A 46,260-nucleotide genomic window follows, 5' to 3' on the forward strand; every position below is an offset into this window, starting at 1 on the left:
ACATCCTCTTCGCACGGAGCGCTCATGACCACCCTCTCTTCGCCGTCCGACACGTCTCTGATCTGGCGCCGCAACCTCGTCGTGTGCGCGCTCGGCTCGTTCACGACCATCGTCGGCATGACGCTGATCCTGCCGATCCTCCCCCTCTACGTCCGTGACCTCGGCGTCTCCGACCCGGCTGCAGTGACCCTCTGGTCGGGGATCGCCTACGCGGCCACCTTCTTCACCGCCGCACTCACCGCCCCGCTGTGGGGACACCTCGGCGACCGCTTCGGTCGCAAGCCGATGCTGATCCGCGCGAGTCTCGGGATGGCGATCGCCATGTCCCTGATCGGGCTGGCGCAGGATGTCACACAGCTCGTCCTGCTGCGCCTGCTCGTCGGGCTGCTCGGCGGCTACGCCTCCGGATCGACCATTCTCGTCGCCGCCCAGACCCCGAAGGAGCGCTCCGCCTGGGCGCTGGGCGTGCTGTCCTCCGCGATCATGGCCGGCACGATCGCCGGTCCGCTGATCGGCGGCACCCTCGCCCAGGTCATCGGCGTCGAGGGAGCGTTCCTCGCAACCGGGGCACTGATCTTCCTCGCGTTCCTCGGCACGACCCTGTTCCTCAAGGAGGTCCCGCGTTCGAGAACAACATCCGCGAAGGCGAAGCGACCCAGCTCCTGGGCCACCGTCCCGCACAAAGCACCGGTCCTCGCTCTCCTCAGTCTGTCGACGCTGCTCATGTTCGCCACGATCTCAGTCGAACCGATCATCGCCGAGCACATCCATGCCCTGACCGGCTCGACGGAGGACATCGCGATCTCCGCTGCCGTGGTCTTCTCACTCACCGCGTTCGGCACGATCCTCTCCGCCCCCAACCTCGGCCGACTGGCCGACCGGATCGGACACCTCCACGTCCTCACCCTGAGCCTGACCGCTGCGACAGCCCTCCTCGTCGCTCAGTTCTTCGCTGCCGACCTGGTCTCGTTCGCGATCCTGCGGTTCCTGACCGGGATCGCGCTCGGCGGCATCACCCCCACTGTCGTCGCCACCATCCGCAGACTCCTCCCCGACACGAGCGTCGGACTCGTACTCGGATACAACGTCTCCGCGCAGTACATCGGCCAAGTCGCCGGCCCCGTCCTCGCAGGGTGGCTCGGCGGAGTCGCCGGAACGAGCTCCGTGTTCCTCGCCACCGCCCTGGTGACCGCCGTCGGGCTCCTCACCGCGACCGGCATCCGCCGCTCCTTCGCCCGACGACTCGAACAGTGAGCCCGACCATGCCTCAGAACTTGTCCGACAGCTGCCTCGATAGCCTCAGCGTGTGAAGATCCGAGCCGGCTCGCCCGATGATCGCGGGCCCTGCGTCGACCTCTGGCTGGAGGCACTCAGAGCACGAGACGGATGCAGTCAGGACGACGCCGTCGCCGAGAGGGCTCGAGCGAAGTTCCACCGGCCTCTCGTGCGGTTCGCCGTCATCGGCTCGGATCCCCTCGGGTTCGCTCTCACCGTCGACGCAGGCGATCGTCCGGGCCGACACAGCGCGCTGCTCGAACTGCTCGCCGTCGCACCGAGCGAGACAGGGCACGGGCTCGGCCGGATGCTGCTCGACGACGCGATCCAGACCGCTGCTCAGCTCGGCTACCTCGTCCTGAAGCTGCACGTCCGCGCCGGAAACGATCGGGCAGAAAGGCTCTACAAGGCGTCCGGCTTCGAGCCTCACGGGGATCCCGCGCCGCATCCGCTCGGTGGTCATCCGATGATCGCGTACGCGCGGACGCTGGCTCACGTCAGCAATTGAGAACAACCGGTCACCGATCCCCGTGCGGGGTACCTCCCGCGACCGGATCGCACGCGCACACAAGGCTCGTCGAGCGGTCGGAACGTGGAATCCTCGTCCCATGATCGTGAGCGACGGACAGGCCTGCGCCCCAGGGGACCTCGACGTGCTCACCGACCGACTCCGACTGTGCCGGCCCGCCGAGACCGACCTCGACGAGCTGTCCCGCCTCTACACCGATCCGCGGATCGCGGAAGAAGATCCGCTCCTCCTCCATCTCTCCGCCGATCAGACCCGGGCCGTCATCGCATACCGGAGGACCCAGTGGACACAAGACGGACTCAGCAGCTGGGTGATCCGCCGGCGCGAACCCCTCAGCGACAACCATGATCTGATCGGAATGGGCGGATGCACTCTGCTCTCCGATGCAGCCTGGAATGTGGCGTTCACCCTCCACCCCGACCACTGGAGCAAGGGCTACGCGCAGGAGGTCGCCCTCGCCGGCATCGAACTCGCCCACCGCCTCCGACCGGAGCTGCCCATCACCGCGGTCGTCGCAGAACGCAACGCACGCTCCCGCCGCACCATCGAACGACTCGGCCTCGCGCTCAGATGGGAGGGTCCGGATGCGCACAGCACGGACCCGACCGCTCGGGTTGTCCTCTACGCCGACCGCCAGCTCTCCGCCGAACAGGTCCGCCGACTCACCAGCTGAACCCGGCCGCAGCGCGGCCTCATCAGCCGGCCAGGGATCCGTTACGGAACCGTCAATGGTAACGAGGCGATAAGTGAACATGTTTCTGCGTCAAGACAATGGATCTGTCGCAGTGGAGCATCCGCATACGTGTCAGTTCTCGAGGTCCTCTGCACAGATCTTCAATGTCGTCTGCACAACTACCGGAGCCGTCATTCAGAGCGTACGCCGGCGTCGGCGAGCTGCGTCTAGGTGCTCTTGCGCCCGAGGACGCGGAGGCCGTCCGGTCGTACCTCACCGGTGGGTGAGACGTGGCGGTAGAGCGTCTGGCGGGAGATGCCGAGTTCTTTGCAGAGGGCGCCGATGTTCGTTTCCGGCTTGCCCATCGATGCCATGGCGAGTCGCACCTTGGCGGGCGTCATGGTGAACGGGCGCCCGCCGACCCGACCGCGTGCTCGAGCGGACGCGAGGCCCGCCATGGTTCGTTCGGAGATGAGCTCGCGCTCGAACTCGGCGAGGGCCGCGAAGATCCCAAAGACCAGCTTGCCGGCGGCGGTGGTCGTGTCGATCGCCGCGCCCTGACCCGTGAGCACTTTCAGCCCGATGCCGCGGGCGGTGAGGTCATGGACGGTGTTCACGAGGTGGTGAAGGTCGCGTCCGAGCCGGTCGAGCTTCCACACCACGAGCGTGTCGCCTTCGCGGAGCGCTTTCAGGCACGACAGCAAACCCGGCCGATCATCCTTCCGGCCGGACGCGAGGTCGGAGTAGAGCTGCGCGTCATCGACGCCGGCCGCGAGTAGCGCGTCGCGCTGCGGGTCGGTGGTCTGCGTTCCATCGGTCTTTGAGACGCGCATGTATCCGACGAGCATCGCGGACCCCTGTCACTTATACGGCCGAATACGTGACGCCGTGCTGATGAGATGGCGCGCCGAGCGAAGGCGTCACGTAACTTGTCACTCATTCTAGGTGTCGTGAACGGCCCGAATTAGGTTCCGTGACGGCGGGTAGTCGCGTACGCGGCCTGGGCGCACCGGCCAGAGCGTCGTACGTTGGGCGCATGCACGCGCGACCCGACTCTGGCCGTGAAAGGCGACTCCTCTGGCGGGGTCCGCTCGCTCTTGCAGCCGCCGTGATCCCGCTCTCCGGTTGTGCCGCTGACATTCCTGGGCCGTCGCCAACCTCGCCCATTGTCGCTGCAGCACGGCAGGACACGCGTCCGCTGTTTGACGAGGCGATGGCGGTGGACGCCGTGCCTGGCGTGCGAGAGGTGGCACGGGCGACGGAGGACTGGTGCTTCGGAGAGGGAGGATCCGATCAGATCGGCGAGTCAGGGTCAGTGATCACGACGGTCTGCCGACTCGACGGAGGAATCGTCTACGCGGTGGACGGCGCCGATCAGCTCGTAGCGGCCGAAGCCGTCGACAGATTCCTCGCGACCAACGGAATCCACGGCACAGGAGTGAGAGTCGTTGATTCTCTGGTCGGCGTCGACCTACTGCAAAGCGGCGACATCTCCGGTGGTGGTGGTCGTGGGCTTCCCGGTGGAGGTGCCAACGGGACGGCTACCGTCCGGTGGACTCTCGTCGCCGCCTCCCGATTGCAGGTCGATGGCCTCCCGCTCCCTCAGGGCTTCAACCGTCAGTCCTACGAAGGGTCGATCACCGAGTCGACTCCAGCGGATGTGCGCGCAACGGATGCCTCTTTCGCCCTGACTGTCGATTTCGGTTGGCGATATTTCGCGGGTACCGGTGACGGGTCCCTTTCCTCGCCCTGACGGCTAAGCGATTCCCATGCGAGACGGACCGCAGAAGGTCGGTCTTGCGCGATGCTTCGATGGCCTAGAGGCTGGATCCGCGACCGTTCGACCAGCGTCGCCTTGGCTCGACAGCAAAGGAGATCGCTCTGACTGAGGACGCGGTGATCCTGGTTCCCACCTACTACGACGTCGCATGGATCGTCTTCTCGATCCTCAGCGTCGCTCTTCCCATCGTCTCGATCGTGACTCTCATCACGACGAAGACCCTCACCAACGCTGCGCGCGTCGGGTGGACCGTCGTGGTCGTGCTCCTGCCGATCTTGGGCTCGGTGGCGTGGCTCATCACCCTGTGGGCGAGCCGTCGGTTCCGTGTTGCTGATCAACAGGTACTCGATCACCTGTAACAGCAGCTCGGCTGGCGACATGTCCCAGGTATGAGCCCACCACAGTCCGCCCGCGAGGCGAGCTTCTCCGAGCTGTACGAGCGCGAGTACGTCAGCGTCGTCCGGTTCCTGAGGCGTCGCACTGACCCCGAGCGCGCCGCAGACCTCGCGCACGAGGCATTCCTGATCGCCTGGCGCCGACACGACACCGCGCCATCGGAAGACGAGCCCACGCGTGCGTGGCTGTTCACCATCGCCCGCAACTGCCTCCTCAACGACCTCCGCAGTCAGCACCGCACCGCCGCCCTCGCGATCCGGGTCGCCGCTCACACCGACGCGGCCGCGCGGTCGCCGGAGGACGCGATCGCGACCCGGCTCGACCTCTACCAGGCGTGGCAACAGCTCAAACCGCAGCACCAGGAAGCGATCGCTCTGACGGCCTGGGAAGGACTCGACTCCCCCTCCGCGGCCGGAGTGCTCGGCATCACCGCCGTCGCCTTCCGGCTCCGACTTCACCGAGCACGCACCGCATTGCGGGCGCTGCTCGATCCCCCTTCGCACCAGCACCACGCCGACTCGCCCGCCTTGGAGGCATCATGACCACGCCCGAACTCCTCGCCACGAAAGACCTCGACCCGGCCGCCCACTACGAGCTCGACGACCCGGCTCGCGAAGCCGCCGCAGCGCGGCTCCAGATGATCCTCCACAGCGACCCGGTGGCCGCTCGAGAGCCCGCCGCTCGGCGCCCTCGGGGATGGCAGGTCATCCTTCCCGCCGGGCTCGCGGCCGCAGCGCTGGGAGTCGCTCTCGCCTTCCTGCCGTCCGGTGTCGACTCCCGCGCGTACGCCTCGTGGACGTCGACCGCAGACGTTGCCAGCGCGTCCGATCTGACCGTCGCCGGCGAGGCGTGTGCGTCAGGTGATGCGCAGCAGCTCGAACAGCCGGAGATCGGAGAACGGCGCGGCGACTGGGTCATGCTCTTCTACACGACGCCAAGCCAGCGGGCATGCCTCATCGAGATCCCGGCAGGGACGAGCGCTGCCGGGAGGGCGCTCATCAGTTCCACCGGAAGCGAGAGCGGCTTCACGCCGCTCGCTGACGAATACACGCAGGGCGGCATCAGCCAATTCGCCGGCGAGAACCTCCCGCCCGCTGTCTTCACCAGCGGCGACGTCGGCTCGGACGTGACCGGACTCACCATCCGCACCGACGACGGCACGAGCGTCCTCGCCACGGTCGCAGACGGACACTGGGCAGCGTGGTGGCCGGGAACCGGCCTTACTGAGGGAGGCGAGACGGGCCGCGGTGGACCGGAGCCGACCTTCACCGTCACGCTCACCCTCCGCGACGGAAGCACCATCACCGACGCCAGAGAATCCTTCAACCAGCCCTAACCAGCGCGTGAATTTCCGCGACCGACGTTAAGAACGAGCCTCGGCCGGACACGTCGGTAGTGACGAGCAATCACCGAGGGGGAACCGGCATGGACGATCTGGACGATCTGGTGCGACGAGCTGCGCCGCCGGCGCTGGGCGAGGATCCGGCGGCCGCCGACGCCGCGCGCGGCGTTGCCAGGGCGGTGGCCGTGAGACGTCCGCCGCGACGCGCGTGGTTCCGCTCCGGAGTCGGAGCGACGGTTCTGGCGATCGGACTGGTCGGAGTCGGAACCACGGCCGCCGTCGCGGGGCCGTCGCTGCTGGAGTGGGTGGGATGGACTCCGGACGTCGCTGTGCAGCGCACGTTTGAGCTCGCTGAGGGTGGCGACATCGGCACCTGCGCGGTCGTCGCCCGCATCCAACCGGAGTACGGCGGCGGGCTCTCCGACGAGGAGACCGACGAACTGACCGAGAGGGCCCGCGAGTTCCTCGCGCAGCACGACTGGGACCCGGTGATCGCCCGTGTCACTCCGGAGGACATCGAGGCGGCCCTGGCATCGAATCAGGCGGGGATCGATGAGGCGAACGCTGCGGCGGAAGCCGCCGGCCGTCCGGCAGACATTCCGGACGCGAGCCCCGGGGTGATCGCCAGCTCCCTCATGGGCGACGAGATCCGGGATGTGCTCGAGGAGGCCGGCTACTTCACGACCAGCACCTCCATCGAGATGGCGGGGCAGTGCGACAGCGAGTCCCCCGGGACTACCGAGTGATCGCGCGACGCCGCCGGTCCGACCAAGACGCAGCACTCGAGAGCCTTCACGCCGCGAACGCAGCGGATCTGCTCAGCTACTTCGGCCGACGAGTCGCCGTTCCCGCTGACGCCGCTGACCTTCTCAGTGAGACCTTCATCGTCGCGTGGCGACGCATCGAGCAGCTGCCCGCCGACCCCGAGCGGGCACGCATGTGGCTCTTCGGCGTCGCCCGCCGAGTCCACTCGAACGCCGCACGAGGAGCCCTGCGACACGACGACCTCACGCAGAAACTCCGCCAACACTTCGACACCCACCGACCCGATCCCGTCGACGCGGACACCCTCGACATCCGAACAGCCCTCGACTCCCTCCCGGAGAATCAGTCTGAACTGATCCGGCTCATCCTCTGGGACGGCTTCACCCTCCCCGAAGCCGCGACAATCCTCGAAATCAGCGAATCGACCGCACGCGGCCGACACCAACGGGCCAAACTCCGACTTCAAGCCGTCCTCCGACCACGCGAACACCATCGAGGTCCTACCAATGACTGAGCAAGTGACGGGCGCCGGCACCGGTCTGCGTGCGGCGATCACGCTCGTCGCGCTCCTGGGGATGATTTTGACTCCGCTGGTCTTCTTGTACCTCTCAATCCAGGAGACCGGCCTCCGGCTCCCCGGTGCAGGGTCACCCACGCCCGAGCAGACCGAAGCAGCCAAGCACTGGCTAGCAACCTCGGGCGGATCCGCCATTCTCAGCGCCATCGCCATCTGGGTACTCACGGGAATCCGCGCTCAGAAAAGCTCGCGGAACGGCTGGGAGATTTTCCTCAGCGTGCTCGCGGTGCCCGCACTGCTGCTTGGCACGGCTCTCATGGTTTTGTTCGCGTGAATCACCGGTCACCGATGCGGAAGAAACTCGGTCCGCGCGCTCCGGTCGCGATGCTCGCTGTGACGGCCGTCGGCGTGCACCTGGTTCCCGGCTTCCTCCTCGTCCACGCGTTCTACATCGGTTTGTTCGGAATCGACCTCGGAGCAGGAGCCGCTTACCCGAGCAGTCACGACGTTTCCCGAGCCCGCGTCGAAGCAGACCTCTCCGCGGTCATCATCGGAGTGTCCGTGGCTGCCGTGGTCGTTCTGGCTGCACTCCAGCGGCGACACCCGCCGCTCGCCCGCGCCGTGCTAGCGGTGGAGGCGCTGATCGCTGGCGCCGTGTTCTCGTTCTTCTTCTTCCTCGTCCGCGTCAACTTCGCCCATGTCGCGGGTTAGACCACTTTCTACGCTGGCCGAGCGAACGCACGCGAAGCGTGGGAACGGCTCGTCGGCGCACTCCGGCAGACTCTTCGAGAGGATCGCCTGACTCGCTGAGCGTCCGCGACCGGTAGACCACCCCCATACGGGACGCCGCCTGCCGACGAGAGATCCGGCTCAACGGTCTCGACGACGCACTCTCGACACGCGTACAGGGATTCCAACTCCGGGCTTCGCTGGCATGTACCCGTAGTTGTCCGCCCACAGCTCCGGCTCGCTCGCGCGGTCGATCCAACGCAGCGAGTACACCCGACCCCGGACGTCGACCGAACCTCCGAGTAGTTCATCGAAGACCGACTCATCACCCAGCTCGAAACCGTCCTCGTACGGCGGGCCCACGCGCGGATGGGATTCATCGAAAGCAGGCTCATAGAAAAACGTCCACGCGATCCCCCATCGCGGATCACTCAGCGCCCGCCTCCACCACGGGCCGCTGGCCGCGAGGTGAGCACCGACCTGCACCGAGAAGTAGCCCGCTAGCTCACCCTCGAATGACGCCTCAGCGACAGCCTCGCGAAACCGCTCGAGCTCAGGACGCAACTGCGGCGAATCGCGCTTACTCGAGTGGAAGAACATTCGCTGACGGTACTGCGCCGAATACGCCACAGCCACCGGGCTGCTCAGTGGGTGACCGGCCACCCATCCCCTTTCGGGACGCGCGTGGTGGGTAGCGTCCGCCCTACTCTGACGGGATGGAACTGCGGACCGCGAAGACCCTCGGCATCCTCGCGATGGTGATCGGCACCCCAGTCGCCCTCCTCACCCACACGATCGGCTGGATCCAGACCGGCTGGGACCCGGCCGCCGTGCAGTGCCAGCACAGCGAGTACCCCGACGGGATCGACCTCTACTCCAGCCGCGTGTCGGGCGAGAAGATCCTCTACCCGCTCGGCCTGTCCTGCACCTACGCAGCCAGCGAGACCTCACCAGGCATCACCATCCGTCACTACAGGTGGGACGCCACCGCCCTCTTCACCGCAGCCGCCGCACTCGCTCTCGCGGGAACCGTCGTCGCGCTCAGAGCCGAACGCAAGCAGGAGCTCATCACCGAGTCGAAGGAAGAACGAGCGACGACATAGCGCAGCGCCCCCTCTGCCGGTCAACGATCCCGTAACGGGACGTTCCTGGCTCCAGGAGCGACAGTGACGTCACCCTCGATCTAGCGCCGGTTGCACGACGCTGATGAGAGCCAGCACGATCACCACGGCGGCGGTGACTGTTGCTGCCATGAGTGCTTGGCGAGCGGGCGAGTCGAAAAGCCCCGGCGCTTCGTCCGGCTCTAGGTCAGCGGAGTGAGCGCCCTTGGACGCAGCGGCGCGGATGGAACGGCCCTCCTGTTGCCCTTCGCGCACGCTCCTCTCAGGAGGAAGCTGGTGACGCAAGCTCGGGTAAGCCGTTGCCATGATCATGAGTGGAACGAGGACGACGAGAACGAGTGGTTCGTCCCACAAGTCGGGCCACGTGTTCAGCAACACGATCGCGACGACGACGAGCAGTAGCGCATAGGCGGATGCGTAACGCAACACCCGCGAACTGATGGACACGTGCTCAGTATGACGGCACGGCACGACCACCAGCCGACCCTATTACTGGTTAACAACCGCGGCCGAGAGGAGGGTCGCCAGACAGCAGGTGAGAAGCCTAACGATTCGATGTGGACCTGGCGCGCTCAGGAAGCAGATTCTCGGCGCAAGAGAATCTCCTGCAGGTCATGGATGCTTTGTAAGTCCGGGGCACGCCTCACCGTGTTCATGTAGGTAGCGATTACCGCGAGCGGCGCCGTAATGACGAGCAAGCCGACGGAAATCGGGGTAAGAGCCTGCGTGGAGGGGCCCCCGAAGAAAAGATTGCCCAGCAGCAGGCCTCCCGCGAGACCGGCCGCCAGACCGAAGTCAAAACTGGCCCGCGCTCGTCGACGCACTCGACGGCACACTGCCGTGATCATCTCTTCCAACTCCGCGCTCGATCGGTCATTCAGGTCCACGCGCGGAGAATACCCGCCTGAGACCTAGCGCGCTTGCCACTCGCCAGCCAGATCCTGGCATCGCTGAGCTGACGCCGCACGCGACAGCCCGGCGGGGGGCGGTGTCGCCCTGCTCTCGGCCGCGACGCACAGCGCGACTGAGATCAACACCCGCCGGCAGCGGCCCATTGAACGATCTCCATAAGGGTCGAGGCGGTGTCGGGTGGGAGACTCTGCGGTAGTTTCACGACCGAGGGTGGTCATGGTGGAAGTGCTCAAGGGCTCGAGCCTGCTCGCGTCGGGTGTTGTGATCGCCGTGATCTGCTCGCTGTTGCAGTTTCAGGCCGGCGTTCGTGCAGATTTGAATCAGACAGGGGGCCAGCTCAGCCCAGTCCTGCTCATGGGAATTCTGATCGGATTTGTCGTCTCAGCCGTCGGCGCGATTCAGCTGTTCCAGTGCTACGAACGGTGGGTCACCGCTTCCGCTAGCCGCCGTGCGAAGCCTGCGGACCTGGTTCCTCGGCGTAGGTGAGGTAGCACCGCACGACCGCGTGTCCCCCGCCACATGCGCACCGCTGGGTGCTACGTGAGACGCTGGGTGCTATGTGAGACGCTGACTGCTATGGGAATTCTTGCGAGTGTGTTTGGTGCTGGTTCCGATGAAGAGGCGGGCGCGGCGCTGTCGGGATCGGACGGTCTCGTCTGCGACATAGATCCGACCGGACTCTGGGAGCTCGAAGGCATCCTGACCTCGACACCAGCGCTCGAGGTTCCCGCGGCGCAGTACCAGCCGGTTGCGGCGACCGATGACTACGAGAGCTTCGTCATCGCAGTCAGCACCGGCCTGGGTGGCGCGCTAGACGCCGCAGGTGAGACGGGTCGTGCCGCCGCAGCGCGGCAGTGGGAGGATGCGTCGTCCGAGCTCGAGGGATGGTCACCCGAGCAGGTGCACCGCCTCGTCGAGGATCTCGCTTCGACACTCGCCTCAATCGCCGCGGCCGGTCAGCGCCCCTACCTGCGGGTGAGTGTCTGATCTGTGAACTGAGCTGAGTCAAGAAGTTACTCCGCTGGGACATCAACTAGATGAGGTGGAAGGTGCGGCGTCGGCTCAGTGCCCAGACGAGTGCGCCGGCGAGGAGCACCGCGCAGGTCAGCCCGGCGACGTGCAGGACGAGCGACGGCATTCCGTTCTCGGGGAGCAGGAAACCGTACGGCACCCACCCGTCGGTCGCTCCGCGGACGAGCACGACGACGACCCAGACGATCGGGTAGGGCAGGACCACCCACAGCCGGCGCCAGGAGAGCGGTCCGCGGTCGGCGAGGACGATCCAGTCGAGGAGGACGAGCGCGGGGAGCACCACGTGCAGGACGGCGCTGACCCAGGGCGGAGCCGTTCCGGTACCGGGAACGAGGGTGTTGTAGATCACGGCGACGACGATCGAGTAGGCCGTCGCCGCGCCGCGGACGTAGCTCAGCCACACCGGCGTCGGACGGCGGGCGAGCGCGACCGATCCGGCGACGATGAGCACCGCGCTCGCGAGGAGGCTGGTCTGGTTCGTGAAGTAGCCGAAGTAGTCGAACGGATTCGGATCGCCGGCCGCGATGCTCAAGGCGTAGGTGTGGAGGATCACCGCGATCGCCGCTGCACCGACGGCGACGCGAGCAGCGCCCACGAACGGGCGGGTCGGTGCCGGGGAACTCATCGGGTCAGCCTAAGAGCCGGTGGGCTTCTTGATGACCCGCGACAGACACTCCCCTTTCGGAACGGCGCTGCGCATTTCAGGCCGAGACGCGACCATGAGGCAACGCTAGGGCAGGCAGGGACCGCAGCGTGCACATTCAAGGCCGCGACAATGCTCAGGTGGCAGCGTGAACCAGGAGCTGGGCAGCCATGCCAGTGAGGACGATGAGCCCGACGCCCGTCCACGGGATCCACGCGCTGACCCCGCGCGGCCCGACTTTGAAGAGGAACGCCGCGATCACAGCCACGGAGACGCCGAGGGCGCCGAAGAAGCCGACCGCCATGCCCGCATCAGCCAGTCCGCGGTCGCAGGGCCTCGCGCTTGCGCACGAGTCCGTCGCGAAGCCCATTAGGACGCTGCTCACCATCGTCCACAAAGCGGCAGGTAGGAGCACGACGACACCGAGGCCGACCGCCCACCGGTTCGCTCGGTCGCTGGAGTCGTCCACGCCCGTCACCGTACGCCCTCCGAACCGACGTCGTCATAGCCCGTTCATCGGGGCGACGACGCTGTCCCTTCTCGGGTAGTCACACCGTGGTGTATAGGCTCGCAGCAGCCGGTCATCGGCTTCCCGTGAGGAGAGAGCTGTGCGCCCTGCCGGAGTGCTTGTCCTAGCCCTGAGCGCTGTGTGCGTCGCGGGAGCCGGCGCAGCGGTGATCGTCGGCCTCGCATCCTCGTCGTCGCAGAACCAGGCTATCTCGACGGCACTGATCTCAGACCTCGAGCACCGGAACGCTCAGAGCCTGGTCGAAGGATCGCCGCAGCTCACCGGCCTCGGCGTCCCGGAATCGACCTCGACGCCGGGGCGGCTTGCGGTGATCGTGGAGGATGACGCCCGGCTGCGCGTTCAGCGAGACCGCTACCTCGAGCTCGGGGAGTCCTTCACGGCGTTCGAGACCGACGTGTCGCTGGACTCGGTGCAGATCACGGGCGACTCGGCCACGGTGACGTTCACCGAGAGCACGACCCTTCAGCGGAGCCCGTACGAGACCGGCGAAGCGGCTCCGGAGTACGCCTACTCGTTCCCGCAGGAGGCGACGCTGCGCCTACACGCGGGCACCTGGTCAGTCGACACCCTCACGCACGAGACGGCGCACACCCCGGCAGACTTCCCGGAAACCGTCGCACCGGACGTCTCCCCCACCAGCTGACACGGCATCACTCCCCAGGAGCATCGCCCGGACCTGACCGGTGAACGCTCGAGACGCGGAGTGGCGGTGAACTGCGCAGCAGCATCCAGCTCGGATGACGCTCGGGCAGTGCGCAGGTGGCTCCACTGTGGCGGTGCGGTCGAGAAGTGGGGACTTTGCTGACGCCGCACGCGCCAGACCGGCGGGGAGCCGCCGGTGTCGCCCTGCTCTCGGCCGCGACCCGTAACGCGTCCGAGAGCAACACCTGCCGGCTCAGCGGCCCGCTGAACGATCCCCTACCGGACGCATGGTTGACGGTCCCATGGAGGGCGGCCGCCTCCACTAGACCTCTTTATCCGACTGGGGTAGCTACCCTCGAGCCCATGACCGACCAGCAGAACGATGCACGGTTGCGCGCGAGGCGGATCGCCGGTGCGACGGCGATTGTTCTCACCGTTGTCGCCGCGCTTCTCGTTCAGGCCGGCGCGAGCTTGCTGACCCTCGCCTCACCAGCCATGACGGACTGCCGGCCGCGCGAGATCCCGCTGAGCGCAGCAGCCTGGTACCTCGGCGCCCTGCTCGTTATCGGAGGATCCGTCTATGCGGCGGCGAAGACCGCGCGTGCGCTCACGTCGACCGCGCTCCCCTACGCCCTCCTCCTCACAGCGATCCTCGGAATCGTGACGTTCTCGGGACTAGCGATCCTCATCGCCGGGCTGATGGGCTTCGCGGAGATGGATGACCCTGGACCGCCTCCGACAGGCGGACCCGTCCTGCTCCTCATCGCCGCACTCAGCACACCTGCCTGGGCGCTCGGCGCATCCAGCATCCTCATGCTGTCCAAGAGACGCAGAGTGCCGTCTCGTCCGGCGGCGTCGCTCATCGCGTTCGCTGCCATCACTGCGACGAGCGTTGGTCTCCAGCTCGTCAGGTTCACCCTGACCTGCTGACGGTGATCACAGAGGTCCTCTACGAAAGGGGCAACGACGGTACCGCCACACGGCACCGATCATCGGCACCGCGGGACTCGAGAAGTTCCTGCTCAGCGACCCCCTTACGGGACGCCAGAAGCGATGGAAGCACGGCGGAGCGCGCGACGGCGTGGCGATGCGCTCGCTACGCTCACGGGATGTTCGGCCTCTCGCGTTGGCGCCCGCGAGCTGACGCGCGCCGTTCGCGCCGCGCTCGGTTCCGCTCCCTGCTCGCTGAGGCCTGTTGCGCGTGCTCTCACCCGTGGGTGGAGCACGTCGCGGATGCCGGACCGGCCGGCGGTCACGTCTGCTCGGAATGCGTCTACGAGCTCGAGCACGGGTTCAGCCACGGGCCGACCTGTCACCGACCGGTTCCGATCGACGTGTCGAGTCGCGCTGACGCCGCCGCCGCGACAGCAGCGCGGGGCGGCAGCGAGCGACTGGTCGGAGGAGGTCGGATGCGAGACGATGCAGAAGACCGTGATGACCCTTCGATCCCGACCCTGCGCGAAACGACAGCCGCTCTCTTCTTCGGGCTGGTCCAGCCCCGAGACGTGATCGCTCTGGCAGCGAATCTCGTCGCAGCAGGGAGTGACAGCGAGTCCCTTGTCGCTCTCGCGTCCCTCTACTCCAGCGCCACTCCCGCCGACGTCTTCGACCTCAGCTCGGCGGCACTCATCGAAGCGGGCGCGCGGCCATTGGATCGGGACGGTGAGGAGATCCCGCTTCTCGCGCTGCGCGTCGCATGCCGTCGTTTCCTCACCGGCGACTGGGATCTCCGCTCCTTCTCATCCTGGGTGCACGACCGGATCGGTCACGACGGACCGGCAGCTGCGCAGCCGCTTGTCGAGGTCGATGACGAGCTCGACGCGCGAGGCATCGGAGCCGGCGAGCGATACCGCCAGAAGGTCGCTCGACTCGCCGCCGCCTTCCTCGCTGACACAGAAGGGCCGGCGAGCGAGAACCCCTAACGAATCCGTCCGGTGCACGATCCCCATACGGGACCAGTAGCACGGCGTCGCGAGCACCTGCGCTGGTACGCTCCCCACCATTCGACCTACTCGAGGGGCAGCACGATGCAGACGCTTCGCAACACCGTGTTTACCGTGACGGTCGCAGGGATCGTCGTCGGCTTCCTTGCTGTGGGTGCGGTGGCTACCGGGATCACCAGCGAGAAGCCTGCCGCGGGAAACCCCGAGCCGGTTGCCTACTCCGAGCCGAGCTGGACCGACACCAACACGCTCATCATCAGCGGTTACGAGACACCTTCTCCTGAAATGATCGCGACCACTCCCCCGCTCTCCGAAGAGTGACGACGGCACCTGCCGACGATCCGGCTCGCTGCGAGCCGGGGGCATTCTCGTGACGTGGGAGCAATGGACGTTCTCGCTCGGAGCGATCCCCGTGTCGCTCATCGTCCTCAGGAACGTGCTGTGGAGATTCGGCTGCACGAACTCCGGGAGCAAGATCCTTTTCGCCTTCGGCCTCGGAGCGTGCCTGCTGTGCATCGCCCTCGCTGTGATCTGGCAGGTCCACGCCGCGAACGCCGACTGGGCTCCACCCCGGGACGACCAGAACGAAGTTGGCGGCCTCATCCTCTGGACTCTCTACTGGAATGCGGTGGCTGGCTTCTTCACCGCACTCGGCATCCGAGTCACCGACATCCTGATCATCGAACGGACGCGGCGGATCTCCGCCACCGTCGCCCCTGACGCAGCGTGAGGAGCAGGACATCTGGTAAGCGATCCCCCAGCGAAACAGTCGGGGGGCGCCAATGCTGTCGACTCGAGAACGCGTCACTCGCGCGCCTAGGGCGCGTACTCCTGTGACCAGTAATCGGCCCGGACCTCTAGGAGGGGTCCGTCGATAGCGGAACTCACCGTGATGGTGCGCGGGTCCCAAAGCGTTCCTGCGATGCGCGCTTGCGGCGTCGTTCCGAGCTCGCTCGACAGCTGCTCGGGAGTCATCGCGTCGGGCGGGCGCACCGAGAACAGCCGCCAGCATCCACCGGAGGCGCACTCGACGGTCTCGCTGACGAGCTCGCTTCCGGCCGGAAAGTCGATGGCCGAGGCCGCCGGCACGTCCCCCTCGGTCCGGAAGACGGCCAGACCGGCGTAGTACACGAAAGCGCAGAGGACGGCTGCAGCCGCGATCGTCGCTCCCGCGACGACGAGCGGGTGTCCGCGCTTTCGGGGCTCATCCATAAGTCCGGACCCTAGCAAGGCGCTGTAGCCCCTAGCTGGCCTCAGCGGAGGGAACCGCGACCACTCCATCCAGTCGCCCCAACCGCACGACCAAGGGAAGAGCGAGGACGTCGCTTACCCTGAGCCAGTGGGGACATTCTCGAAGGCGCGAAAAACGGTCGCGATCGCAGCATGCCTGATCGTCGTCACGGGATGCACGCCACAGCCTGAACCGCCGGCTCCGCCTCCGGTGTCCACAGACAGCAGCTCCGACGCCGCACTGACCGGTGACCTTGGCCTGGCAACGTTCACGGGGAGCGATGGGACGGCCGGCAGCATCCGTTTGAGTGCGGCTGATGGCCGGCTGGCTCTGGCATCAGACGAGCTCGACATTCCCGCCGCGACCGCATCTTCCTCAGGTTCCGTTGCGGTCATGGCAGCGCTGGACCCGATCGATGAGGGCGCCACCTGTTTCGACATTGCTTTCCCAATGGGTCTCGCGTATGCGGAGCCAGGGAAGCCCTACAAGGCCTGGCGGAACCTCGCAGAGTTCCACGGCGACCCGACAGCGATCGATCAGCTCGTCATCACCACCAAGCCCCAGAACGACCCCGACTGCTCGATGAGGATCATTGCTGTCGCTGACGTCCAATGGAGCGTGAAGCCTCAACGCAGTGATCTCGTCGCCCAGGACGCCGGGCCGCGTGCAGCAGCGCGTGGCGAAACGACATCGACGGACGGAATGCCGACGTCGTACACGGTCGCTCGCAACGACCTCGCAGAGGACGTCGCGGCACGATTCGACATGACGGCCGATGACCTGTTCTACCTCAACCCGTTCCGCTTCCCTTCCGACGAAATTCTGCGCGTCGGCGAAGAATTGAACCTCACCGTCGCGGCGCGATGACCTCCACGCGGGCCACTCGATACCGGGCCTGACGTTCCGGCTCTTGATCAATCTGGTGGAGCGCGGTGCATGATGTCCCGATGAACGTTGGAGAGCCCCCGCGACCGAGTGCAGCGACGCCCATCGTTCTCGCCTTGGTTTTCGGTGGGCTTGCAGCCGCCCTGGGAGCCGTAGCCTCCATCTACATGTGGGACCCGAGCGAGACGTGCAGGACCCGCGGCGGAGGCAGCCTGACGGGAGAGGGGTTCCTCTGGAACCCGCTGTGCTCGGATGGGTCAACCGTTCAGCCGATATGGATGACGTTGACGACTGCTGCGGCGTTGATCGTGGCTGTGACATGCGTCGTCATCGCGGCCATCCGCCAAGCTGAACGTGACGGACGCGAAACTGCGTCGCCCGACGTTCTGCACGACTACTCGCGCCAGACCCTGCCGGAAGACAACGGTCTCCGCAAGCTGGGCGACGAATGGTGACAGACGGTGACTCTCAGGGGTTCTATCGTCTCGCCGTAGCAATGCGGCGTGCATCGGTCTACGGATCCGCGTTCGGGTGACCGCTCAACGAGCCCTCAACGGGACGGTTGCTGCGTCTGCATCCGTAGCCCTAGGCGAAGGTGTCGGAGGAACTTTCGGCGGCGAGGGAACGTTTTACGCGGTCGCGGACACTTCCTAGTGTGAGTGAGCAAAGCGATGAAGAGGTCTGGGCCCGAGCCGTGGGGGGCGACGGTGATGCCTACGGGATCCTCTTCGACCGTCACCGTGGACGTCTCTACCGCCACGCGCACGCCTTGGCGCCAGGTGGGACCGACGCGGATGACGCTGTGGCGGTCTCCTTCTTCGAGGCGTGGCGCCGGCGAGAGGCGATTCGCTTCGTGGACGGCTCGATGCTGCCCTGGCTGCTGCGCACCTGCACCTACGCGCTGAACAACCTCGCCCGGGCGTCCAAGCGGTACCAGGCGGCCCTGAGCCGACTACCCGCGCCCGAGCCACACGAGGACCCCGCTGATATGTCCGACGAGGGCGAAGCTACCTCCGCGCTGCGCGGCCTCTCCCTCCTCGACCGCCAGGTAGTGACGCTCTGCGTGCTCGAAGACCTCACTGACCAGGAGGCAGCCCACGTGCTGGGCGTCCGGGTCGGAACCGTCAAGTCGCGCCTCTCCCGCGCGAAGAGTCGATTGCGCGAGCAACTCGACACCACCACCGCTCTCTCTGCGAAAGGAATCACCCATGAAGTCTGAACCGGGTCTGTCGGACCGCGACCACGAGCTGCGACGGATGCTCGTCGCAACACCCACCGCCACGCCGGTGCGCGCTCCTCGCAGCCGGCGCACTCTCGCCGTCTCAGTCACCGCGTTCGTGGCAGCCGGGATCCTTTCCGGCGCCGTGTCGGCAGCAGCACTCGAGAGTGATGCACCGGATTCGACCGTGAACATCGCAGAGGTCACCCAGGCGCTCACCGAAGGAGACGCCACGTTCTACGGAACGCCCGTTGTCATCAACGGGCAGGGTCGGACCGAAGTGCAGCTCGGCCCGGCACCGGACCCCTCCGCAAAGATCGCGACCGCCTTCGTCTGCGTCGACCGCGGCCGCTTCGATCTGGAAGTCGACGGAGAAGCCAAGCCGGGAATCAACTGCGACGGCGACACCCGCAGCACCACGAACGGCGGCGCGTTCCTGCCGGTCTTCGGCGACGGAGAACACACGATCACGGTGGTCGCGGACGGACGGACTCGGTACACCTTCTGGGCCTCGTGGATCAAGCCGGCCGAGGATCCCGAGCCCTCCGCCGCCCTCACGGAGGCACTCGCAGACGGTGTCGTGACTGAGAGCGAGTACCGCGACGGATTCGCCCGTTATCGAGCCTGCATGGAAGACGCCGGGTTGAAACTCTTCCGCGTGGACGAGTCCGGACCGATCATCAGCTACTCGAACCTCACCGACAACATCGACTCGGGAGACGAGAAGCGCTGCTACGACGGAGAGTTCGGCCAGCTCGACGCCGAATGGCAGGTCGGCATCAACGGGTAGCGCGCCACAACCAGCGGCAGTCCGGCGCCCGCTGCGCGTGATCACGCCCTTACCAAGAAGCGGCCGACGGCGCTCCGCCAACGGCCCGATGGTCGTCGGCGGGGCGTCCTATCGAATCCATCAACTCTCGTGTCCGATGACCGATCCCCTATCGGACGCTCACTAGACCAGCTCCGTCGGGACGACGCGAGCGCTAGTCTCCTCGCCGTGATCATTGATCTAAAGCCCGGCGACGCGCGGTGGGCGACCGCCCTTCCCGTCCTCCGCGAGCTGCGCCCCCATCTCACTGACGAACTGCTCGAGCTGGTACTGCGAGAAGGCGCGCCCCAAGGTCTCCGCTTCACCGCTCTACTGCAAGACGATCGCTGCGTGGCTGTCGCCGGCTGGCGAGTAGTCGTCAACACGAGCGCCATCAGGAAGCTCTACATCGATGACCTGTCCACCGCCGCCGCCGAGCGATCCCACGGCCACGGCGCGGCACTCCTAACCGCGCTGGCGGAGCGCGGTCGGGAACTGGGGTGCAGCGCGATCGAGCTCGACTCCGGCGTGCAACGCTTCGAGGCACATCGCTTCTACCTGCGCGAACGGATGGACATCACCGCCCATCACTTCGCTCGACGGCTCGACCAGTAAGAGCAACGTGCGTCCTCCCCGCACCGTTCGGTAGAGGATCCTCTAACGGGACGGCCTGAGGAGTCGACCCGAGGTGGCGATGCGGAAGAGCAGGGTTTAGCGATGGCGCACCCCGCTCCCGTGACTATGCGCTTCACTGGCATACGCTGCGTGCTCGCGCAGCCGAGCAAGGCGGGTCCTGCGCGCTGGGCAGGAAAACCGGTCACTCTCTACACTCGGGGCAACGGCAGGGAGGGGGCCCGATGGCAACTGCGCCCGATCCTGCCTCGGCGATCGCGCACGCAGGCTTGGCGGGTATCGCAGTCGGCGCCGTCGCCTTCGCCGGATCGCTCCTCGCCGTGCCGTTGCTGTACGCCGGATACGCCGGTCTGGCCGCGTTCGTCCTCCTGCCGCTCATCGCCACTGCGCTCCTGCTGATCGTGTCTCGGGCCGTCACGGGTCGCCTGCATGCCGGCGCAAATCTCGTGCTCGGTGCGCTGCTGACTCTTGCGACACTCGCCGCCGTGGTCACACCGCTCGTGACCGATGCCCCGCCGCTCCCGGCTCCCCTCCTCGCCACCCTTCCGCTGCTGCTCGGCGCCGTGGCGGCATTCGGGTCGCTCGTCGTCCATCCGGGTCGCGCCCGAATCGTTGGAGCCGTGGCGACCGTAGCCCTCCTCGCGACAGTGGCATCGCCCGTGGTGCAGACGGTGCTCGGGCGGTCCGCTGCCGCGCGCGCTTCACAGGAGGCGGAGTACGAAGCGCGGCTCGATTCGTCCGTCGTGCCGTTCGAGTCCGATCGGCTCACGACGACGGCCGTCGTCATCGGGCAGTACGAGTCCTCCATCCGGGCGTCGGAGGATCTTCTCGCGCGACAGGACACCGACTACCTTTCCGACCCGGGCGACATCACGATCCTCACGAGCCGCTTCAACCCGGAGTTCTCGCTCGAGAGCCAGGTCTGCAGCCTGTACACGAATCCCGAGCTGGCGGGGACAGCGGGGAACACCTGCGACCGTCGGGACGACGGCGTCTGGGTGCTCGAGGTGGACGGCTCCCCGATGCTCGCCCGACTCATCGACAACGCCGTGGTCTCCGTGGCAGGCGCGGACCAGGAGCGACTGGAGGAGTTGCTCGCCGCGGTGGTGCCGATGGAGCAGGACGAATACGAGCGCCGGCTCCGCCTCGCCTTCGAACGGGATCTGCGCGCATAGACACCCGTCGTACCGTCGACCACCTCATGCAGCGCCTGCCCCGAGTGCAAATACCGTCGCGACCCGTTACCAACTAGGAGAACCCGTGTTTCTAGCGTTCCTCGCCGGCGCTCCCGCCGTGATCGGGATCCTCTGGCTCGTCAATCTCTCAGGCGACGGGTCCGAAGAAAAGGTGCGGCGAGACACCTGCATCGGCGCCCTCGTCGTCAGCCTGCTGTTCGTCGGCGGAGCCGTCATCTACTGGTTCATGCCCGTGGATATGAGCAACGATGCTCAGGGCTCGTTCGGCGCTTCCGCCTTCGCCGTCGCTGCGCTGCTCGTCAGCGGCATCCTCGGCCTCCTCTTCACCCTCATCCTCTGGCTCACGATGCCAGGAGGGGCAGAGGCGGAGCGCGACTGACGCCCGGTCGTTGCTCGAACGACGATCCGATCGGGGAGGCGTTTACACCACTGGTCCCGAAGCGACCCCTCGGCAGGGTGCTGAGAATCGCGCCCTGCGTAGGCTGAGCGACAGTTCGACGGACGGAGCAGCACAAACCATGACAGACACGAACGCGATCGGTCGACTCTCGGCCGTGGCCGCTGCGACCGGGCTCGTTCTGGCCCTGGCCGGGTGCACGGCACCCCTCGATGGAACCGCCGTCGCCAGCCCCTCGGCGACGTCCGCCGCTCCCAGCCTTCCTACGAGCACTCCCACGGACGGTTCTGACGCGACGGACTCTCCCGCCGCCCAGTCGCTTCTGGAGCAGCTGCCAATCCGCACGTCACTCGAGAGCGTGTCCGACGATGCGACCGGCGATCTGCTGATCGAGGAGCGAGAGGACGGGACGGTGTGGCTGTCCTTCAGCGGACTGAGCCTGACCGGAGCAGTGGAACCGCGGGTCCTTTTCACGAGCGCTCCGCTCGAGGACAACGACGGCGAGCTGAGGTTCCCTTCGGACGTCGGAAGCGAGGTCGGGTCACTGACAGCGGACGCCGACCAGGAACTGCAGATCACGGATCCCGAAACGATCGGCAGTATCGAGAGCATTCTGATCTTGGGCGTCGGTGATCCTGGCGTTCGAAACCTCGCAGCTGCCCGGGTCTCGCCCTCCAGTACGGGACAGTGACGCCGCAGCGCCGCGAACGGCAGGCATCGCCAGGCACCGGCACCGGCCTTCGAATGGAGAGCACACGCGTCGCGCTCCCCTACGAGGTGTCCCGCGATACAAGCAGTTCCCGCAAGAACGGGCAGCATCCACTCGACCCGACCCTTGAAACGTCGATGGGACTTTCGATCGTGGGTTTTTACCCGTTGCTACAGGGTGGGTCATGGCGTTGACGGACTCTGAGCGGCTAGCTCTCGCCCGAATGGTCGAGACCGCCGAGGATCTCGATCGGTGGCGGCTCAGAGTCCAGCGCGTAGAGGAGCCTGAGCGCGGCAGCGAGCTCGCGACGGACGACGAGATTTTTCCGCGGGCACCGATCAGCCAGACCGTGCGGACGTCGCTCGCGTCCTCAGGTGAGCACCTTCGCCTCGCGCTGGATGCCCTGAACGCGGGATCGCTGTATCCGTCCGCGCATTTCACCGTGCTGCGCGGGGCCCTGGTCGGCGCGTGTCAAGCGGTCTGGATTCTGGCATCCGACGAACGGTCCGTGCGCCGCGAACGCGGTCTGACCGTCAACGCAGAGATGCACAAGCAGATGCGCATCTACTACAACTTCCTCGTCGGCACCGACATTGCAGATGAGGAGCGCGCTCGTCTGCAAGGGCAACGGTTGTGGCTGAGTGAGCGTACGAACGATGTCGCATCGTTGAGAAGCACGAAGGCCGAACTCGACGTGACGAAGGTGATTGGTGTCGCAGCCGATTATGCCTTCGCGGACCCGGCCTCACGTGATGCCGTTCGCCGGCTGTGGCGCGAGATGAGCGCTGATGCTCACGTTCTGGGTTGGTCGCTCTTTCAGCGATCGACCTTCGGGCCGGCGGACCGACGAACGGGGGTTGGCGAGGGCAAAGCAGGAGGGGTGCCAGAGTTTGTCGCGCAACCGTTCCTGGCTTCGTACCGCATCTTGAAGCGCGGGTGGTCGCTGTTCGATCAACGCTGTGAGGGCCCGTAGGCCGTTCCTGGCCCCGTGGACACGTCCAGGGTCCGGTGGGAGGGTGGGCGCATGTCGAAGCCTCGGACCAAGCTCGCGCGTGCTGCGCTGATCAGCAACGGGATGGTGTGGTTCGGGCTGTCGTTCATGCTCTTCGCGATCGCCGGCGAGCAGACGTACGCGGCGTTCACCGGTGAGTGGTTCAACGTGCTCGGGTGGGTGCTGATCGTCGCCGTGGCCGCCGGCCTGGCGGTGGTCGGTGTGATCGAGAACCGGAACATCCGGGCGGGGAAGAAGTACAAGCCGCGTCCTCGCCGCTGACTACCGCTCGAGCGCGCGTGGCCGTTCCACGCGCGTGACCGGGGGGTCGAGGGGGCTCTCCCCCTCGTGCGGGCCGGCGCGTTTCGGGTCGGCCCGCGGCGCGCGCTCAGAGGGTGAGCGTGTGGAGGATCAGGGTCGTGGAGCCGATGGGCTTTCCGAAGTCGGTGTAGTCGAGGGTCGCGCGGCGGTTGCTGATGAGGTCGAGGGCGATCAGTTCCTCCTCGGACTCGTCCGTCATGTCGCCGGGCTCTTCGTCCCATTCGCGGAGGACCTGGCGGTCGGCGTCGAGGACTTTCCACAGTCCCCAGACGTGGGCGATGGGTCCGGTCGTCTCGTATGTGAAGACGAGGGCGGTCGCGGTGGGCCAGCCGTAGGCGGCCGCGGCGACGATCAGCGCTCGCGCTGCGGCGGCGGTCGCGTCGGCGTCGCCGGACGCGGCCGCGGCGTCGACGGCGACCTCGGCGGCGCGCAGCGTCGGGTCGTCCTGGTAGGGGTCGAAGCGGTGGGCGGGGCGGGGTGCGGTGGTCGTGGTGGTCATGGTCGGGCCTTCCTGTGCAGCAGTGGGAGAAGAGGAGGAGGGGCGGGGACCGGCGCGAGCCGGTCCCCGCCGGAGGGGCTAGCTGAGCCCTGCGGCGTCGGCGGGGGTGGTGTCGCCGGTGACGACCTGCTCGACCGGGGAGAGCGCGTAACCCCAGGCCGCGAGCTGGCGGAAGTGCTCGGCCGTGCGCTCGTCGCCGCGGCGCCAGGACTCCTTGCTCGTGTGCGCCTCCTGGCCTCCGAGTACGACGGCCAGCGCGACCAGGCGGGCCTTCGCGGGGTTCCCCTCGACCAGCGCCGCGAGGGCGTCGGCGCGGTAGCCGGAGGGGCGCTCGATGCGCAGCAGCGCGTGAGCGAGGTCGCTGCCGCCCGTCATCCCGGAGGCCACCGCGAACCGGTGAGCGGTGAGGCCGAGAGCGATGACGCGATCCGCGTCCTTCGGGAGGGTCTTGCGAGCGAGGAACGTCGCGATCCACTCGCGGCGCACCTTCTCGGCCGCGTTCCACGCCTTGTTGTTGGCGATGAGCACTTTGCGCTCCGCGGACTTCTCGGCGCGCTCCTCCTCGGCCTCCTCCTCGGTCTGCGGCTGCTCGGGGGCTCCGTAGGCGTAGGTGAATCCGGCGGCGGTGGGGTCCTGGACGAGGAGCGTGACCTCGACCTCGCCGCGCCAGCTGGTGTCGATGAGCACTCCGCGGCCGGGAACGGCCGCGACCTGCTCCGGGGTGACGCTCTTCCCGTCCTCGCCGCGCAGCTGCCGCACCGGCGTCCACGTCGCCTGGTCGCCGTAGGCGTCGGAGCGGGTGAGGATCTGGAAGCCGTTGCCGGTGTACTCGGCGGCGGTCGCCGCGAGGAGCGCCTGGTGCGCGGCCTCGTCGCGGAGGGTCTGCGCGGTGTGCTCGAACTGGGCCGGGTCGTGGGTGGCGACCTCGATCAGGTTCGCGCGGGCGTCGGCGTCGTCCTCGAACTCCAACAGCACCGCCGCCTGGTCCAGGGTCAGCTCGTGCTCGTGCAGAACGGACGTGACGGTCGCGGACTCCGCGACCGCAAGCCCCTTCTTCACCGCGTCGGTCTTGGTGCCGGTGCGCTTGGCGATCGCTGCGGCGGACACGCCCTCGAACGCGAGCTGCGCCCACGCGGCGGTCCGGTCCGCGACGCTCAGATCGGCGCGCTGGTCGTTCTCGATGATCTGCTGAACGATCCGATCCGCGGTCGTCTCGTCGCCCTCCACGACGTAGACCGGAATGGTGGCGACCCCGGCCTCGCGGGCGGCCAGGGTGCGGCGCTGTCCAGCGCGGACGATGACGTTGCCGTGCTCGTCGCGACGGGCGAGGACCGGGGTGATGACGCCGTTCTCGCGGATCGACGCGATGAAGTCCCTCGTCAGCGGGGCGCTGGTGCGCACGTTCGCCTCGATCACGAGGGCGGTCGGGTCGATGTGCTGAACGGTCCCGGTTCCGGTAGTGATAGTCACGATGGTTTCTCCTCAATCGGTGTGCGACCATTGAGGCGACAAGTCCCGTGGTTCTAGACCAACTACGGGGCTTTTGTCGTCTTCCTGATCGTTTTTCTTTGCCTCTCCGGCGAGTGAAAACCAATTGAGTGGAGTCGGCGGAGTGACGGCTCTCTCGGGCGAAACAAGGGAGCGTGCGACCGCGTCCGAGAGAGACGGCACGCAGCCGGCGGAGCGAGATAGGTTGAAACCGCGGAGAGGTGAAGAAAACCTAGAAACGCGCCGCGCAGCGGCTCCCGCCGGCGGTGCTCCGTCACCGCTGCGCGAGCGCAGCTCGCGCCCCCGACCGGGGAGACGAGTGTGGCCTTCGCCGTCTACGCGACCGCGGTTCCGTCCAGCGCGAGACTGCGGCCTGTGGCACTGTGTGCAGATGATGATGTGGCGTGAGACGGCGTCAGCCGAAGCGCAAGAGGATCTCGACGGCCTTCTCGATCTGACGATGACTCGCGCCGTTGAGGCTCTCGGAAAGCGCGGCGAGCTCGGCCCGTTCTCCGCCTCGATCGACACCGACGGGCGCAGCGTTCTGAGCATGGTGGAGCCGGAGCCGGGTCGCGGGAACAACTCGTCCCAGGCGGACCTCGACGAGCTCCGGCGTGCGAGCAGAGAGAACCGGCAGTCGTTACGGGCGGTCGCGTACGTCAGCGTGGTCACGATCAGCGGGAGCGGTGATGCCATCCGAGTCGAGTCGGAACATCGGGAGGGCATCGCGCTGGTGGTCCTGGTTCCCTACACCCGGCTTCGTCTTCGCAAGCAACTGAAACTCGGCGAGATGCGCCTGCAGGCCGGCGTAGCCGACATCTGGGCGCCGGAGGCCTGACTTCCTCGCGACCGATGACCACGCATGACCGCGTGTCCCACGAGGAACGCAATGCCGAGCATGAGCCAGGCCAGCAACCAGGCGAGCAAAGGACCTGCCGCGTAGCGGCTCCCGCCGGCGGTGCTCCGTCACCGCTGCGCGTGCGGAGCTCGCGCCCCGCCTCCGGCGGAACACCGGGGAGCGCGAGGGGATCGCCCCTCGTGGCCGGCCAGAAGGCCGGCCCCTCCCCCGCGCTACTCGGCGGGCGTCAGGAACGCGATCAGCGCGGCGACCTCGGCGGTGCCGTCGTCGTGGACGGGCATCCCGCCGGGTCCGCACTCCCCTGGCAGTCCGAGCGTGTTGCGGGTGTGCGTGAGGATCTCCGCGTCGGTCGCGGTGGCGTTCTCCGGGTCCTCGTCGCGGCTGGTCGCGAGGATGAGGGCGAGCTGGTCGGCGCTCGCGCGGCCGGTGTCGATGCGGGTCATGGTGTGGTCCTCTCAGCGGCTCAGGAACGGGGTGACGCGGCGGATCGCTGTGCGGCGGGCGTGGGCGACGCAGTGGCGGAACGAGCCGCTGGTGATGCCGTGCAGCTGGTCGGAGTGCCACGCCTCCCAGTCCCCGGACTTGCGGCGGGTGACGTGCACCGTGGGCATCGTCTTGGGATCGGTGCCCACGACGCGGACGTCGACCGCGCAGGTGTTCGCGAGCGTGAGGTAGTTCTTCGCGGTGGTCTGCAAGTCGGTGATGCTCTGCGTGGTGTGGGTGCTCCCTCTGGCTGATCGTTTTTCTTTGCCTCTCCGGCGGGGAAAACCGTTCGAGTGGAGGCGGCGCAGTGACGCCGATAGCGGGCGAAATAAGCCCGCAGGGCGCGTCCGCTATCGGTGGCACGGAGCCGGTGGAGCGAAATAGGTTGAAACCGCGGAGAGGTGAAGAAAACGGGTGGAACGGGCCGCATCGCGGCCTCCCATCGGCGGTGCTCCGTCGCCGCTGCGCGAGTGCAGCTCGCGCCCCGGAACGGGACACCGGGGAGCGTGAGGGGGTCGCCCCTCACGGGCGGGCAGCGCCGGCCCTCCCGCTTGATTACTTGGCTGGCAGGCGGCGCTGGCGGCTACGGTGGGCGGATGAACCGCCTTACGGCAGCTGCGATCGCGATCGCGGTGCTCACTGTTGCCGGCGGTTGTTCGGCGGTTGCACCTGAACCTGCGTCGAAAGCGCCGAATGGCGATCCGATCGTCGCCGCTCGGAGCCTCCCTGAGGCTGGCGGCGTCGTCGCCGGTAGCGACGCCGGTTCGAGCTGCGGCGAATACGTTCTTGAACAAGGAAGTGACCTGCCCAGCACGGCTCGAGCATGCCTCGCGACCGCCGCGATTGCGGGAGACGAGGCGGAACTGGCGTGGAGCACACCGACCACCGACGGCGACCCAATTGTCTCATTCGCGTTCGTCGGAGGCTCGATCGACGGCGTCGACGTGTACACGACGACGGCGTTCGATCGCCACAACGGTCTTGAAGAGCCCACGGGCGTGGGCGCCAGCTGGTCACTCCTGCACTGTGCCGATCCGGCAGATCTGCACGGTTCGGGCGATTGCGAACGCTACGTCGAGGGATGAATCCTGAACCGGGCAACTCGGAGACTGGGCCGCATCGCGGCCTTGGATGTGCGAAACGGAGACTGCAGGCAATAGCCTCAAAGTCCTGTATTAACAGACCGACAGAATTCCGAATCTCTACTTCCGGGCCGCCAGCAATCAGTCAGGTGGACGAGCCGGTCGTCAGGCCGGCCCCCTACGCGCACCAGTCGCGCGAGCGCCCGTTGACGCTGCGCGCGGTGTCGCCGGTGCCGAGGTCGACGAGCACGGTCGAGGTCGCGCTGAAGCCCGGCTCGCCCGGGTAGTCGTCCGGCCGGCCCTCGACCGAGACGGTCTCGACGGCGAGGTACTGCCCGTTCGGCGAGAGGCAGACGCCGCGGATGCGGCCTGTCGGCGAAGTGCGGAACACCTCCGCGGTGCCGGACGCGTCGACGCGGACGACGGAGTACTGGGTCGCCCCCGTCTCCGGCGCGTACTCGGCCTCGAGCTCGACGTAGCTCCCGGAGTCGAGGAGCAGGATCTGCACGGGCGACGCGGTCGCGCTCACGTCCGCCGGCGGGAGGGCGAGCGTCTCGACCGAGCCGTCGGCCAGGTCGATCAGCGAGCCCGACTCCGGATCGGCGACCACGAGCCGGTTCGCGCCGGGCACGAATCCGCGCAGCTCCGCGTGCTGCCCGAGCGGGCTGATCGACCCGGGCGTCAGCAGGTCGAGCAGGAGCACAGTGTCGTCGAGCGAGTGGGTGACGACCGAGGTGGTGCCGGGCACGAACATCCAGTCGCGCGCCCGCAGCGGCCCGCCGTCGATCCCGAGCACGGGGACCGCCTCGGCCTTCTGGTCGGTGAGGTCGTAGGAGTAGAGGGCGCGGTCGAGCGGGCCCGACGGCGCCTGCCCGGTGAAGGTCCAGCCGAGCACGCCCTTCTCGGGCGAGGAGTGCAGCTCGCGCACGGTCCCGGGGCCGGGGAGCGGAATGACGCCCTCGGAGCCGGTGTCGAGCGTGACCGTGCGGAGGAGGTTCGTGTCGTCCGGCTCGATGGTCACGACGACCAGCACCGGGCCGACGACGGCGTAGTCCTGGATCCGGTCGGCCGTGACGAGGACCCGGGCGTCGCCTCCGGAGAGCGGGCGGACGCGGACGGCGTCGGGCTGCGAGGGGTCGTCGGCGGTGCGATCGAGGGTGAAGAGGTCGGGGTCCTTCGTGGTGAAGGAGGCGGAGACGTCGGCGGCCGAGCCGGTCGCGGCGCTGCGGGCGTCGTCGATCCCGATCTCGTAGCGGGTGGCGTAGCGGAGGGTGTCGGTGAACGTGACGGTGAGCACGCCGCCGTCGAGCTCGGCGGTGTGCGGGGCGTCCGGAGCGACGCGGACGCGGTCGAGCGCGTCGGGCTCGAGCGCCTGGTCGAGGTGCAGGCGGGCTCGGGAGCCGTCGCGCTCGACCACGCCGTCGGTGCTGACCTCGAGGGAGGCGACCCGGGGCCCCTTCGCGACGGTGGCGGCGGTCAGGCCTCCGACCGCGAGGACGAGCACCGCGACGACCGCCCAGAACAGGCGGGGGAAGCGGGAGGCGCTTGCGGAGTCGAGGCCGGGAGCTCCGCCATCGTCCCGTCGCCCGCTCTGCGCCGACGTGCCGCGCTCGGGAGGCGCGCCGGGCTCAGGATTCGCGCCGCGCTCAGTAGACATACGGCATCGCCGGCTCGTCGATCGGAGTGAGCGCCTCCGGCTCCAGCACGACCGCCTCGGCGCTGGTGACGCTCGGGTTCGCGCCGAAGCCGCCGCTCGCCTCCAGCCACTGCCCCTCCGACCAGGTGTCGGCCCAGCCGGCCTGGTAGACCGGCACGCCCACCGGCTGCGCGTCCACCGCACAGCAGGTGACGACGAAGCGGGCGATGTAGAAGACGTTCTCGGGGTCGGAGGCGTCGGGGGTCACGAATCCGCTCACCGTGGCCGTGCGGCCGGCGAGGAACTGCTCGCTCGCGCCCTGGCGCAGCAGGGTCGCCCAGTCGCGCACGCTGAAGGACGCCGTGTCGCCGGTGGGCGCCGCGGCGGTCACGGAGGCGTCGACGGCGCTCGTGTTGACCTCGCGCTGCGTCGCGGTCGAGGCGGTGAGGGCGGCCGGCGGGAGCACGAGCAGGGCGACGGCGGCGGAGGCGATCACCGCGACTCCGGCCGCGACCGCGACCACCCGGCGCCAGGGGCGGGCGGGTTTGTGGGCGTGGAGGTGCTCGACGTCGTCCTCGTGCTCGTGCTCGTCCTCCTCGGCGCCCGGCACGACCGCGAACGCCGCGATCAGCAGCACTCCGGCGATCACCGCGAGCACCACCGAGAACTCGAAGTAGCGGGGGTGGATGTAGAGGCCGAGCCGGCCGGTCGCCGCGAGCCACAGGGTCGAGACGACGCCGATCAGGCTGAGGACGACGCCCTTCCAGCGGGCGAGGAGGCGCTCAGAGCGCATAGTTCACCGCCAGTCCCAGCGCGGCGGCGGCGAGGGCGACCAGCACGGTGACGCGCACCAGCGTCGCGGCCGAGAACGTGGTGCGCAGCAGCGCGAGCATCTTGACGTCGATCATCGGGCCGAAGACGAGGAACGCGATGATGCCTCCCGGCAGGAACGTGGAGCCGAACGAGAGCACGAAGAACGCGTCGACGTTCGAGCAGATCGAGATGACGAAGGCGAGCACCATCAGCGCCAGCACCGACCAGAGAGGGTCGCCGCCGAGCGTGGTCAGCACGTCGCGCGAGACGCCGACCTGGATCAGCCCCGCGATGGCGGCGCCGACGAACAGCGCCGGCATCATCGCCCCGGTCTCCTCGGCGAACAGCAGCACGCTGCGCCGGGAGCGGTCGCGGAGGGAGCGGGAGGGCCGCTCGCCCGCCTCGCAGGCAGCGCGGAAGCGGTCGGTGAGCAGGCTCATCGGCTCGGAGTGGCGGCTGAAGATCCAGCCGACGAGATTCGCGATCGCGAAGCCGCCGACGATGCGCCAGACGAGGATCCCGTCGGCCCAGCCGAAGGCCTGGTAGGTCGTGACGATGGTGATCGGATTCACGATCGGCGCGGCCAGGAGGAACGTCATCGACTCCGACACCGAGAGGCCCTTGACGATCAGCCCGCGGGCGAGCGGCACGTTGCCGCACTCGCAGACCGGGAGGAGCACGCCGAGCAGCGAGATCACGAGGCGCCGCGGGAGCGCCCGCTTCGGCAGGATCCTCAGCAGCACGGCCTCGGGCACCCACAGCTGCACCGCGATCGAGAGGACGATGCCGAGGAACACGAACGGCAGGGACTCGATGACGACGCTGATCGAGAGGGTGAGGAAGTCGCGCACCGCGTCCGAGAGGGCGTCGCCCGCCGCGTCCGGGGCGAGCAGGCGCGTCGCCACGAGGACGGCGACCAGGGCGAGCCCGAGGAGCGGCCCGCGCCGCGACCGCCGGGCGCCCGGGGACGCGCGGGTCGTGGCGGCGAGCGCGGATTCGGGGGACATCCCGACCCATCGTAGGCGGGGGTCCTGCGGGGGCCGGCGCGGGGCGCGGCCCGTCGGCACGGCCGGCGGCCGCCTCCCCCGGGCGCGCAAAGGGCCGCCGGACGCCCCCGGGCGCGCGAGAACGCAGACGTGGCCGCACTCGAGGGCGAGTACGGCGACTTCTGCGTGCTCACGGTGTTGACTGCGCAGTCAGAGCGTGGTGTACTCGTCGCGCGGCGCGATTGACTGCGCTGTCACCCGCGCAGCAGCGCGACGAGCGAAGGAGCCGTCCATGGATGCACAGCCCCAGGGCGCCTCCCGCCGCGTCTCGATGTCCGACGTCGCCCGCCTCGCCGGAGTCAGCCAGAAGTCCGTCTCCCGCGTCGTCAACGCGGAGGCGCACGTCTCCCCCGCCATCGCCGAGCGCGTCACCGCCGCCATCCGCGAGCTCGGCTTCCGCCCCAACGCCGCCGCCCGGACGCTGGTCACGCAGCGCACCCGGAGGATCGGGATGGTGACGATGGGCACCTCTCTCTACGGCCCCTCCGCGATCCTCGACGGAGTCGAGCACGCCTCCCGCGCGGCCGGCTACTTCCTCAGCGTCGTCCGCACCGTCGAGAACAGCGGCCGCGAGCTGCAGGAGGCGGTCGACACGCTCGTCGACCAGGGCGTCGACGGCATCATCCTCTCGGAGCCCGTCGACTTCGGCCACCCGCGCCTGAGCATCCCGGACGGCGTCACCGTCCTCAGCTTCGACCACCCGAGCGAGGAGCACCGCCCCGAGGAGCTGGTGGTCGGCACCGACGAGGCAGGAGCCGCCCGCAGCGCCACCGAGCACCTGCTCGCTCTCGGGCACGAGACGGTCTGGCACATCGCCGGCGCGAGCACCTGGTCGGCGACCCGACGCCGCATCGAGGGCTGGCGCGCCGCTCTGGCCGACGCCGACGCCGCGGAGCCGCCCGTCCTTCACGGCGACTGGAGCCCGCGCTCGGGCGCCGAGGCGATGGCGTCGATCCTGCACCGCCCGGACGTGACCGCCGTCTTCGCGGCCAACGATCAGATGGCCGTCGGAGCGATGCACGCCGCCGAGGCCGCCGGTCTCCGCGTCCCCGAGGACCTCAGCGTCGTCGGCTTCGACGACGACCCGCTCTCGGAGTTCCTGCACCGGCCGCTCACCACCGTGAAGCAGGACTTCGCGGAGGTCACCCGGATCGCCATGCACCGCATGATCCGGACGCTCGAGGGCCACGCTCCCGCCGACCGCCACCGCTCCGTCCCCGCCCAGCTGATCGTCCGCTCCTCCACCGGTCCGGCCAATCCCGAGCGCGCCGGCCTGCGGCCTGTGCCTCCCTCCCCCGTCCGCTAGCTCCGCCACCCCGCTCTCCGCCCCGCCTCACCACCGCCGCCGCGCGGTTCCTCCAGCGCGCCTGCCGGTTCCTCCGGCACGCCCGCCGGCCCTCACCCGTCCCCTCCTCCGAGGAGCACCTCCATGCACTCACTCCCACCCGCGCTCTCACGCCGCGGCCTGCTGCGCCTCGGTGCCGCAGCCGGCGGCTCGGCCGCCCTCGCCTCCCTGCTCGCCGCGTGCTCGACTCCGGGCGGGCAGGCGGCCGTCGAGTCCGGCGCCGTCGACCTCTCCTTCTGGACCCACGACGACGGCTACGTCTCCTTCTTCACGGAGGCGCTCGCGCTCGCCGACGAGAGGTCCGCCTTCTCCTACTCCCTCGACGTCACCAAGATCGGCGCGACCGACATCGTCACGAAGCTGATCGCCCAGGCGGTCGCCGGGACGGGCACGCCCGATGTGGTCGGCATCGAGGTCGCCAACTTCGCACGGACGCTCCGGGGCTCGATCGCGCCCGAACTGCTCGTCGACCTCACCGAGGCGACCGCGCCCTACCGCGACGACCTCATCACCGCGCGGGTGGACGCGTTCAGCAAGGACGGCGCGCTCTACGCGCTGGACTCCGACACTCCGCTGGCCGTCTACTACTACCGCGAGGACGAGTTCGCGCGGCTCGGAGTGCCGGTGGAGATCGAGACCTGGGAGGAGTTCGCCCGGGTCGGCGGTGGGATCAGCGCCCGCGAGGGGGTCTCGTTCGGGGCGCTCTCGGTCGGAAGCGACCTCCCCCAGGTCGTGCAGGGCTACCAGCTCCTGCTCATGCAGCGCGGCGGGCAGCTCTTCGACCGCGACGGGAACCTCGACCTCGAGACCCCGGAGGCGGAGGAGGCCCTGCGGTTCGCCGCCGACGGCCTCGCCTCCGGGTTCTTCACCACCGTGGCCGACTACTACGGCCCGAGCATGCAGAGCGGCCTCAAGAACGGCTCGATCCTCGGCGTGGACATGCCCACCTGGTACTCGAGCTACGGCATCAAGCCGAACGTGCCCGAGCAGTCCGGGCTCTGGCGGGTGAAGGCCCTGCCCCGATTCGCGGGCGGAGGCGGCCGCACCGCCGTCGGAGGCGGCACCGGCTTCGCGGCGACCACTGGCAAGGCGAACAGCGACGCCGCCGTGGAGCTGATCCTCGCCGCCTACCTCGACCCGTCCCAGCAGGTGAAGCGGTACCGCGACCTCGGCTACCTGCCGACGCTGCGCTCGGTGTACGAGGACCCGGAGCTGGCGACGATCACCGACGACTACTTCGGCGGCCAGGCGCTGTTCGACGTGTACGGGGACATCATCGACGAGGTCCCGTCGCTCTTCCAGAGCCAGAACCAGCAGATCCTGACGACCGTCCTCTCCGGATACCTCCTCCAGGCCTACAAGGGCACCCTCTCCCCGGCGCAGGCGCTCCGCGCGACCGCCGAGGACTTCCGCGGCCAGGCCCGCAGCTAAGGAGCGACGATGTCGACACTCACCACGGCCGGGACCCCCGCCTCGGCGCAGGACGGCCGCGGCGGCTCCCCGCTCGCGGCCCGCGCCTCACGGCGCAAGCGCCTGAGCACCTCCGGGGGCTCCGCGCCCTACTTCTTCATCGCGCCGTTCTACGTGCTCTACGCGCTGTTCATGATCGTCCCGGTCCTCGCCGCGATCTACCTCAGCCTCACGGAGTGGGTGGGCCTCGGCTCGCCGGAGTTCGTGGGCCTGCGCAACTACGGGAACCTGCTCGGCGACACCAGCTTCGGCGTCGCCCTGGTCAACACGCTGATCTACACGCTCATCGCGGTGTTCGTGATCGTCCCCTGCTCACTGATGATCGCGCAGGGGCTGAACGCCCAGGGGCTGAAGGCGCGCGACCTGTTCCGGCTCACCTTCTTCATCCCGATGGTGCTCTCGCCGATCGTGATCGCCCTGATCTACAGCCTGATCTTCGACCGCAGCTACGGGCTGCTGAACTCGGTGCTCCAGGCTCTCTTCGGGCTCGGGGACATCGACTGGCTCGGGGATCCGACCCTGGCGAAGGTCGCCATCGGCTTCGTGCTGCTCTGGCGCACCGTCGGCTACCTCACGATCTTCTTCCTCGCCGCCCTCCAGGCAGTGCCGAAGGAGCTCTACGAGGCGGCCGAGCTCGACGGCGCCGGGGTCCTCGCGAAGTTCCGCACCGTCACCCTGCCCGCCATCCGCCCGGTCACCGCCTTCGTGGTGGTCACCTCCTTCATCAGCGCCGCCCAGCTGTTCGACGAGCCGTACCTGCTCACCCGCGGCGGGCCGGGAGAGGCGACCCTCTCGGTCTCGATGTTCATCTACCGTGCCGCGTTCGAGCGCCAGCAGTTCGGCTACGCGGCGGCGGCCGGAGTCGTGCTCTTCGTGCTCGTCTTCGCCGTCAGCCAGATCCTCAACCGCGCCCTCGCCATCGGGAGAACCTCATGACCGCCACCACGGGAATCGTCACCGCCGACGCTCCGGCCCGCCGCCGCCTCCCGAGGCAGCGTCGCGCCTCGACCGGAGCGCGCGCCCGCCGCGGCCTGCTCTACGTCACGCTCTCGGCGCTGCTGCTCGTGTTCGTGCTGCCGCTGCTGTGGGCGCTGAGCGGCTCCTTCAAGAACCGCGGGGACATCTTCTCGACGCCTCCGTCGCTCGTGCCGGACCCGGCGACGACCGACAACTACGCGAATCTGCTGACCACCCAGCCGTTCTGGGCGTGGTTCGGGATGAGCGTCGGCACGTCGCTGGTCGCGACGACCGTCTCGGTCTTCGTCTGCGCGATGGCGGGCTACGGCTTCGCCAAGTTCGCCTTCCGCGGCAAGAAGGTGCTGTTCACCGTGATGTTCTCGTCGCTGTCGGTGCCGTTCGTGGTGATCCTCGTGCCGCTGTTCATCCTGGTGGTGAAGGCCGGGCTCTCGAACCCCTGGTTCGCTCTGATCGTGCCGTGGGTCGCACCCGCGTTCGGGATCTTCATGATGCAGCAGTTCATCGTGCAGTCGATCCCGGACGAGATCATCGAAGCGGCCCGGATCGACGGCAACAGCGAATTCGGCACGTTCTGGAGGGTCGTGCTCCCGCTCCTGCGCCCCTCTCTCGGAGCCCTGGGCGTCTGGGGCTTCCTGCAGAGCTACAACAGCTTCCTCTGGCCGCTCGTGCTGCTCTCGGACTCGTCGCAGTACACGATCCCGCTCGGACTGAACATCCTGTTCGCGTCCGAGAACCGCTCCTACGACCTGGTGCTCGCCGGCGCAGTGCTCGCGTCGGTGCCGACCATCCTGGTCTTCTTCCTCCTGCGCCGGCAGCTGCTCGACGGCCTGACCGCGGGCGCCGTCAAGGGCTGAAGCCCTCCTCCGATCTCCCTCCTGAAAGGCGATAATGCAGCACCTGACCGACCGCATCCTCTTCGGCGCGGCCTACTACCACGAGTACCAGCCCACGTCCCGGCTGGGCATCCGCGATCTGGCCGAGGACCTCCGTCTGATGAAGGACGCGGGCTTCACCGTCATCCGCGTCGGCGAGTCGGTCTGGTCGACGTGGGAGCCCGAGAACGGGCGCTTCGACCTCGACTGGCTGCAGCCGGTGCTCGACGGCGCGCACGAGCACGGGATCGCGGTGGTCCTCGGGACTCCGACGTACGCCGTCCCGATGTGGCTCGCCCGGCAGTACCCCGAGATCAATGTCGAGCGCACCACCGGCCGTCGGACGGGCTGGGGCGCACGGCAGGAGATCGACTACTCCCATCCCGCGTTCCTCTTCCACGCCGAGCGCGTCATCCGGAGGATCGTGGAGCGCTACGCCGCGCACCCGGCGGTCATCGGCTTCCAGGTCGACAACGAGCCGGGCAACGAGATCTTCTTCAACCGGCAGGTGTTCGAGCGCTTCATCGACCATCTCCGCGCGCGGTACGGGACCGTCGAGGCGATCAACGACGAGTGGGGGCTGACCTACTGGTCGCACCGGCTGTCGACGTGGTCCGACCTGTGGACGCCGGACGCGAACCTGCAGCCGCAGTACGACCTCGCCTGGCGGCGGTTCCAGGCCTCCCTCACCACCGGGTTCATCGGCTGGCAGGCCGAGATCGTTCGCGGGATCGCCCGCGACGACCAGTTCGTCACCACATGCATCTCGTACGAGCGGAGGACAGCGCAGGACGAGGAGATCGTGCGCCGGCTCGACGTGACCGCCGGCAATCCCTACTACCGGATGCAGGACGGGCTCGAGCTCCCGGACGCGCGCCCGTTCGACCAGCACTGGACGACGTCCGGCACGTGGTCGCTCTACGCGACGGCGGACCGGATGTACGGCTCGAAGCAGGCGCCGTTCCTGGTGACCGAGACCGACGCACAGGCGATCGGCATGCCGTGGTCCAACGAGCCGGGCTTCGACGGGCAGTGGCGTCAGGCCGCCTGGGCTCTCGTCTCCCGCGGCGCCACCATGATCGAGTACTGGCACTGGCACACGCTCCACCACGGAGCCGAGACGTACTGGGGCGGGATCCTCCCCCACTCGCAGGAGCCGGGCCGCGTCTACGAGCAGATCGCCGCGCTGGGAGCCGACTTCGCCGCCGCCGGCGACCGCGTCACCGAGCTGACCCCCGACTCCGACGTGTCGATCCTGTTCTCGAACGAGAGCAAGTGGGCTCTGGAGGAGTACCCCGCGTTCAGCGACTCCGCGCGCGGGACCGGGGCGGCCCGGGCCGCGCCGGTCGCGTCGACCCGCTCGTTCCAGACGGCGGTGGACGCCTTCGCCCGCGGCGCCTTCGACGCGGGCCTCCAGTCCCGCATCGTCCACCCCTCGCAGCTCACCGCCGTCTCCCCCGCCGACTGGGCTGCGGAGAACCCCGTCCTGGTCGCCGCGGCCTTCACGATCGCCGACGACGCGCAGCTGCAGTGGCTGGAGGCGTACGCCGCGGCCGGCGGCCACCTCGTCGTGGGCGTCCGCACCGGCTACGAGGACGAGGAGGCGCGCGCCCGGCTGCAGCGCAAGCCCGCCTTCCTCGACGCAGCGGCCGGCGTCCACTACGACGAGTTCGCGAACCTCGCCGTTCCGCTGCCGGTGACGGCGGAGAGCGGCTTCGAGCTGGCCGACGGTGCGACTGCCACGCTCTGGGCCGACGGGCTGCAGGTGGACGACGCCGAGGTGCTGGTGCGCTACGTGCATCCCCACTACGGCCGCTTCCCCGCGGTGACGACGCGGCAGCACGGATCCGGACGGGTGACGTACGTGGGGACGGTGCCGGACCTCGCACTCGCCCGGGCGCTGATGGGATGGGCGGCGGGCGTGACCGCACCGGACGGCCCGGCGGCGGGCCCCTGGCGCCGCGGCTCCGAGTCGCAGACGGTGACGAGTGCGACGAACCGCCACGGCGAGCGCCTCCGCTTCGTGCACAACTGGTCGTGGGAGCCGTCGGTCCTCACGCTGCCGGCTGCCGCGACGGACGTGCTCTCGGGCGAGGAGCTGGAGGCCGGCACCGAACTGCGGCTCGGTCCGTGGGACGTGCGGGTGCTCGCCTCGGCCGACTGAGCCCGGCCCCGCGAGGTCCAGCCGCCCGCGAGTGTCCGATGGTCGTCGCACTCGCGCTCGAGTGCGACGACTTCTGGACACTCGGTGCGAGGGCGGGCGCCGAGGGTCGCGGGAGGCGGGCGCGGCACTCGCGCAGCGGCCCTCCGGGTGCAGGATGAGCGCATGCCCGCCTCCCCCGCGCACCCCCTCCGCGTGCGGATGCAGCCGCGCGCGATCGACGAGGCGCACCGCGTCTCGAGTCCGCTCGAGCTGCTCGTCGACCTGACCTTCGTCGTCGCGATCGCGCAGATCGCCCAGCAGCTCGCCCACGCGACCGAGGAGGGGCACCTCGCCGAGGGGCTCCTCCCCTTCGGCATGGTGTTCTTCGCGATCTGGTGGGCGTGGATGAACTTCACCTGGTTCGCCTCCGGGTACGACACCGACGACGTGCCGTACCGGCTGCTGACGCTCGCCCAGATGGGCGGCGTCCTGGTGCTCGCGGCGGGAGTGCCGGCCGGCTTCGAGGAGGGCGACTACCGGGCGATCACCATCGGCTACGCGATCATGCGGTTCGCGCTGGTGAGCCAGTGGATCCGCGTCGCCGTGTCCACTCCGGAGCACCGCACCTCCGCCGTGCGCAACGCCGTCGGCTTCTCGATCGTGCAGGTCGGCTGGCTGCTGCGGCTGCTCCTGCCCGAGGAGGTCGGGGTGGTGAGCTTCCTGCTCCTGGTCGCCTGCGAGCTGGCCGTGCCCCTCTGGGCGCAGCGGGCGGGCGACGCGAACTGGCATCCGCACCACGTCGCCGAGCGGTACGGGCTGTTCACGATCATCCTGCTCGGCGAGGGCGTCCTCGCGGCGGTGATGGGCGTGCAGCGGGCGGTGACGGAGGCGGGCGTCAGCACCTCGCTCGTGCTGGTCGCGGCCTGCGGGCTGGTGATCGTGTTCGCGCTGTGGTGGCTGTCGTTCTCGCATCCCTCCGGCGAGCTGCTGGAGCGGCGGCGCGGCCTCTCCTACCGCTGGGGCTACGCGCACTTCGCGGCGTTCGCGGCCCTCGCGGCGCTGGGATCCGGGCTGGAGGCGGCCGTCGCCGCGACCGCGGGCCACCTCGAAGCGTCCGACACGGTGATCGGCGCGGCCGTCGCGGTCCCGGTCGCGGTCTTCGTCCTGACCCTGTGGGCGGTGCACGCGCCGCTCGGCGAGCACCAGCCGATGCCCGCGCGCCTGGCGCTCCCCGGTGTCGCGCTGGCGCTCGCGACTCCGCTCGTGGCGGGGACGCTCGGCGTGGGCGGGGTGCTGGTCGCGCTGGCCGCGGTCTCGGCGGGGCTGGTCGCCGCGGTGGTCGGGCGCGGGCGCACCGCGGAGTGACGGGGTCGGCGGGCGAGGCGTGTCGCCGTCGCGAGAGGCGCGTCCGGCGCCTCGAGACACCGCCCTCGTCGGCGAGACGCCGGCCTGGCGGCGGTGTCCCGGCGGGAGCGGAACGCCTCGGCGAGCGCACCGCGGCAGCGGCTACCCCCGGCGCGGCAGCGGCTCCGGGCGGCGGGGCACCCAGCAGCGGACGCGCGAGCGGTAGCGCTCGAAGTCGGCTCCGAAGCGGGCGGCGAGGTCCGCCTCCTCCAGCGGGCGCACGGCCTGGTTCCAGACGACGGCGCCGAGGAGCGCGTACAGCACGACCAGCCACGACGAGAGCAGCAGCCCGACCGCCGCTCCCTGCACGATGCCGGCGACCGCCATCGGGTTGCGGACCCAGCGGTAGGGGCCGGCGATCACCAGCCGGTTGGTCATCGCGATCGGCAGCGGCGTGCCGTCGCCGAGGAGCGACATCGTGAGCCCCGACCAGATCCCGAGCGCGCTCGCCGCGACCAGCAGCAGGACGCCGACGCCGACGACCGCGGGCGGCGCCGCACCGAGGCCCACGCCCCAGCGCGACTCCAGCGCGGCGATCACCAGCGGGACGACGACCAGCGCGCCTCCCCAGAACACCGCGATCTGCCCAAGGGTCGCGGCGAGGTGCGATCCGGGTCGGCGGCCCGCGGTCGCGACCCGGAAGGAGAAGGGACCGGAGGCGATCCAGCGCGTGGGCACCCGGCCGAGCAGGAGCAGGCACGCCGCGACGACGGAGCCGCCCGCCGCGGCGAGCATCGCGACGACGCCCCAGCCCGCCTCCCCCGTCAGGGTGGCCCAGACGGCCAGGGCGACCGCGACGAGGAGCGTCCAGGCCGTCGCGGTGACGGCCGCCCAGCGGATGCCCGTGGCGGCCAGAGCGGAGGCGCCGACGAACAGCGGGAGGTCGAGTGCCGCGACAGGGACGGGATCGAGGCTGCCGAGCGTCGCGATCCGCACCGCGGGGACGAGCGCCACGGCGACCCACCAGGCCGCGCCGCCGAGGGCCTGCACGGCGAAGTAGAGGCGTCCCCAGGGCATGGCTGCACGGTACTTCATAGCTGAACCCAAGGAACGACCCAGGGCGTTGACGGGCTCAGCGCCCTAGGCTCGGAACCAGTTCCCGCCGCCTCCACGAGAAGCGGTCCACCACGACGCCAAGGACGACGCCGATGAACCGCACGACCGTGATCACCGCACTCGCCTGCGGGCTCCTCCTCACCGCCGCCGCAGCCACTCCCGCTGTCGCCGCGACCTCGGACACCGCCGGGGACTCCACCCGCTCCGTCGACGAGTTCGGCGTTCTCGCCGCGACCGACGGCGACACGCTGCTGATCAACGGGCGCGCCTTCCTCCTCGAGTAGGCCCTCTCCGCCGCGCGCGGTCGCGAGGACGCCACTCGCGACGCCGGCCTCCTGCTCCGCCACTGCGTCGACGTCGACGTCACTTCGGCCGTCGTCCCGTCGGCCGTCATCGAGACCGCCGACGCCGACCGTGTCGACATGCTGTCCGTGCTCCCGCCGGCGGTCGCCGAGACCGCCGCCCCCCGCCCGCCGAAGTCCGCGCCCCGATGGCCGGCGGGCGAAGCCGCGACGCGGGCGACCCCGGATCGTCATCCACCCCCACTAGGGTGACGCTACTCATGCCCGGTCCTCCGGCCGTGGACCGGATCCGACACGGATCCCGCGAGGGGTGCCGCCCGGCAGTCGTCTCGCCCGTTCGCGGACCGCCCTCCCCGGGAAGGCTCCGCCTCCCCGCGGCTGGAGTCAGCATGGAGTCCCCCTTCCCGCTCGCGCACCGGCGATCCGGCACCACCGTCGGACTGCTGTCGACCTTCCCGCCCACGCGGTGCGGGCTCGCGACCTTCACCGAGGCCCTCGGCGGAGCACTGGCCGACGACCACGGCGCCGGCATCCGCACCGTCCGCGTGATGGACGAGCTCGCGGTGCCCGGATCGACGCCCGGCACGAGCATCGTGGCCGAGCTCGTCGCGGGCGACCCGGCGAGCACCGCCCGCGCGGCCGCCGAGCTCGACTCCTGCGACGTCGCGATCATCCAGCACGAGTACGGCATCTACGGCGGACCCGACGGCGACGAGGTGATCGCGCTGATGGAGCGGCTCGCCGTGCCCGTGATCGTGGTCCTGCACACGGTGCTGGAGACGCCCACCCCCTCGCAGCGCCTCGTGCTGGAGCGGGTCGCCTCCCTCGCCGAAGCGGTCGTGGTGATGACGGCCGTCGCGGCCGAGATCCTCGAGCGCCGGTACGACGTGGACGCCTCGCGCGTCGTCGTCATCGCGCACGGCGTCCCCGTCTGGAACGCGGCCGCCCGCTCCGCCGCCGCCGCGGATCCGCAGATCATCACCTGGGGCCTGATCGGCCCGGGCAAGGGCATCGAGTGGGGGATCCGCGCGATGGCCGACCTGCGCGACGCCGGCGTCTCCGCCCACTACACCGTCTACGGGCAGACGCACCCCAAGGTCGTCGCGCACGCCGGCGAGGCCTACCGGGAGTCGCTGGCCGACCTGATCGCCGAGCTGCGGCTCGAGGACCGGGTCGTGCTCGACGGCCGCTACCTCGATCCCTCCCAGCTCGCGGCGGCGGTCGCCGAGGCCGACGCCGTCCTGCTGCCCTACGACTCCCGCAACCAGGTCACCTCCGGAGTGCTCGTCGAGGCGCTGGCCGCCGGACGGCGCGTCGTCGCGACGGAGTTCCCCCACGCTCTCGAGCTGCTCGGGAACGGCCGCGGCCGCACGGTCGCGCACGAGGACCCCGCCGCTATGGCCGCTGCACTGCGCGAGGTGCTCGCCGACTCCGCCCCCGCAGCCGCTCCGGCCGCCCTCTCCTGGCCCGCGGCCGCCGGCCTCTACCTCGATCTCGTCGAGCGCCTCCGCATCGAGCACGCGGCGTGACCGCGGGGCCCGCCCTCGCGACGGCACTCCCCTACGAGCACCTCGACGCCCTCACCGACGAGCGCGGGCTGCACGAGCACGCGCTGCTCGACGCCCCCCGGCCCGAGCACGGCTACTGCGTCGACGACGTCTCGCGGGCCCTGATCGTGGTGGCGCAGGAGCCGGAGCAGACGTTCCGGACCCGTCGCCTCACGGAGCAGTACCTCCGCTTCCTCGAGGCGGCCGCCGAGCCGGACGGCACCGTGCACAACCGGCTGTCTCCCGACGGCGAGTGGGCCGACGCCTCCTCGCTCGGCGACTGGTGGGGCCGCAGCGTCTGGGCGGCCGGGGTGGTGGCCGCGCACGCCGAGCTGCCGCTGACCCGCCGCCGCGCGATGCGGCTCTTCCTCCACCTCGCGGAGGAGCGCTCGCCGGACCTGCGCGCCATGACGTTCGCGGTGCTCGGCGCGGTCGAGGTCGTCGCCGTCCGCCCGCACTCGCTGGTCGCGGTCCAGCTGCTGCACGACGCCGCGCCGATGCTCCTCTCCTGCACGGACCAGGCCTGGCCCTGGCCGGAGGCGCGCCTGCGCTACGCCAACGGCTGCGTCCCCGAGGCGCTCCTGGCGGCCGGCGAGGCGCTGCAGGATCCGCCGCTGCTCGCGCGCGGGTTCGCCGCCCTCGCCTTCCTGCTGGGCCTCGAATCGCGCGACGGCCGCCTCTCGGTGACGGGCGTGGCCGGCCACGGGCCGGACGAGCTCGGAGTGCTCTTCGACCAGCAGCCGATCGAGGTCGCCGCCATCGCCGCCGCGTGCGCCCGCGCCCTGACGCTCGACGAGGATCCGCTCTGGCGCGAGGGTCTCGCCTCCTGCTGGGCCTGGTTCCACGGGGTCAACGACTCCGCGACCGTGATGGTCGATCCGCTCTCCGGCGCCGGGTACGACGGGCTGGAGCCGCAGGGGCGCAACGAGAACCGGGGCGCGGAGTCGACGATCGCCGCCCTGCACACCTCGCTCGTCGTGCGGCGGGCCGGCCTGCAGCCGACGCGGCCGAGCGTCCCGGCGGCCCCCGCGGTCGTCGCCGCCCGATGACCGCAGGACCCGGGGACCCGGCGGCCGGGCTGCGGATCGCGATGCTCGCGCCGATCGCATGGCGCACGCCGCCGCGCCACTACGGGCCGTGGGAGCAGGTCGCGAGCCTCCTGACCGAGGGGCTGGTCCGCCGAGGAGCCGACGTGACGCTCTTCGCGACCGGCGACTCCGTCACGACGGCCGCGCTCGAGTCGGTCGCTCCGACGGGCTACGCCGAGTCGGGCCGCGACGGCCGCGTCTGGGAGGCGCTGCACATCGCGGCGGTCCTCGACCGTGCCGGCGAGTTCGACCTGGTGCACAACCACCTCGACTGGCTGCCGCTCGCCCTCGCGGCGCAGTGGCCCGTGCCACTCGTGACGACGGTGCACGGCTTCTCGGGGCCCGAGATCCTGCCCGCCTACCGCGAGGCGCTGCGGCACCCGCGCACCGCGCACCTGGTGTCGATCTCGGACAGCGACCGCTCCCCCGAGCTCGACTACACGGCGACGGTGCACCACGGGATCGACGTGGACGGCTTCCCCGCGGGATCCGGAGGAGAGGATCTCGTGATCCTCGGCCGGATCCACCCCGACAAGGGCACGGCGGAGGCGGTCCGGATCGCCTCCGCGGCCGGGCGCCGACTCCTCCTCTGCGGCATCGTGCAGGACGAGCGCTACTGGCACGAGGAGGTCGAGCCGCTCGTCGACGGGACGCGCGTCGTCTACCGCGGCTCGGTCGGGCCGGAGGAGCGCGCCCTCGTGCTCGGCGGAGCGCTCGCGCTCCTGCATCCGATCGGCTTCGACGAGCCGTTCGGCCTCTCCATCGTCGAGGCGGTGGCGTGCGGGACGCCGGTGATCGCGTACCGCCGCGGATCCATGGCCGAGATCATCGACGAGGGCGTCACCGGGTTCGCGGTGGGCTCCCTGTCGGAGGCGGTCGCCGCGGTCGAGCGGGCCGGGCTCCTCGATCGGGCGGCCGTGCGGGCGACTGCTCGCCGCCGCTTCGCGGTGGATCGGATGGTCGACGAGTACCTGGCGGTGTACGCGGGAGTGCTGGGGCGCTGAGGCGGGCGGGGTGCGCGGCGTCGTGACGGGGACCGGGCGTGTGCCGGGCTCGCGTGGTTCCGCTGACGCCGGGAGTCCTGCCCCGCGCTGACAGCTTTTCTCGCGTGGATCCCGGGACCGCCGTAACGAGTGACGGAGCAATCCTTCGTGAGCCGACAGTCATCTTCCGCCCGCGCCGTGGCCCGCTTCTCCTCCGATCCGAGCACATGGTGGGATGAGCATCATGTGTTCCCAGAGGAGCGCGATCGAACCGACAGGAGCCGACTATGGACGACGACATTCAGCTGATCGAGGACGCTGACGGCATAGCCGTGATCGGAGAGCCTTCGGCTGTGGACCGATTTCTGCATTCGGAGGGTCTCGAATCGAAGGACCTTGGACTCGAGCGCCTCCGACCGGCAGCCGGCGCGGCGGCGGGCGTAGTGCAGGCAGCGGCCGCGATCTCGGCCGGTTCCGGTCGATGGGTGAAACTGACCGAGCAATCCGCCACTGCGCTGCGGAAGCACGGCCACATGGTGAACTCCAAGAGCGGACTCGCGATGGGTGTCGTGCAGGGCAAGGACGGCCGGATCAAGAGCATCGTCCAGTTCGCGCAGACCGGCCCCGGGGCGCTCCTGACCAACCCGGCAGCGATGTCGAGCGTGGCGGGGATGATGGCGCAAGCTTCCATGCAGCAGTCGATCGACGAGATAAACGACTATCTCGCGACGATCGACGAGAAGGTGGACGATCTTCTCCGCAACCAGAAGGACGCCGTACTGGCCGACATGACCGGCGTCGACCTCGTGATCGAGGAGGCGATGACCATTCGCGAGCGGACTCGTCGGGTGTCCGAGGTCACGTGGTCCAAAGTGCAGTCGACCACTTTGACCCTCGCACGCACTCAGGCCTACGCCCTGCGACAGCTCGACGCCCTGGCCGAGAAGCTCGAGCGGACGACGAAACTGGGAGACATCGCGAAGGCGACCCGGGAGGCCGAGCCGAAGGTCCGCGAGTGGCTCGCCGTGCTCGCCCGATGCATACAGCTGCAGGAATCGACCGCGATTCTCGAGATCGATCGAGTCCTGGATTCGGCTGCGGACGATCTCGATGAGCACCGCATCGGCCTGCAGACTGCTCGGAAGAACCGGCTCGACACGATCGCTCGCAGCACGGAGCGCCTGATCGCTCGTATGGACTCGGCTGCGGGCAGTGCAAATGCGCGAGTTCTGTTGAATCCGCTCGGCGCCCGTGCTGTTGTCGAATCGAGCGACCGCCTCGCGAGCGGTGTGGTCGACTTCCACCTCCACGTCGGCCTTGAACGTCTCCGCGACTCGATGAAGGCCAGGGGCTGGTTCGCCGCTGTGGCCGACGCCCGCGACAAGGTCCTCGAGACGGGCGCTGAAGGATTCGATGCAGCCCGTCGCTTCGGCGACGAGGCGGTGACTCGTGGCCGAGCAGCGACAGACGACCTCTCCATCCGCCTCGCAGAAGGCGCCTTGCGTCGTCGCGCGAATGGATCGCAGGGCGAAGACGATGCGGCTCAGACCGCGCCTTTCGACGCGCCGTCGCGAAGGAGCGACCCAGCCGAGCGGGACGAGTGACCACGGATGGGGGCTACCCCGCTCGACCCGGTCGTCCTAGGGGTGACAGGCGAGCGGGGTCGACGTCGTCGTGTCGAGACCATCTCGCGTCACCGCGTCGAGCCGGTGCGGATCGATGTCACGAGGCCGCCGGGCGAGATGCTCGCTCAGCTGGCCCGCATCGGGCGAGCGGCTGTCTGGCGGGCACGAAGCGAAACTTCTTCCGCGCTCTGACCGAGGTACCCCGTCACCGGGCTGGTCTCTCCATCGATCGACGGCGTGCTCGTCGCCTCCGTCGACCGCTACAGCGCCACGAACCGCTCGGCCCGCACCGTGTTCACCAGCAGCACCCTCAGCGCCGGCGA

General features: G+C 69.2%; 57 protein-coding genes. 42 read left to right on the forward strand and 15 right to left on the reverse strand.

Translation table 11 applies throughout. From position 1 onward, the window contains the following. The first annotated feature begins 24 nt into the window (after nucleotides 1-24). The 3 genes from C5C25_RS06020 (at nucleotide 25) to C5C25_RS06030 (ending at nucleotide 2,477) form a co-directional block, all read left to right on the forward strand. A complete protein-coding gene (locus C5C25_RS06020) occupies nucleotides 25-1,254 on the forward strand; it encodes an MFS transporter (RefSeq protein ID WP_104250044.1) in 1,230 nt (409 codons plus the stop codon). Between the two features lie 52 nt (nucleotides 1,255-1,306). After that, entirely contained in the window at nucleotides 1,307-1,783 is a 477-nt protein-coding gene (locus tag C5C25_RS06025; RefSeq protein ID WP_104250045.1) for a GNAT family N-acetyltransferase, read from the forward strand. Between the two features lie 100 nt (nucleotides 1,784-1,883). Next, a complete protein-coding gene (locus C5C25_RS06030) occupies nucleotides 1,884-2,477 on the forward strand; it encodes a GNAT family N-acetyltransferase (protein WP_104250046.1) in 594 nt (197 codons plus the stop codon). A gap of 227 nt (nucleotides 2,478-2,704) precedes the next feature. Here C5C25_RS06030 and C5C25_RS06035 read toward each other — a convergent pair whose 3' ends face one another. Next, the gene (locus tag C5C25_RS06035; protein ID WP_104250047.1) at nucleotides 2,705-3,325 is read right to left on the reverse strand and encodes a recombinase family protein; all 621 of its coding nucleotides are present in this window, start codon (nucleotides 3,323-3,325) and stop codon (nucleotides 2,705-2,707) included. Between the two features lie 371 nt (nucleotides 3,326-3,696). Between C5C25_RS06035 and C5C25_RS16270 the strand changes: the two genes are divergently transcribed. From C5C25_RS16270 to C5C25_RS06070, 8 genes are all read left to right on the forward strand, one after another. Further along, nucleotides 3,697-4,230: a hypothetical protein gene (locus C5C25_RS16270; RefSeq protein ID WP_146076864.1), complete on the forward strand. Its 534-nt coding sequence runs from the start codon at nucleotides 3,697-3,699 to the stop codon at nucleotides 4,228-4,230. A 143-nt stretch (nucleotides 4,231-4,373) separates the two neighbouring features. Beyond that, nucleotides 4,374-4,616 (forward strand): PLDc N-terminal domain-containing protein, encoded by a 243-nt coding sequence (locus C5C25_RS06040; RefSeq protein WP_181065431.1) that lies wholly within the window; start codon nucleotides 4,374-4,376, stop codon nucleotides 4,614-4,616. 30 nt (nucleotides 4,617-4,646) lie between these two features. Beyond that, the gene (locus C5C25_RS06045) at nucleotides 4,647-5,195 is read left to right on the forward strand and encodes an RNA polymerase sigma factor (RefSeq protein WP_104250049.1); all 549 of its coding nucleotides are present in this window, start codon (nucleotides 4,647-4,649) and stop codon (nucleotides 5,193-5,195) included. Beyond that, on the forward strand, nucleotides 5,192-5,989 hold the full coding sequence (locus tag C5C25_RS06050; protein WP_104250050.1) for a hypothetical protein: 798 nt from the start codon (nucleotides 5,192-5,194) through the stop codon (nucleotides 5,987-5,989). The genes C5C25_RS06045 and C5C25_RS06050 overlap by 4 nt, the downstream gene beginning before the upstream one ends. Nucleotides 5,990-6,078: 89 nt before the next feature. Beyond that, entirely contained in the window at nucleotides 6,079-6,741 is a 663-nt protein-coding gene (locus tag C5C25_RS06055) for a hypothetical protein (RefSeq protein WP_104250051.1), read from the forward strand. Beyond that, complete coding sequence (locus C5C25_RS16985) at nucleotides 6,738-7,274, forward strand: sigma-70 family RNA polymerase sigma factor (protein ID WP_181069224.1); 537 nt, start codon at nucleotides 6,738-6,740, stop codon at nucleotides 7,272-7,274. The genes C5C25_RS06055 and C5C25_RS16985 overlap by 4 nt, the downstream gene beginning before the upstream one ends. After that, nucleotides 7,267-7,611, forward strand: coding sequence for a hypothetical protein (locus C5C25_RS06065; RefSeq protein WP_104250053.1), 345 nt, complete (start codon nucleotides 7,267-7,269; stop codon nucleotides 7,609-7,611). Before C5C25_RS16985 ends, C5C25_RS06065 begins: the two co-directional genes overlap by 8 nt. 14 nt (nucleotides 7,612-7,625) lie before the next feature. Continuing rightward, the gene (locus C5C25_RS06070; protein WP_146078837.1) at nucleotides 7,626-7,988 is read left to right on the forward strand and encodes a hypothetical protein; all 363 of its coding nucleotides are present in this window, start codon (nucleotides 7,626-7,628) and stop codon (nucleotides 7,986-7,988) included. 159 nt (nucleotides 7,989-8,147) lie between these two features. Here the strand turns inward: C5C25_RS06070 and C5C25_RS06075 are convergent, their stop codons facing one another. Beyond that, nucleotides 8,148-8,606, reverse strand: coding sequence for a hypothetical protein (locus C5C25_RS06075; protein ID WP_146079435.1), 459 nt, complete (start codon nucleotides 8,604-8,606; stop codon nucleotides 8,148-8,150). Between the two features lie 116 nt (nucleotides 8,607-8,722). Here C5C25_RS06075 and C5C25_RS06080 point away from each other — a divergent pair, with 116 nt between their 5' ends. Then, nucleotides 8,723-9,109, forward strand: coding sequence for a hypothetical protein (locus C5C25_RS06080; RefSeq protein ID WP_104250056.1), 387 nt, complete (start codon nucleotides 8,723-8,725; stop codon nucleotides 9,107-9,109). A gap of 69 nt (nucleotides 9,110-9,178) precedes the next feature. Here C5C25_RS06080 and C5C25_RS06085 read toward each other — a convergent pair whose 3' ends face one another. Then, nucleotides 9,179-9,574 carry a hypothetical protein gene (locus C5C25_RS06085; protein WP_104250057.1) on the reverse strand — a complete coding sequence of 132 codons (396 nt, stop codon included), beginning with the start codon at nucleotides 9,572-9,574 and terminating at the stop codon, nucleotides 9,179-9,181. 125 nt (nucleotides 9,575-9,699) lie between these two features. Further along, a complete protein-coding gene (locus tag C5C25_RS06090) occupies nucleotides 9,700-10,014 on the reverse strand; it encodes a hypothetical protein (protein ID WP_146076581.1) in 315 nt (104 codons plus the stop codon). 241 nt (nucleotides 10,015-10,255) lie between these two features. Between C5C25_RS06090 and C5C25_RS06095 the strand changes: the two genes are divergently transcribed. Continuing rightward, on the forward strand, nucleotides 10,256-10,525 hold the full coding sequence (locus C5C25_RS06095; RefSeq protein ID WP_104250058.1) for a hypothetical protein: 270 nt from the start codon (nucleotides 10,256-10,258) through the stop codon (nucleotides 10,523-10,525). Between the two features lie 90 nt (nucleotides 10,526-10,615). After that, on the forward strand, nucleotides 10,616-11,026 hold the full coding sequence (locus tag C5C25_RS06100; protein ID WP_104248174.1) for a hypothetical protein: 411 nt from the start codon (nucleotides 10,616-10,618) through the stop codon (nucleotides 11,024-11,026). Between the two features lie 46 nt (nucleotides 11,027-11,072). Here C5C25_RS06100 and C5C25_RS06105 read toward each other — a convergent pair whose 3' ends face one another. Next, nucleotides 11,073-11,696, reverse strand: coding sequence for a Pr6Pr family membrane protein (locus C5C25_RS06105; protein WP_104250060.1), 624 nt, complete (start codon nucleotides 11,694-11,696; stop codon nucleotides 11,073-11,075). A 154-nt stretch (nucleotides 11,697-11,850) separates the two neighbouring features. Further along, nucleotides 11,851-12,183, reverse strand: a complete 333-nt coding sequence (locus C5C25_RS06110) for a hypothetical protein (RefSeq protein ID WP_146076580.1) — start codon at nucleotides 12,181-12,183, stop codon at nucleotides 11,851-11,853. Between the two features lie 205 nt (nucleotides 12,184-12,388). Between C5C25_RS06110 and C5C25_RS06115 the strand changes: the two genes are divergently transcribed. From C5C25_RS06115 to C5C25_RS06135, 5 genes are all read left to right on the forward strand, one after another. Further along, nucleotides 12,389-12,886: a hypothetical protein gene (locus C5C25_RS06115; protein WP_146079436.1), complete on the forward strand. Its 498-nt coding sequence runs from the start codon at nucleotides 12,389-12,391 to the stop codon at nucleotides 12,884-12,886. Between the two features lie 362 nt (nucleotides 12,887-13,248). Continuing rightward, entirely contained in the window at nucleotides 13,249-13,815 is a 567-nt protein-coding gene (locus C5C25_RS06120; protein WP_104223345.1) for a hypothetical protein, read from the forward strand. Nucleotides 13,816-14,294: 479 nt separating this feature from the next. Continuing rightward, nucleotides 14,295-14,807: a hypothetical protein gene (locus C5C25_RS06125; protein WP_104223346.1), complete on the forward strand. Its 513-nt coding sequence runs from the start codon at nucleotides 14,295-14,297 to the stop codon at nucleotides 14,805-14,807. Nucleotides 14,808-14,912: 105 nt separating this feature from the next. Beyond that, nucleotides 14,913-15,149 carry a hypothetical protein gene (locus tag C5C25_RS06130; protein ID WP_104250063.1) on the forward strand — a complete coding sequence of 79 codons (237 nt, stop codon included), beginning with the start codon at nucleotides 14,913-14,915 and terminating at the stop codon, nucleotides 15,147-15,149. Between the two features lie 91 nt (nucleotides 15,150-15,240). Next, entirely contained in the window at nucleotides 15,241-15,558 is a 318-nt protein-coding gene (locus C5C25_RS06135; RefSeq protein ID WP_146078857.1) for a hypothetical protein, read from the forward strand. Between the two features lie 86 nt (nucleotides 15,559-15,644). Here the strand turns inward: C5C25_RS06135 and C5C25_RS06140 are convergent, their stop codons facing one another. Next, nucleotides 15,645-16,040, reverse strand: coding sequence for a hypothetical protein (locus C5C25_RS06140; RefSeq protein WP_104250065.1), 396 nt, complete (start codon nucleotides 16,038-16,040; stop codon nucleotides 15,645-15,647). 127 nt (nucleotides 16,041-16,167) lie between these two features. Between C5C25_RS06140 and C5C25_RS06145 the strand changes: the two genes are divergently transcribed. From C5C25_RS06145 to C5C25_RS06195, 10 genes are all read left to right on the forward strand, one after another. Next, nucleotides 16,168-16,926 carry a LysM domain-containing protein gene (locus tag C5C25_RS06145; RefSeq protein ID WP_146079437.1) on the forward strand — a complete coding sequence of 253 codons (759 nt, stop codon included), beginning with the start codon at nucleotides 16,168-16,170 and terminating at the stop codon, nucleotides 16,924-16,926. Between the two features lie 296 nt (nucleotides 16,927-17,222). Beyond that, nucleotides 17,223-17,399: a hypothetical protein gene (locus tag C5C25_RS16470; RefSeq protein WP_181028852.1), complete on the forward strand. Its 177-nt coding sequence runs from the start codon at nucleotides 17,223-17,225 to the stop codon at nucleotides 17,397-17,399. 200 nt (nucleotides 17,400-17,599) lie between these two features. Next, nucleotides 17,600-18,163 carry an RNA polymerase sigma factor gene (locus C5C25_RS06155; RefSeq protein WP_258063341.1) on the forward strand — a complete coding sequence of 188 codons (564 nt, stop codon included), beginning with the start codon at nucleotides 17,600-17,602 and terminating at the stop codon, nucleotides 18,161-18,163. Continuing rightward, nucleotides 18,153-18,953 carry a hypothetical protein gene (locus tag C5C25_RS06160; protein WP_146079438.1) on the forward strand — a complete coding sequence of 267 codons (801 nt, stop codon included), beginning with the start codon at nucleotides 18,153-18,155 and terminating at the stop codon, nucleotides 18,951-18,953. The genes C5C25_RS06155 and C5C25_RS06160 overlap by 11 nt, the downstream gene beginning before the upstream one ends. Before the next feature lie 207 nt (nucleotides 18,954-19,160). Then, nucleotides 19,161-19,586 (forward strand): GNAT family N-acetyltransferase, encoded by a 426-nt coding sequence (locus C5C25_RS06165; protein WP_104250070.1) that lies wholly within the window; start codon nucleotides 19,161-19,163, stop codon nucleotides 19,584-19,586. A 242-nt stretch (nucleotides 19,587-19,828) separates the two neighbouring features. After that, on the forward strand, nucleotides 19,829-20,779 hold the full coding sequence (locus C5C25_RS06175; RefSeq protein ID WP_181133646.1) for a hypothetical protein: 951 nt from the start codon (nucleotides 19,829-19,831) through the stop codon (nucleotides 20,777-20,779). 85 nt (nucleotides 20,780-20,864) lie between these two features. Next, a complete protein-coding gene (locus C5C25_RS06180) occupies nucleotides 20,865-21,179 on the forward strand; it encodes a hypothetical protein (protein ID WP_104250073.1) in 315 nt (104 codons plus the stop codon). A 139-nt stretch (nucleotides 21,180-21,318) separates the two neighbouring features. Next, entirely contained in the window at nucleotides 21,319-21,888 is a 570-nt protein-coding gene (locus C5C25_RS06185) for a hypothetical protein (RefSeq protein ID WP_104250074.1), read from the forward strand. A 241-nt stretch (nucleotides 21,889-22,129) separates the two neighbouring features. Further along, on the forward strand, nucleotides 22,130-22,879 hold the full coding sequence (locus C5C25_RS06190) for a hypothetical protein (protein ID WP_146079440.1): 750 nt from the start codon (nucleotides 22,130-22,132) through the stop codon (nucleotides 22,877-22,879). 51 nt (nucleotides 22,880-22,930) lie between these two features. Next, nucleotides 22,931-23,179, forward strand: coding sequence for a hypothetical protein (locus C5C25_RS06195; RefSeq protein WP_104233598.1), 249 nt, complete (start codon nucleotides 22,931-22,933; stop codon nucleotides 23,177-23,179). 106 nt (nucleotides 23,180-23,285) lie between these two features. Here the strand turns inward: C5C25_RS06195 and C5C25_RS06200 are convergent, their stop codons facing one another. Continuing rightward, nucleotides 23,286-23,717, reverse strand: a complete 432-nt coding sequence (locus C5C25_RS06200) for a hypothetical protein (protein ID WP_104250076.1) — start codon at nucleotides 23,715-23,717, stop codon at nucleotides 23,286-23,288. 78 nt (nucleotides 23,718-23,795) lie between these two features. Continuing rightward, nucleotides 23,796-25,187 (reverse strand): ParB/RepB/Spo0J family partition protein, encoded by a 1,392-nt coding sequence (locus C5C25_RS06205; protein WP_181133647.1) that lies wholly within the window; start codon nucleotides 25,185-25,187, stop codon nucleotides 23,796-23,798. A gap of 409 nt (nucleotides 25,188-25,596) precedes the next feature. On the opposite strand from C5C25_RS06205, the gene C5C25_RS06210 reads away from it, so the two are divergent. Next, nucleotides 25,597-26,043: a hypothetical protein gene (locus tag C5C25_RS06210; protein ID WP_146079441.1), complete on the forward strand. Its 447-nt coding sequence runs from the start codon at nucleotides 25,597-25,599 to the stop codon at nucleotides 26,041-26,043. Nucleotides 26,044-26,276: 233 nt separating this feature from the next. Here the strand turns inward: C5C25_RS06210 and C5C25_RS06215 are convergent, their stop codons facing one another. Further along, nucleotides 26,277-26,507: a hypothetical protein gene (locus C5C25_RS06215; RefSeq protein WP_104250079.1), complete on the reverse strand. Its 231-nt coding sequence runs from the start codon at nucleotides 26,505-26,507 to the stop codon at nucleotides 26,277-26,279. 12 nt (nucleotides 26,508-26,519) lie between these two features. After that, the gene (locus tag C5C25_RS06220) at nucleotides 26,520-26,759 is read right to left on the reverse strand and encodes a hypothetical protein (RefSeq protein ID WP_104250080.1); all 240 of its coding nucleotides are present in this window, start codon (nucleotides 26,757-26,759) and stop codon (nucleotides 26,520-26,522) included. A gap of 384 nt (nucleotides 26,760-27,143) precedes the next feature. On the opposite strand from C5C25_RS06220, the gene C5C25_RS16275 reads away from it, so the two are divergent. Beyond that, on the forward strand, nucleotides 27,144-27,632 hold the full coding sequence (locus C5C25_RS16275; protein WP_146079442.1) for a hypothetical protein: 489 nt from the start codon (nucleotides 27,144-27,146) through the stop codon (nucleotides 27,630-27,632). Between the two features lie 175 nt (nucleotides 27,633-27,807). Here C5C25_RS16275 and C5C25_RS06225 read toward each other — a convergent pair whose 3' ends face one another. Genes C5C25_RS06225 through C5C25_RS06235 form a run of 3 tightly spaced genes read right to left on the reverse strand, consistent with a single transcriptional unit; the run spans nucleotide 27,808 to nucleotide 31,085 of the window. Beyond that, complete coding sequence (locus C5C25_RS06225; RefSeq protein WP_104250081.1) at nucleotides 27,808-29,286, reverse strand: hypothetical protein; 1,479 nt, start codon at nucleotides 29,284-29,286, stop codon at nucleotides 27,808-27,810. Then, nucleotides 29,276-30,058, reverse strand: coding sequence for a TIGR03943 family putative permease subunit (locus C5C25_RS06230; RefSeq protein ID WP_104250082.1), 783 nt, complete (start codon nucleotides 30,056-30,058; stop codon nucleotides 29,276-29,278). The genes C5C25_RS06225 and C5C25_RS06230 overlap by 11 nt, the downstream gene beginning before the upstream one ends. Next, the gene (locus tag C5C25_RS06235; protein WP_104250083.1) at nucleotides 30,048-31,085 is read right to left on the reverse strand and encodes a permease; all 1,038 of its coding nucleotides are present in this window, start codon (nucleotides 31,083-31,085) and stop codon (nucleotides 30,048-30,050) included. Before C5C25_RS06235 ends, C5C25_RS06230 begins: the two co-directional genes overlap by 11 nt. 271 nt (nucleotides 31,086-31,356) lie before the next feature. Between C5C25_RS06235 and C5C25_RS06240 the strand changes: the two genes are divergently transcribed. From C5C25_RS06240 to C5C25_RS06265, 6 genes are all read left to right on the forward strand, one after another. Further along, entirely contained in the window at nucleotides 31,357-32,430 is a 1,074-nt protein-coding gene (locus tag C5C25_RS06240; protein ID WP_219814383.1) for a LacI family DNA-binding transcriptional regulator, read from the forward strand. A 123-nt stretch (nucleotides 32,431-32,553) separates the two neighbouring features. Continuing rightward, on the forward strand, nucleotides 32,554-33,900 hold the full coding sequence (locus C5C25_RS06245; RefSeq protein WP_104250084.1) for an ABC transporter substrate-binding protein: 1,347 nt from the start codon (nucleotides 32,554-32,556) through the stop codon (nucleotides 33,898-33,900). A 9-nt stretch (nucleotides 33,901-33,909) separates the two neighbouring features. Next, nucleotides 33,910-34,875 (forward strand): carbohydrate ABC transporter permease, encoded by a 966-nt coding sequence (locus tag C5C25_RS06250; RefSeq protein ID WP_104250085.1) that lies wholly within the window; start codon nucleotides 33,910-33,912, stop codon nucleotides 34,873-34,875. After that, on the forward strand, nucleotides 34,872-35,771 hold the full coding sequence (locus C5C25_RS06255) for a carbohydrate ABC transporter permease (RefSeq protein ID WP_104250086.1): 900 nt from the start codon (nucleotides 34,872-34,874) through the stop codon (nucleotides 35,769-35,771). The genes C5C25_RS06250 and C5C25_RS06255 overlap by 4 nt, the downstream gene beginning before the upstream one ends. 34 nt (nucleotides 35,772-35,805) lie before the next feature. Next, complete coding sequence (locus C5C25_RS06260; RefSeq protein WP_104250087.1) at nucleotides 35,806-37,953, forward strand: beta-galactosidase; 2,148 nt, start codon at nucleotides 35,806-35,808, stop codon at nucleotides 37,951-37,953. A gap of 162 nt (nucleotides 37,954-38,115) precedes the next feature. Continuing rightward, nucleotides 38,116-39,297: a low temperature requirement protein A gene (locus C5C25_RS06265; protein ID WP_219814384.1), complete on the forward strand. Its 1,182-nt coding sequence runs from the start codon at nucleotides 38,116-38,118 to the stop codon at nucleotides 39,295-39,297. A 141-nt stretch (nucleotides 39,298-39,438) separates the two neighbouring features. Here C5C25_RS06265 and C5C25_RS06270 read toward each other — a convergent pair whose 3' ends face one another. Continuing rightward, the gene (locus C5C25_RS06270; RefSeq protein ID WP_104250088.1) at nucleotides 39,439-40,353 is read right to left on the reverse strand and encodes an isoprenylcysteine carboxylmethyltransferase family protein; all 915 of its coding nucleotides are present in this window, start codon (nucleotides 40,351-40,353) and stop codon (nucleotides 39,439-39,441) included. A 131-nt stretch (nucleotides 40,354-40,484) separates the two neighbouring features. Here C5C25_RS06270 and C5C25_RS06275 point away from each other — a divergent pair, with 131 nt between their 5' ends. From C5C25_RS06275 to C5C25_RS06295, 5 genes are all read left to right on the forward strand, one after another. After that, entirely contained in the window at nucleotides 40,485-40,676 is a 192-nt protein-coding gene (locus tag C5C25_RS06275; protein ID WP_104223384.1) for a hypothetical protein, read from the forward strand. A gap of 407 nt (nucleotides 40,677-41,083) precedes the next feature. After that, nucleotides 41,084-42,223 (forward strand): glycosyltransferase, encoded by a 1,140-nt coding sequence (locus tag C5C25_RS06280; RefSeq protein WP_104250089.1) that lies wholly within the window; start codon nucleotides 41,084-41,086, stop codon nucleotides 42,221-42,223. Further along, on the forward strand, nucleotides 42,220-43,290 hold the full coding sequence (locus tag C5C25_RS06285) for a glycosyltransferase (RefSeq protein ID WP_181133648.1): 1,071 nt from the start codon (nucleotides 42,220-42,222) through the stop codon (nucleotides 43,288-43,290). The genes C5C25_RS06280 and C5C25_RS06285 overlap by 4 nt, the downstream gene beginning before the upstream one ends. Then, nucleotides 43,287-44,333, forward strand: coding sequence for a glycosyltransferase family 4 protein (locus C5C25_RS06290; RefSeq protein WP_258069352.1), 1,047 nt, complete (start codon nucleotides 43,287-43,289; stop codon nucleotides 44,331-44,333). The genes C5C25_RS06285 and C5C25_RS06290 overlap by 4 nt, the downstream gene beginning before the upstream one ends. Before the next feature lie 266 nt (nucleotides 44,334-44,599). Further along, nucleotides 44,600-45,916, forward strand: coding sequence for a hypothetical protein (locus C5C25_RS06295; RefSeq protein WP_219814385.1), 1,317 nt, complete (start codon nucleotides 44,600-44,602; stop codon nucleotides 45,914-45,916). Nucleotides 45,917-46,260: the final 344 nt, after the last annotated feature.

The sequence above is a fragment of the Rathayibacter sp. AY2B9 genome (genome assembly GCF_002931595.1).
GTDB lineage: Bacteria > Actinomycetota > Actinomycetes > Actinomycetales > Microbacteriaceae > Rathayibacter.

Coding starts and splice junctions, on each gene's coding strand:
- C5C25_RS06020 (WP_104250044.1), top strand. CDS start 25: ATGACCACCCTCTCTTCGCCGTCCGACACGTCTCTGATCTGGCGCCGC.
- C5C25_RS06030 (WP_104250046.1), top strand. CDS start 1,884: ATGATCGTGAGCGACGGACAGGCCTGCGCCCCAGGGGACCTCGACGTG.
- C5C25_RS06035 (WP_104250047.1), bottom strand. CDS start 3,325: ATGCTCGTCGGATACATGCGCGTCTCAAAGACCGATGGAACGCAGACC.
- C5C25_RS06045 (WP_104250049.1), top strand. CDS start 4,647: ATGAGCCCACCACAGTCCGCCCGCGAGGCGAGCTTCTCCGAGCTGTAC.
- C5C25_RS06050 (WP_104250050.1), top strand. CDS start 5,192: ATGACCACGCCCGAACTCCTCGCCACGAAAGACCTCGACCCGGCCGCC.
- C5C25_RS06055 (WP_104250051.1), top strand. CDS start 6,079: ATGGACGATCTGGACGATCTGGTGCGACGAGCTGCGCCGCCGGCGCTG.
- C5C25_RS06065 (WP_104250053.1), top strand. CDS start 7,267: ATGACTGAGCAAGTGACGGGCGCCGGCACCGGTCTGCGTGCGGCGATC.
- C5C25_RS06070 (WP_146078837.1), top strand. CDS start 7,626: ATGCGGAAGAAACTCGGTCCGCGCGCTCCGGTCGCGATGCTCGCTGTG.
- C5C25_RS06075 (WP_146079435.1), bottom strand. CDS start 8,606: ATGTTCTTCCACTCGAGTAAGCGCGATTCGCCGCAGTTGCGTCCTGAG.
- C5C25_RS06080 (WP_104250056.1), top strand. CDS start 8,723: ATGGAACTGCGGACCGCGAAGACCCTCGGCATCCTCGCGATGGTGATC.
- C5C25_RS06095 (WP_104250058.1), top strand. CDS start 10,256: ATGGTGGAAGTGCTCAAGGGCTCGAGCCTGCTCGCGTCGGGTGTTGTG.
- C5C25_RS06100 (WP_104248174.1), top strand. CDS start 10,616: ATGGGAATTCTTGCGAGTGTGTTTGGTGCTGGTTCCGATGAAGAGGCG.
- C5C25_RS06105 (WP_104250060.1), bottom strand. CDS start 11,696: ATGAGTTCCCCGGCACCGACCCGCCCGTTCGTGGGCGCTGCTCGCGTC.
- C5C25_RS06120 (WP_104223345.1), top strand. CDS start 13,249: ATGACCGACCAGCAGAACGATGCACGGTTGCGCGCGAGGCGGATCGCC.
- C5C25_RS06125 (WP_104223346.1), top strand. CDS start 14,295: ATGCGAGACGATGCAGAAGACCGTGATGACCCTTCGATCCCGACCCTG.
- C5C25_RS06130 (WP_104250063.1), top strand. CDS start 14,913: ATGCAGACGCTTCGCAACACCGTGTTTACCGTGACGGTCGCAGGGATC.
- C5C25_RS06140 (WP_104250065.1), bottom strand. CDS start 16,040: ATGGATGAGCCCCGAAAGCGCGGACACCCGCTCGTCGTCGCGGGAGCG.
- C5C25_RS16470 (WP_181028852.1), top strand. CDS start 17,223: ATGACGTTGACGACTGCTGCGGCGTTGATCGTGGCTGTGACATGCGTC.
- C5C25_RS06160 (WP_146079438.1), top strand. CDS start 18,153: ATGAAGTCTGAACCGGGTCTGTCGGACCGCGACCACGAGCTGCGACGG.
- C5C25_RS06175 (WP_181133646.1), top strand. CDS start 19,829: ATGGCAACTGCGCCCGATCCTGCCTCGGCGATCGCGCACGCAGGCTTG.
- C5C25_RS06185 (WP_104250074.1), top strand. CDS start 21,319: ATGACAGACACGAACGCGATCGGTCGACTCTCGGCCGTGGCCGCTGCG.
- C5C25_RS06190 (WP_146079440.1), top strand. CDS start 22,130: ATGGTCGAGACCGCCGAGGATCTCGATCGGTGGCGGCTCAGAGTCCAG.
- C5C25_RS06195 (WP_104233598.1), top strand. CDS start 22,931: ATGTCGAAGCCTCGGACCAAGCTCGCGCGTGCTGCGCTGATCAGCAAC.
- C5C25_RS06200 (WP_104250076.1), bottom strand. CDS start 23,717: ATGACCACCACGACCACCGCACCCCGCCCCGCCCACCGCTTCGACCCC.
- C5C25_RS06210 (WP_146079441.1), top strand. CDS start 25,597: ATGATGATGTGGCGTGAGACGGCGTCAGCCGAAGCGCAAGAGGATCTC.
- C5C25_RS06215 (WP_104250079.1), bottom strand. CDS start 26,507: ATGACCCGCATCGACACCGGCCGCGCGAGCGCCGACCAGCTCGCCCTC.
- C5C25_RS16275 (WP_146079442.1), top strand. CDS start 27,144: ATGAACCGCCTTACGGCAGCTGCGATCGCGATCGCGGTGCTCACTGTT.
- C5C25_RS06225 (WP_104250081.1), bottom strand. CDS start 29,286: ATGTCTACTGAGCGCGGCGCGAATCCTGAGCCCGGCGCGCCTCCCGAG.
- C5C25_RS06230 (WP_104250082.1), bottom strand. CDS start 30,058: ATGCGCTCTGAGCGCCTCCTCGCCCGCTGGAAGGGCGTCGTCCTCAGC.
- C5C25_RS06235 (WP_104250083.1), bottom strand. CDS start 31,085: ATGTCCCCCGAATCCGCGCTCGCCGCCACGACCCGCGCGTCCCCGGGC.
- C5C25_RS06240 (WP_219814383.1), top strand. CDS start 31,357: ATGGATGCACAGCCCCAGGGCGCCTCCCGCCGCGTCTCGATGTCCGAC.
- C5C25_RS06245 (WP_104250084.1), top strand. CDS start 32,554: ATGCACTCACTCCCACCCGCGCTCTCACGCCGCGGCCTGCTGCGCCTC.
- C5C25_RS06250 (WP_104250085.1), top strand. CDS start 33,910: ATGTCGACACTCACCACGGCCGGGACCCCCGCCTCGGCGCAGGACGGC.
- C5C25_RS06255 (WP_104250086.1), top strand. CDS start 34,872: ATGACCGCCACCACGGGAATCGTCACCGCCGACGCTCCGGCCCGCCGC.
- C5C25_RS06260 (WP_104250087.1), top strand. CDS start 35,806: ATGCAGCACCTGACCGACCGCATCCTCTTCGGCGCGGCCTACTACCAC.
- C5C25_RS06265 (WP_219814384.1), top strand. CDS start 38,116: ATGCCCGCCTCCCCCGCGCACCCCCTCCGCGTGCGGATGCAGCCGCGC.
- C5C25_RS06270 (WP_104250088.1), bottom strand. CDS start 40,353: ATGCCCTGGGGACGCCTCTACTTCGCCGTGCAGGCCCTCGGCGGCGCG.
- C5C25_RS06275 (WP_104223384.1), top strand. CDS start 40,485: ATGAACCGCACGACCGTGATCACCGCACTCGCCTGCGGGCTCCTCCTC.
- C5C25_RS06280 (WP_104250089.1), top strand. CDS start 41,084: ATGGAGTCCCCCTTCCCGCTCGCGCACCGGCGATCCGGCACCACCGTC.
- C5C25_RS06290 (WP_258069352.1), top strand. CDS start 43,287: ATGACCGCAGGACCCGGGGACCCGGCGGCCGGGCTGCGGATCGCGATG.
- C5C25_RS06295 (WP_219814385.1), top strand. CDS start 44,600: ATGGACGACGACATTCAGCTGATCGAGGACGCTGACGGCATAGCCGTG.